The organism is Pseudomonas sp. NBRC 111124 (assembly GCF_001320245.1).
GTDB lineage: Bacteria > Pseudomonadota > Gammaproteobacteria > Pseudomonadales > Pseudomonadaceae > Aquipseudomonas.
In genome coordinates, this window is record NZ_BCBA01000008.1 from 1 (window position 1) to 44828 (window position 44828).

Genomic DNA, 44828 nt, shown 5'->3' on the forward strand with positions numbered 1-44828 from the left:
AAGCGGCCGCAGCTCGACTCAGAGGGCGAACGGCAAGTGCAAAGCCACCTGCTGGCGCTGCGCCAGTCGCACTTCGAACTCGCTCGGGTCGTGAATCATCACATCCATCCCGGCAAACGATTCCGCCGCAATCAGGCGCGACAGCCAGAAGCGTACGCAACCTACCCGCAGCATTTCCGGCCACAGCTCGGCTTCGGCAGCGGTAAATGGCCGCAGCGTCGCATAGGCTTCCAGCAGCGCCTGGGCGCGCGGCACATCGATCGCACCGTGTTCATCCAGGCACCAGTCGTTCACGGTAATGGCGATGTCATACAGCATCGGCCCGGAACAGGCGTTGTAGAAGTCGATCACACCGGTCAGGTGGGTGCCTTCGAACATCACGTTGTCGCGGAACAGGTCGGCATGCAGGTTGGCCCGCGGCAAGGCCAGGATCTGCGCCTTGTGCGTGGTGATCTCGTCCAGCGCCGGCTGCAGCAATGCCGCCTGCTCGGCGCTCAGGCGCGGCAGCAGTTCGGCACCCGAAGCCAGCATCCAGTCCAGGCCGCGGTCGGTGCGGCGCTCGATGATGTGCTCGCGGGTGGCCAGGTGAATGTGCGCCAGCAGCTCGCCAACCTGTGCGCAGTGCTGGGCGTTCGGCGCCTTGATGTGCTTGCCTGAGAGCCGCGGCTGCAGCAGTGCCGGCTTGCCGCACAGCTCACGCAGAGCGTTGCCGTCGCGGTCGCGCAGGGCGTAAGGCACCGGCATGTCGGCGCCGTGCAGCACGTCGAGCAGCTCGATGAAGAACGGCATGTCCTCGACCGGGCCGCGCTCGACCAGCGTCAGGACGAACTCCCCCTGTTCGAGGCTGACGAAGAAGTTGCTGTTCTCGGTACCGGCGGCAATGCCCTGGAAGTCGAGCAGACGGCCCAGCTCGTACGGCGCCAGAAAGGTTTCCAGCTCAGGCCGGGTCACGGGGGTGAAGACTGACATGATGAAAAAAAGCCCATACGGGCACTTCCGCCGGGAAGTGCCGGGTTGATGTGAACGGTGCGCGCGTCAGATTACCACTCGAAGATCTTCCAGGACGGGATCAGCATGTCCGGTTGGTCGGAACGAATGAAATTGGCATCAGTGCCATCGGCGCGAACCAGAAAATACGGCTTGCCGTTTTTCGGCGTGATCTTGATTGCATACAGGAAGCCGTTCTGCCGGTATTCCTGAATGGTTTTATCGCCTTCCGTGCGAATGGTGACATCGGGATCGGCCGATGGCGCGTCGTCCGCCGCCAGGGTGATGACCGGCATGGTTGCCAGCAGGCCCAGCAGTAACAAGCGATTGAGTGTACGCATGATAACCTAGTCCCTTTGTCGTCATTGATCCGGCTATTCTAGCTCCGGACCCGCCGAAAAGGTTGATTCTGCTCATGAGCCAAGCGCCCCTCGTCCTGGTGGACGGTTCCTCCTACCTCTACCGCGCCTTTCACGCGCTACCGCCGCTGACCACGTCCAAGGGCATGCCGACGGGCGCGGTCAAGGGTGTGCTGAACATGCTCAAGAGCCTGCGCAAGCAATACCCAGGCAGCTTGTTCGCGGTGGTGTTCGACGCCAAGGGCGGAACCTTCCGCGACGCCATGTTCGCCGAGTACAAGGCCAACCGCCCGAGCATGCCTGACGACCTGCGCGTGCAGGTCGAGCCGCTGCACGCCAGCGTCAAGGCGCTGGGGTACCCGTTGCTGTGCGTCGAAGGCGTTGAGGCTGATGACGTGATCGGCACGCTGGCGCGCAGCAGCGCCACCCAGGGCCGCCCGGTGATCATCTCGACCGGCGACAAGGACATGGCGCAGCTGGTGGACGGCCACGTGACCTTGGTCAATACCATGACCGGCAGTGTGCTAGACGTCGCTGGCGTGCACGAAAAGTTCGGCGTTGGCCCGGAACACATCATCGATTTCCTCGCCTTGATGGGTGACAAGGTCGACAACATCCCTGGCGTGCCGGGCGTGGGCGAGAAGACGGCGGTCGGCCTGTTGACCGGCATCGGCGGCGGCCTCAGCGACCTGTACGCCAACCTCGACAAGGTCCCGACCCTGGCCATCCGCGGCGCCAAGACCTTGCCCGCGAAGCTGGAGGAGCATCGCGACGCGGCGTTCCTGTCCTATGAGCTGGCCACCATCAAGTGCGATGTGCCGCTGGATGTCGAAGTTGAGGCGCTGGTCTGCGGCGAGCCTGACCGCGAGGCGCTGCTGGCGCTATACACCGAGATGGAGTTCAAGAGCTGGATAGCCGATGTGCAGCGCGATGCGGTCAAGACCGGCGATACCGTCGCTGCGATTGAAGCGCCGACCGCCAAGGTCGAGCCAAAATACGAAACCATCCTCGACCAGGCCCGTTTCGACGTCTGGCTGGACAAGCTGCGCCAGGCGCCGCTGTTCGCTTTCGACACCGAGACCACCAGCCTGGACGCCCAGCAGGCGCAGCTGGTTGGCCTGTCGTTCGCCGTCGAGCCACATGAAGCCGCCTACGTGCCCTTGGCCCACGACTACGAAGGCGCCCCGGTCCAGCTTGACCGCGCGGCTGTGCTGCTGGCGCTGAAACCGCTCCTGGAAGACCCGGCCAAGGCCAAGATCGGGCAGAACGCCAAGTACGACATCAACATCCTCGCCAACAATTCGCCAGCCATCGAGATGCGTGGCGTCGCTTACGACACCATGCTCGAGTCGTACGTGTTCAATTCAACTGCCACCCGTCACGACATGGACAGCTTGGCGTTGAAGTACCTCGACCACGCCACCATCGCGTTCGAGGACATCGCTGGCAAGGGCGCCAAGCAGCTGACTTTCAACCAGATCAACCTGGACAAAGCCGGCCCTTACGCCGCCGAGGATGCCGACATCACGCTGCGCCTGCACCAAGCGCTGCAGGCGCGCCTGGCGCAGACGCCGAGCGTGCAGCCGGTGTTGATGGATATCGAGATGCCGCTGGTGCCGGTGCTGGCCAAGATCGAGCGCCAGGGCGCGCTGGTCGATGCTGCGTTGCTGCACGTGCAAAGCGGCGAGCTGGGCGTGAAGATGGCCGAGCTGGAGCAGCGCGCCTACGCGCTGGCGGGTGAGGAATTCAACCTTGGCTCGCCCAAGCAGCTGGGCGCAATCCTGTATGACAAGCTGGGCATGCCGGTACTGAGCAAGACCGCCAAGGGCCAGCCCTCCACCGCCGAAGCGGTGCTCGACGAGCTGGCCGAGCAAGGCTACCCGCTGCCCGAGGTGCTGATGCAGTACCGCAGCCTCAGCAAGCTCAAAAGCACTTACACCGACAAGCTGCCGGGGCAGATCAACCCACGCACCGGGCGTATCCACACCTCCTACCAGCAGGCCGTGGCCGCCACCGGGCGCCTGTCGTCCAGCGACCCGAACCTGCAGAACATCCCGATCCGCACCGCCGAGGGCCGGCGCATTCGCCAGGCCTTCGTGGCCAGCCCCGGCTACAAGCTGCTGGCGGCGGACTATTCGCAGATCGAACTGCGCATCATGGCCCACCTGGCCAAGGACGAAGGCCTGCTGCACGCCTTCCGCAACGATCTGGATGTGCACCGTGCCACTGCTGCTGAAGTCTTCAACGTGGCGCTGGAAGACGTCACCACCGATCAACGCCGTAGCGCCAAGGCCATCAACTTCGGCCTGATCTACGGCATGAGTGCGTTCGGCCTGGCCAAGCAGATTGGCGTCGACCGCAAACAGTCGCAGGATTACATCGACCGCTACTTCGCCCGCTACCCGGGCGTGCTGGCCTACATGGAGCGCACTCGCGCTCAGGCCGCCGAGCAAGGCTTCGTCGAAACCCTGTTTGGCCGGCGCCTGTACCTGCCCGACATCAACGCCAAGAACCCGGCCCTGCGCAAGGGTGCCGAGCGCACGGCGATCAACGCGCCGATGCAGGGCACTGCCGCCGACATCATCAAGCGCGCCATGGTCAACGTCGACAACTGGCTGAGCGCGAGCGGCCTTGACGCACGGGTGATCCTGCAAGTGCACGACGAACTGGTGCTGGAAGTACGTGAGGACCTGGTCGACCAGGTGAAAGATGAAATTCGCACGCACATGAGCAACGCTGCGCAACTGGATGTTCCGCTGGTCGTCGAAGCAGGTGTTGGTTCGAATTGGGACGAAGCTCACTGATTGAGCCGGGAAAGGTGTGTAGGATCTGCGGCGTGGTGACGCGGATCCTGGCATGGCTCGGTGCCATTAGTTCAAGGGTTTCATGAAACTATCGCAAATAGTTTTGAGGGCTCCGGAACTAAACCAGTGAAGCGGAACTCAGAGTAACTGAATGGCTGGTGAAGCCTTTCGATGCTCCTATGTTGTGTTAAGTGTTGGCAGATACCTGGACCCCGCCCTAGCGGTCCAGACTTGGACCCCGAACTTCCCCCTCCCCATACGAAGTCCGGGGTTTTTTTTGCCCGCAATTCGAGTCTCGGTTCGAGTCTCGGTCCCTGCAGGCAGCCCACAGGGACCGGATACCGGTCACGCTACCGGCTTGTCTTCCAGCGCCATCCAGTCCGCCAGCACCCGATAGGCCTCTTCCAGGCCCTGGCGCTTGGGCGCCGAGAACAGCTGGATGGTTGCCGCGTCACCCCACCCCTTGCGAATCTCTGACTGCACCTTGAGCAAGGTGTTCTTGCCCGCACCGTGGGTCAGCTTGTCGGCCTTGGTCAGCAGGATATGCATCGGCATGCGGCTGGCCTTGGCCCAGTCGAGCATCATCTTGTCGAAATCGGTCATTGGGTGACGCACATCCATCATCAAGATGATGCCTTTCAGGCAGTCACGGCTGCCCAGATAGGCCTCCAGGTGCTTCTGCCAGTGCTGCTTCAGCGGAATCGGGACTTTTGCATATCCGTAGCCCGGCAGGTCGACCAAACGCCGTTCATCGTCCAGACTGAAGAAATTCAACAGCTGCGTGCGCCCCGGGGTTTTCGAGGTGCGCGCCAGGCTGGCATGAGTCAGGGTATTGAGGGCGCTGGATTTGCCGGCGTTGGAACGGCCGGCAAAAGCCACCTCGTAACCCTGGTCGTCCGGGCATTGTTCGACCTTGGCAGCGCTGAGGGCGAATTTGGCTCTCTGGCAGAGGCCGAGGATGGGGTTATTGACTTGCATGGGATTTCCGATGTGGGTGTTGCCAAAGCCGAGGCCGGCAAGCAGTGTCGTTTCCGTTTGGTTGGCGGAAGTATATAATGCCCCAGTTTTTGTGTGCCCATTCTCCCAGCGAAGGGGAACGGGCATGGGGTGTCGAACAATAGCTCGCGCATCAGAACGCAGCGCGTCCCCCAACCCTGTCAGGTCGTTTCGCATGGCGAAATGGCTGCTAGCTGTCGGTATGTTCCTGCCGTTTTTCAGCGCACAGGCTACACAGGATCCCGAGGCGTTGTACAACCGCACGTGTGCGGCCTGTCACGCCGGGCAGTTGCCACAGGCACCCAAGAAGGGTGACCCGGCAGCTTGGGAGCCAAGGCTGGCGCAAGGCATGGAGCAGCTGGTGGTGCATGTTACCCAGGGTTTCAAGGCTATGCCGCCGCGTGGATTGTGCATGGACTGCAGTGCCGAGGACTACCGTTTGGTCATCCTTTGGATGAGCGGCAGTCCCGATACATAACATTTCACCCTTAGCCGTGTTGGATTAGCTGATGAACAAACTAGTCGTGAGTCTGCTGTTGACCCTGGGTGTCGCAGGTGCGGCCACTGCTGCAGAACCCATCAAAGGCGATGCCGCCGCCGGCCAGGCCAAGACGGCCGTCTGTGGTGCCTGCCACAACCCGGACGGCAATAGCCTGGCGCCGAACTTCCCGAAACTGGCCGGCCAGGGCCAGCGCTACCTTGAAAAGCAGCTGCACGAAATCAAGGACGGCAAACGTGTCGTTCTGGAAATGACCGGCATGCTGGCAGCGTTCAATGACCAGGATCTGGCCGACATCGCTGCTTACTTCTCCAGCCAGAAAGGCAGCGTGGGTGCTGCTGATCCGAAGCTGGTCGAGCGAGGCCGTGCCTTGTTCAATGGCGGCGACATTGCCAAAGGCTTGCCCGCGTGTACCGGTTGTCACTCCCCCAATGGCGCCGGTATTGCGCTTGCTGGCTTCCCGCATCTGGGCGGCCAGCATTCACAATATGTGACAAAGCAGCTCACAGACTTCCGCGAGGGCGAACGCACCAACGATGGCGACGCAATGACCATGCGTACCATCGCCGGCAAGCTGAGCAATCACGATATCCAAGCGCTGGCCAGCTACATCCAGGGCCTGCATTAACATTCGGTTAATGCGGCAACGCTAAAGATGAAAGGGCGGCGCGGGCCGCCCTTTTTTCTGTCCGCAGCCGTTACACTACAGAACTCGGGCCCTTCGCCACCGGTCTCAGCACCAGGTCGCGTCGAGGCGACCAATGAATGCTCAGGAGTAAAGCATGCGTAAACTGATTCTCAGCGCCGCGCTGGTCGCTGCCAGCGCTTTCGGTATGACTGCCGTCCAGGCCGCCGAGCCTGCCACTGCCGGCAAGGAATACATCGAGCTGAGCAACCCTGTTCAAGTATCCGAGCCAGGCAAGATCGAAGTGGTCGAGCTGTTCTGGTACGGCTGCCCACACTGCTACCACTTCGAGCCGACCATCAACCCATGGGTCGACAAGCTGCCCAAGGACGTTCACTTCAAGCGCGTACCGGCCATGTTCGGCGGCCCATGGGACGCCCATGGCCAGATGTTCCTGACCCTCGAAGCCATGGGCGTCGAGCAAAAGGTTCACGCTGCAGTCTTCGACGCCATCCAGAACCAGCACAAGCGCCTGACCGACCCGAAAGACATGGCTGACTTCCTCGCCACCCAGGGCGTCGACAAGGACAAATTCCTCGCCACCTTCAACTCGTTCGCCATCAAGGGCCAGGTCAACCAGGCCAAGGAACTGGCGAAGAAGTACGAAATCACCGGCGTACCGAGCATGGTGGTCAACGGCAAGTACCGCTTCGACCTGGGCACCGCTGGCGGCCCGGACGGCGTGCTGAACGTTGCCGACCAACTGATCGCCAAGGAGCGCGCCGCTAAGTAAGCGGCGTATCCATGCGCCGCTTCCGAACCGCGCGTGACATTGGCCTGCATCAGCCGCAGGTCAACGAGCATCACCTGCAGGCCCCTGGCCTGCCCGAAGATGGTCGTCTGCGGCTGCTCAGCTTCAACATCCAGGTCGGCATCAGTACCGAGCGTTACCGGCATTACCTGACCCGTAGCTGGCAGCACCTGCTGCCGCACACCGGGCGGGCCGGCAACCTGCAGAAAATCGGCCAGCTGCTCAATGATTTCGACCTGGTGGCCCTGCAGGAGGCCGATGGCGGCAGCCTGCGCTCCGGCTACGTCAACCAGGTGGAGCACCTGGCACAGCTGGGCTCTTTCCCTTACTGGTACCAGCAGCTCAATCGCAACCTAGGGCGCTTTGCCCAGCACAGCAATGGCGTGCTCAGCCGCCTCAAGCCACAGCTTCTCGAAGACCATCCCCTGCCCGGCCCGGCCGGCCGTGGTGCGATCCTGGTACGCTTCGGCGAGGGTGAGGATGCGCTGATCGTGGTGATGATGCACCTGGCGCTGGGTGCCAAGACGCGCGCCCTTCAACTGGCCTACATCCGTGAGCTGATTGGCGGTTACCGCCATCAGGTGCTCATGGGAGACATGAACACCCACGCCACCGACCTGCTCGAGCACTCGCCCCTGCGCGATCTGGGTCTGATCGCCCCCCAGGTCGAAGCTACCTTCCCCAGCTGGCGCCCGCAGCGCTGCCTGGATCACATCCTGCTCAGCTCGAGCCTGACCTTGGAGCGGGTCGAGGTGCTGGCACAGCCAATTTCCGACCACCTTCCCGTTGCGGTAGAGATCCGATTGCCTGATGCACTGACTGTGGATACGCTGCCGGTCTTGAGCTAGATCAGCTAAAGCGCGGCAAGCCCTCAAGTGTTCGCGGGGTGCGCCGACAGCGTGTCATTACACAGCCCACAGATGCATTACCCGTCGCGGATCCAGGCATGACCGAAGAAGCCGAGCGCTGGAAAGAAAAATACCTTAAAAGCATCGAACAGCAGGAAAAACTCGAGCGTCGCTGGGATGCGCGCCTCGACCTGCTTCGCCGTGGCCTGGTGCGCAGCACATTGGCGGCCGAAGGCAGTGACAAGGTGGTCGACCAGTGCATGAAGGAAATGCGCGAGGTCATCCGCAGCGACAACATGGACGCTGGCCTTGCCGGGCTGATCCCGCGCCTGGAAAAGGCGGTGCTGGATTCTGAACAGCGCCGGGAAACCCGCATGAATCAGGTCAGTGATGCCCTGAACGCGCTGGTTACCCAGCTTCAGGGTTTGCCATTGCCCGGCGACGTTGCCCGACCACTGAAAAAACTGGCAAAGAAGCTCGATGGTGGTGTCGCCCAATCACGTGAACTGCCACCGCTGCTGGGGGAGCTCAGTGGCCTGCAGGGCCGTGCCCTTTCTTCCCTGAGCAAGGCGGATGACGAGGCCAGGCCGGGTTTCCTGCAGCGCCTGTTCGGTCACCGCGATAACGAGCCACAGGCAGACGACGGTCACGCTGCGCAACCTCAGCCTGAAATCGCCCCGCTGGCAGCCCGGCCTCAACCGGGCGGGCCCGTGCTGGTCGATTTGCCGCCGCGTGATGCGGACGAGCTGCAACCGCTATCAGTGGCAGCGTCTACTCCGGAGCCCGAGGCGTCGGCTGATACGGCCGAGCCAGAGGCGCTTGCAGAACTTCATGGGATTGAGCACTCGGTAGTGCCCGAGCCCGAGCCCGAGCCCGAGCACCAGGCAGACGTGCCTCCCGAGGCGCCGGAGTCCCCTGAACAGCCGACGGCTGAAGTGCCGGCGACACTTGAAGAAGCGTTTGGTGAGGACGGCCCCTACTCCCTGCCTGATGCCGTAGAGCCGCCGTACAGTCAGGTTGCTGCACACATTGAGCACACGCTGATCGGTCTGCTGGACGACCTCAGCCTGCCGGAGCGCCACAAAGCCCAGGCCTTGGAAATGCGCGAGCGAGTGGCGCGGGGGCTGAACTGGTATGAACTGATCCCGGTCCTCGATGACCTGGCTGTGCTCATGCTGGCGATCACCGACAGCGGGCAGCACGAATTCGAAACCTACCTGCAGCAGCTCAACGAACGGCTCGAAAGTTTCCAGAGCCACCTGCACGAAGCCAGCGCCGGCCATGCCGACAACAGCTCTGCCGCGCGCGAACTGGACAGCCAGCTGCGCGAACAAGTCGATGGTCTGCAAAGCAGCGTGCAGGGCGCAGTGGATGTGGACAGCCTCAAGCATATCCTCGAAAACCGCCTGGAAGGGCTGCTTGGCATCATGGACGAGCACCAGCACGAGCGTGATCGCCGCGAGCAGGAGCTTGCCGGGCGCCTGCAGGGCCTGGCCGAGCGGGTTGCCAGCATGGAGCAGGAGGCCCTTGGCTATCGCGAGCACCTGGAAGAACAGCGGCAAAAGGCGCTGATCGATCCGTTGACCGGGTTGCCCAACCGCGCGGCCTGGACTGAGCAGGTCGACCGCGAGATGCTCGACTGGCAGGAAAACGGCGGCCACCTGGCCATGGCGATTTTCGACTTGGACCACTTCAAGCGCATCAACGACAGCTACGGCCACCTGGCCGGCGACAAGGTGCTGAAGATCGTCGCCGACCAGCTACGCAAACGCCTGCGCGCACGTGATTTCATTGCCCGGTTCGGCGGCGAAGAGTTCGTGCTGTTGCTGCCGCAGACGTCTCCGGCCGCCGCTGCCCAGGTTGCGGAAGCGCTGCGTGCGGCGGTCGAAGCCTGCCCGTTCCATTTCAAAGGCGAGCGCGTGGTCATCACCACCTCCATCGGTCTGAGTGCCTTTCGTTCTGGTGAACGTGGCGACCAAGTGCTCAAGCGCGCCGATGCCGCGCTGTACCGGGCAAAGGATCAAGGCCGTAATCGCGTGGAACAAAGCTGAACAGGTGCCCTGCAGGCGTATACGTTATGCTATTGCGTTACTGCCTGATTACCTTGGCCCCCTAAATGAAAGCGCTAATCTCCGCCTTGCTGTTGTTGGTGCTGGCCGGTTGCTCGACCGGCCTGCGCATCGACCGCAGCCACCCTTCCGCCAATCAGGACAACCGCATCCAGTTCGTCGTCCTGCACTACACCAACGCCTCGCTGGAGCGTTCGCTGGCATTGCTGACCCATGGCGAAGTCAGCGCCCATTACTTGATCGGCGACGGCCCGGGCACGGTCTATCAGCTGGTCGACGAAAACCGCCGCGCCTGGCATGCCGGTGACAGCCAGTGGCAGGGGCGCACCTGGCTCAACTCCAGCTCCATTGGCATCGAAATCGTCAACCCGGGGTTCAACGAAACCGCCAATGGCCGTGTCTGGTACCCCTATAGCGAGGCGCAGATCCAGTCGTTGATCGCCTTGCTCAAGGACATCGTCAAGCGTAACAACATCGAGCCGCGGCACATCATCGGCCACAGTGACATTGCCCCGTCGCGCAAGCTTGACCCTGGCCCGCTATTCCCCTGGAAGCGGCTGGCGGATGCAGGCCTCGGCGTCTGGCCCGAGGCCAACGCCGTGGCCCGACAGCAGGCTTACTTCAACGTCAACCCACCTACCATCGGCTGGTATCAGCAGGAACTGGCGCGCTTTGGCTATGCCATCGAGCAGACCGGGCAGCTGGATGTAGCCACGCGGCAGGTCATTGCCGCCTTCCAGATGCACTTCCGCCCGCAGCGTTTCGACGGCATGCCGGACGCACAGACCGCGGCCATGCTTTCGGTGCTCAACCGCATGCGCTAAAGCGAATTGCGTCCGAGCGCCAAACGGCAGAGCCGATTCTCATTCCAGTTGCTATACCTTGTTAATCAACTGGATGCTGCCCATGTCTGCCCTGATTTCTGCATTGCGCCAATTTTTTTACCGCCCCTGGATGCTGGCCTCCCTGGCAGCATTGGCCAGCGCCGCAGTGTTGCTGACCGCCAGCATCGGTATTGCGTTGCAGCAGATGAAGGAAACCGAGAGCGCGCAGATGAACGCCCAAGGCGAGCGCTTTCTCGACCGCCTGGAGCAGGTATTTGGCCAACTGCGCGAAGGGGTCGACGAACTGCAGGCCCAATCGCTACGCGGCTGCAGCCCGGCGATGATTTCAGTGTTGCAGCAGGTTGGCCTGGGTTCGCGCTTCATTTATGAAGCGGCTTATGTAGATGCCAATGTCGCCTGTTCCAACCGGGGCGGAGCAAGGGCCTTCGTGCCGACACGAGCGCCGGACATCCAGGGGCCGACGTACAGTTACTGGCTCAATACCACCACCGAACCCAACGAAAACCTCGCCGCCTTGATGCTCGCACGGGGAAATTTCCTGGTCTCCACTTCACGTGGGCACCTGACCGATGTGGTCGACCTGCCTCCGGGTGGGAGCTTGCTGGTGGTGCTGGATAATGGCACTCGGGCAATTCCGGTGCTGGGCCCGCCCCAGGCTTGGCCGCCGACCAGTGGCTGGCCGCCTCCCAACCAGAAGTCACTGTTCGAGCTGCGCGATCGGCTGGTCTATCGCATGCCGACCAAGTCGCCGGACTACCAGCTGGTACTGATCGCGCCGCGAGCCAGCCTGCCCTTGCGCATGAACGGCATGCTCTGGCTGTTGTTCCCGGGCAGTGTATTGGCTGCCTGCTGCATCGGCTGGCTGGTGCTGCAGCTCATCCTGCAGCGGCGGTCGATGAGTTCCGAGCTGCAGAACGCCCTGCGCCGAGGCGAGCTGCAGGTGCTGTACCAGCCAATCATAGAGCTCGACAGTCGCCGCTGTGTCGGTGCAGAGGCCTTGGTGCGCTGGCGCCGCCCGGACGGTTCGCTGACCAGCCCGGATCTGTTCATCCCACTGGCAGAAAACACCGGGCAAATACGGCAGATCACCGATTTTGTACTGCAACGCGTGCTGGAACAGCTGGGCCAGCTGCTGCGCTCGCATCGCAACCTTTATATCTCGGTAAACCTGGCGGCCTGCGATGTGATGGTGCCGCGCATTGGCCGGGTGGCGGCGCGGCTGCTGGCATTGCACCGAGTCGCAGCCAGCCAGATTGCCTTCGAAGTCACTGAACGCGGGCTGATCGACGTGGTGGTGGCGCGGGATAACCTGCAAGCACTGCGTGCGGTCGGGCACCAGGTGCTGATCGACGACTTCGGTACCGGCTATTGCAGCCTGGCCTACCTGCAGACCTTGCCGGTGGACTGCCTGAAGATCGACAAGGCGTTCATCGATGCCCTAGGGCACGATGCCGCCAGCAGCGGGGTGGCGCCGCATATCATTCGCATGGCCCACGATCTGCATCTGCGGGTGATTGCCGAGGGTATCGAGTGCGAGGCGCAGGCGGTGCTGCTCAACAGCGAAGGGGTCAACTATGGTCAGGGCTGGTTGTTCGCTCATCCGCTGAATGCCCGGCAGTTTGCCGAGCTGGTGACCCGCGGCCGCCAGCCTCGGCGGGCGCGGATCGATGACGAGCCTTGAGTGTGGGGCAGGTCAGACTGGCAGCGCCATATAGAACTGTGTGCCCTGCCCTGGCCGGGAAAACACGCCCATGCGCCCGCCATGCAACTGCACGATCTCCTTGCACAGTGCCAGCCCCAGCCCGGCGCCACCTTTCTTGCGCCCCACTTGCACGAACGGTTCGAAGATGCGCCCCTGCTGGCCATAGGCGATGCCTTCACCGTTGTCCTCGACACTGATGATCACCCGCTCTGCGTGCCGCCGTGCATGCAGGCGGATACGCCCACCGCTGGCGGTATGGCGAATGGCATTGTGCAGCAGGTTGTCCAGCACCCGGTCGAGTTGTGTTACGTCGGCCTGGATGCGTGGCAGCGGTGGCTCCAGTGCCTGGATCAATTCGATCTGCTTGTTGGCGGCCTGTTCACTGAAGCGTGCCTGAGCCCTGTCAAGCAGCGTGTCGATGACGCACGGGGCGAGTTCGAGCTTCTGCAAGCCGCTCTGGTAGCGCGAGAAGTTGAGCAGGTCGTTGATCAGTTGGGTCAGGCGCTGCATTTCCTCGCTGATGGTTTCCAGCAGGTCACTTTCGCGAGCCTCGGGCGGGAACTTCAACCGCTCGCGCAACAGGCCGAACGCCATGTGCATGCCCGTCACCGGTGTGCGCAGTTCGTGGGAGGCACGTAGCACGAACTCGCTGCGTACGCGCTCGAAGGCGCGTTGTTCGGTGACGTCATGCAGCACCATGACCGCACCCAGAATCGGCCCTTGCGGGTGGCTGACCGGTGTCAGGCTGTAGGTGAGTAAGCGCGATTCTTCATCGACCTCGATGCTCAGGTCGTCCGGCGGACGATCCAGGTTGCCACCACGCAGCACCTGTCGCAGCTGCTGCTCAAGTTCCGGACGCTGCAGGGCCTCGGCCAGGGCACAACCGAGGCGGCTGTGGTTCCAGCCCAGCTGCCGCTGGGCGACCGGGTTGAGGTGTTCAAGGTGCCCTTGGCGGTCGATGATCAGCAGGCCATCGTCGATGCTGTCGAGTACGGCCTGCAGGCGCTGCTGGCCAGCCAGTAATTCATCGACATTGGTTGCCTGGTGCTTGCGCAGGGCATCGGCCATCATCCCGAAACGGCGGGTCAGCTGGTTGAGCTCGATGGCCTGGGTGACTGGCAAGGTGATTTCAAAATCCCCTTGGCCGAGCTGGTCGGCGGCCTTGGCCAGGGCTTCGATCGGCTGGCCGAAGCGGCGGGCGATGTTATGCGCGGTGATGAAACCGAGCACCAGCACCAGCAGCCCCATCAAGCCCAGCACGCCGCTGACCAGCAACGCGCGATCACGGGTGTGTTCTCCGCTGCGGGTGATGTACTCGAGGGCCTGCTTGTGTGAATCGATCAGGTCGGTGCGTACCTGGTTGAATGCCGCGCCCAATGGTTGATCGACGCCCATGCTGCGGGCCGGGGCCGGGCTGTCGCGGTAGGCCTGCAGAAACGCCTGGTAATTGCTGCCGGCCTTGCTGAAACCGGTGCGTTCGCCGCCTTGCGCCAGGCCTTGGTCGAGCAGCGCCTGGAAGTTGTCCTGCAGGGTTCTCAGGTTTTCCGGGGTGGTGTCGTCATCGAGCATCAGCATCAGTTGCTCGCCCAGGTTTTGCCGCAATTGCAGGCCCACCTCCAGCGCATGGGTGGTTTCGCGCACCGACTGCTGCTGTACCGTGGCCATCTGCAGCACGCTTACCAACCCCAGCAGCAGGCCCAGCAGAGCCACGGTCACCAGGGCCGAGATACTGAGGAAGAGCCGCGTACGCAGCTTCATCGGCAGCCTCATAGGTTGTACTGCTTGCGCTTGCGATAGAGCGTGGAAGCGTCGATGCCGAGGGTCTTGGCGGCCTGATCGAGGGTATCGCTGGCCGCAAGCACCGCGCCAATGTGCGCGCGCTCCAGTTCATCCAGGCTCAATGCCGCGCCGACCCGGGGCGCATTGCTTGTGGGCTGTTCGCCCATGCCGAGGTGGCTTATTTCTACACGTTCTTTGGGGCAGATAATGCTGGCGCGTTCGATCACGTTGCGCAGTTCACGGATGTTGCCCGGCCAGCGGTAGTTGAGCAGCGCACTGCGCGCTTCATCGCTGAAGCCACGGGCCGGGCGGGAGTATTCCTTGACGAAGCGGGCCAGGAAGCGGTCGGCCAAGGTGAGGATGTCCTCGCTGCGCTCGCGCAGCGGCGGCAGGTGCAAGGTGATGACGTTGAGGCGGTACAGCAGGTCCTCGCGGAAGCGGTTTTCGCGCACCATGTCGTCCAGGTTGAGGTTGGTCGCCGCAAGAATGCGCACGTCGGCGCGGCGTGTAACCGGGTCGCCTACCCGCCCGTACTCTTTGTCCTGAATGAACCGCAGCAGTTTGGGCTGCAAGGTCAGGGGAAAGTCGCCGATCTCATCGAGGAACAGCGTGCCGCCGTCCGCCTGGTTGACGCGGCCCAGCGTGCTTTCGCTGGCGCCGGTAAAGGCACCGCGGGTGTGGCCGAACAGCTCGCTCTCCATCAGTTCGGCATTCAGCGATGGGCAGTTGATGGTCACGCAAGACTTGCGCGCCCGCTTGCTCCAGCCGTGAATAGCGCGGGCCAGTTCGCCCTTGCCGGTACCCGACTCGCCGAGGATGAGGATATTGGCATCGGTGGTGGCCACCTGTCGGGCGGTTTCCAGCACGGCCATCATCGCCGGGCTGTGCGAGTCGAGGCCGTCCTTGGGCTTGCGCACTTCGCCTTCGAGCGCCTCCAGGCGCGCCGAGAGCTGGCGGACTTCCAGCTGTTTGGCGGTGGCCAGGCGCAGCTGGTCGGGGCTGCAGGGTTTGACGAGGTAATCGGCGGCGCCGGCCTGGATGGCATCGACGGCGGTATCGATCGCCGAATGCGCGGTGACGATCACTACCCGCATCCACGGTGCCTGAATACGCATTTGCGCCAGTACGTCGAGGCCATTGTCCTCGCCCAGGCGCAGGTCGAGGAAGCACAGGTCGAAGACCTGGCGTTGCAGCAAGGCGTCAGCCTGCGCGGCGCTGTTGGCCGTCGCCACGTTGTAGCCTTCATCTTCAAGGCAGTAGCGGAAGGTGCGCAGGATCGCGGACTCGTCATCGACCAGCAGAATGCGGCCTTTGTTGTCCTGGGCTGATTCCATTTCCTGCGCTCCTTCGGGTAGATCTTAATTAGTGTGGGGAAAATCGGGCAAGTTGCACGGTCAATTGTGAAGGATTCGGTCCTTTGCATGCTAGCTATTGGCCAAATAGTCCCGTGATGCCTGATATCTCGATGATTTTCTTAGAGCACCACGCTGGCACATTGGTTGCGATGATTTTTTGATTTTGCCAACTAAAGGAGGTCCACCCGTGTCCCCTACCACCCGAATGGCCGTGTTGGCGGCCACCCTGCTCTCCATTTGCACACCTGCGTTTGCCGACCCTGTGCAGGACGCCCGCCTCGAAGGTTCATTGCAAACGGCATTGGCGTTAAACCGCATGCTCAACCCATTCAGTATCAAGGTCGCAGTCGATGGCCAGCGAGCACGCCTGTCCGGTGAAGTCGAGAACGACGTCGAGCGTCAGTTGGCCGAGCATGTGGCCTTGGCCACAAAAGGCATCGAGCAGGTCGACAACCAGCTGCGCGTCAACGCCGAACTGGTCGAGCGTCCGCTGGAGTTACGTGCTTACGCCCAGCGGCTGGAAGATGCGACCTTGGCGGCTGTGATCCGGGCTCGGCTGTTGTGGAGCCGGACCACGGAAAAAGCGCCTGTCGACGTGCAGAGCAGCGACGGCGTGGTGACCCTGCGCGGCAAGGTCGACAGTGCCGAGGCCAAAGAGATGGCGGGCGTGCTGGCGCGAACCACCGACGGCGTACATCTGGTCAACAACCTGGTCAGCATGGACACCGTAGCCATGGCCAAGGCTAGAGAAAACCCGGTAGGCGTTCCGACCGGGCCGCAGCCCAGCGACAGCTGGGTAGTCGACAAGATCCAGACCAGCTTCCGCTTCAGCCGCAATCTGGACGGCCTGAATATCAAGGTGGCCAGCGAGCAAGGCATGGTTCGGCTAACGGGTGGGTGGTCAGCAGTGAGCAGAAGACCATCGCCGTGGATATCGCCCGGCAGATCATCGGGGTGCGGGGTATCGACGCCGACTTGCTGAAAGTGGCGACCAAGGTCGAGGGTTGAATCGTGCAATTCGCACGGCGTCAGGGAGGGCATCGTGCAGGATACGTCCTTCCCGATGTATTGATGTAAGTTTAACCGATTGATTTATAAGGATTTTATTTGATTCGATGGGCTGGCATGCAGGCTGCAATTACTTGTTCAGGTTTGAACAGAAAAATTACAGTAGGAGAAGCTGGCATGAACCGCCCATCCGTCAAACGCTCGCTGAATGTCGCACTCCCCGTGCGCCAGTTCCTGTTCCTCGGGATGGCATTGCTGCTGACCTTGGCCGCCGGCCTCTTCTATTACAGCTGGCAGACCGCGCGCCTGGCCGATCAGGTGGCAGCCCAAACCGCGCTGCTGACTCAGATTCAGGCAAGTCGCGCCAACACCTTGGTAAAAGCCGCCGAACCTGTCGGGCAGCGGCCTGTCGCCAATAACTCGCCGTCCACCGTGGATAACATCGTGCCAGAGCAGCGCTGGGTGTTTTAAGCCGCTGGCCGGACCTATTTCAAAAAAGAAAGGAGAAGCATCATGCTGAGTTGGGCTATCACTTTCCTCATCATCGCCATTGTCGCCGCAGTGCTTGGCTTCGGTGGTATCGCTGGCGCCGCTACGGGTATCGCGAAGATCCTGTTCATTGTCTTCCTGGTCCTGTTCGTCGCTTCCTTCTTCTTTGGACGTGGTCGAGGTTGAAGATGAGCAGGAAGCTTTGTACAGCCCTGGCTGCCGCCGCCGCGATGTTGGGCGGCAGTGCAGCGGCGCTGGCGGCCAATGACGGCCAGGTCCGAGTCGAGCAGTTGCTCGGCTCGGACCCTGAATACCGGGAGACTTGGCAAGACACGATCAAAGGCGAGGAGCGCCTGCCTGATTGGGTGATCAACCTCAGTGGCAGCGGTCAGGAGCAGATGTCTGCCGTGACTGAAGACGGCGACAAATATTTGGTCGGCCCGTTGTGCGAGACGCCGCAGAACTGCACCTACAAGCGCCTGATCGTGGCTTTCAGCTGGGACAAGGACGATGCCTACGGGATGCTCGTGGAAGTGCCCGAAGGCTTGCCGAGTGACAAGTCGCCGACTCGCCATGCGCAATACCGTTGGCTGGGCAAGCCGGACGACGGCATGAAGGCAATGTTGCAGGAGCAACTCAAGCGCGATCCGAATTGGTACTGACCAACGGTCGCGCTCTGTCATGCAACGGAAGCGGAACCTTTTTATCGTTCTCGCTTCTATGATGCGCCGCCCCGAGGAGGGGCAGCACATGACCAGGGGGCCGGGCTGTTCTGATTGTTGCAGGATCGGAGTGGCCTAGGGGTACAGGGAGTACCTCCAGTATTGGGCCGGGTCAGGAAAAGGCAGAATCGGAAGCATCAGGTCGTGGGTGTCTGGCAATACCGGCACCGGGCCTGGCTTCCGAGGCGCCATAACCATCTTTTGCTGATTCCTTTCAGGTTCTGACCTTCAAGACACATTTTGTCTTGACCGTACATCAATTTTTTTTCATCCCATCCGGGTGCCGCGTAGGTGCCATTTCGGCCATTCGGATTGTCGAACAAGCCGTTTTCACCCCGTTCGATATACCGACAAAACTGCCTAATTATGGCGGTTTGGCCTTGTTCGGAATTCCGAACGTTATAAATCAAAGACTTACGTGCGACGTATTTGCATCATAATGCCTATGCTGAATCGGTATGGGGTATGCGTTTCCGGCATTAGATTTCAGCCTTCCCCATCGCAATAGTTGCCGCCTTTTTCGCTGGCCCGAGCGCCCTGTCGCTCGCTCGCGGTGTCCTTACACGAGGTCCCCGGACGGAAGCCAAAAGCTCCCCGTGACGTTGCCAACGGCTTTGTTACGCGCTTTTCCGGTCGGTACCCGTGACCACTAGAACAAAGGGTAAAGACATGAAGAAGGCAAAACTGAGCCTCGCCTGGCAGATCGTTATCGGTCTGGTCCTAGGCGTTGCAGTCGGCGCGCTGCTGAACCACTTCAGCGCGGAAAAAGCTTGGTGGATCAGCAACGTCCTCCAGCCCGCCGGTGACATCTTCATTCGCCTGATCAAGATGATCGTCGTCCCGATCGTGATTTCGTCGCTGATCGTGGGTATCGCCGGGGTTGGCGATGCGAAGAAACTGGGCAGCATCGGCCTCAAGACCATCCTCTACTTCGAGGTGGTGACCACCATCGCCATCGTTGTCGGCCTGGTGTTGGCCAACCTGTTCCACCCGGGCGCCGGCATCGACATGAGCACCCTGGGGACGGTCGACATCTCCAAGTACCAGGCCACCGCGGCCGAAGTGCAGCATGAGCATGCGTTCATCGAGACCCTGCTGAACCTGATCCCGTCGAACATTTTCGCAGCGCTGATGCGTGGTGAAATGCTGCCGATCATCTTCTTCTCGGTGCTGTTCGGCCTCGGCCTGTCGAGCCTGCAGGCCGACCTGCGCGAACCGCTGGTGCGTACCTTCCAGGCCGTGTCGGAGACCATGTTCAAGGTCACCCACATGATCATGAACTACGCCCCGATCGGTGTATTCGCCCTGATCGCCGTGACGGTTGCCAACTTCGGCTTCACCTCGTTGCTGCCGCTGGCCAAGCTGGTGCTGCTGGTGTACTTCGCCATCGCTTTCTTCGCTTTCATGGTGCTGGGCCTGGTTGCACGCCTGTTCGGCTTCTCGGTGATCAAGATCATGCGCATCATGAAAGATGAGCTGATCCTGGCCTACTCCACCTCCAGCTCCGAGACCGTGTTGCCGCGCGTGATCGAGAAGATGGAAAAGTACGGTGCGCCGAAGTCGATCTGCTCGTTTGTGGTACCGACCGGCTACTCGTTCAATCTCGACGGTTCGACCCTGTACCAGAGCATCGCGGCCATCTTCATCGCCCAGCTTTACGGCATCGACCTGTCCTGGAGCCAGCAGCTGCTGCTGGTGTTGACCCTGATGGTCACCTCCAAGGGCATTGCCGGTGTACCAGGCGTATCCTTCGTGGTGCTGCTGGCTACCCTGGGCAGCGTGGGCATTCCACTGGAAGGCCTGGCCTTCATCGCCGGCGTCGACCGCATCATGGACATGGCACGTACCGCCTTGAACGTGATCGGTAACGCCCTGGCAGCCTTGGTGATCGCCCGTTGGGAAGGCATGTACGACGCCGCCAAGGGTGAGCAGTACTACGCCTCGCTGATGGCGGGCAAGGAGCAGGCAGCGGTCATTGGCGAAGCCGCCAAGCGCTGAGCCTGACCTGCTGAACCTTAAAGCCCCGACTTGTCGGGGCTTTTTGTTGTCTGTGGGTTTATTGCGGCCCCTGTGGGAGCGGTCGCCAGTGACGGGTCCCGATACGCTATCATTCGGGCATTTTTCAGGGGGAACACACGGATGCTCAACGGCCTTTGGCTCGGCTTTTTCCTGGTGGCGGCCGTCTCCGCCCTGGCCCAATGGCTGGTCGGTGGCAACCCCGGCATCTTCGCCGCGATGGTCGAGAGTATCTTCGCCATGGCCAAGCTGTCGGTAGAGGTCATGATCCTGCTGTTCGGCACCCTCACCCTGTGGCTGGGTTTTCTCAAGATCGCCGAAAAAGCCGGCATCGTCGAATGGCTGGCCAAGGTGCTAGGGCCGCTGTTTGCCCGCCTGATGCCGGAAGTGCCGCCCGGCCACCCGGCCTTGGGTTTGATCACCATGAACTTCGCCGCTAATGGCCTGGGCCTGGACAACGCCGCCACGCCTATCGGCCTCAAGGCCATGCGTGCGCTGCAGGAGCTCAACCCCAGCAGTACCACGGCCAGTAACGCGCAGATCCTGTTCCTGGTGCTCAACGCCTCGTCGCTGACGCTGCTGCCGGTGACCATCTTCATGTACCGCGCCCAGCAAGGCGCCACCGACCCCACGCTGGTGTTCCTGCCGATCCTGCTGGCGACCAGCGCCTCGACCCTGGTCGGCCTGCTGTCGGTGGCGGTGATGCAGCGCCTGCGCCTGTGGGACCCGGTAGTGCTCGCCTATCTGATCCCTGGTGCGCTGCTGCTGGGCGGCTTCATGGCCTTTCTGGGCACCCTGTCGGCCGCTGCGCTGGCCAGCCTCTCGTCGATCCTTGGCAACCTGACGTTGTTCGGGGTGATCATCCTGTTTCTGGTGATCGGCGCGCTGAAGCGGGTTCAGGTGTATGAGGCCTTCGTCGAAGGCGCCAAGGAAGGCTTCGACGTGGCCAAGAGCCTGCTGCCGTATCTGGTGGCGATGCTGGTCGCGGTCGGTGTGCTGCGCGCCTCAGGGGCGCTGGAATTGGCGCTGGACGGCATTCGCCATGCGGTCAACTGGATGGGCCTGGACACCCGCTTCGTCGAGGGCCTGCCCACCGCGTTGGTCAAGCCGTTCTCGGGCAGCGCGGCGCGGGCCATGCTGATCGAGACCATGCAGACCCATGGTGTCGACAGCTTCCCGGCCTTGGTGGCGGCAACCATCCAGGGCAGCACCGAAACCACCTTCTACGTGCTGGCGGTGTATTTCGGCGCCGTGGGCATCCAACGGGTGCGCCACGCTGTCGGCTGTGCGCTGCTGGCCGAGTTTTCCGGTGTGGTCGCAGCCATTTGCGTCTGCTACTGGTTCTTCGCTTGAGCCTGAGCCTGAACAAGGGTGCTTTGCGCCACGGTCCAGTTCACCACCTGCCCGGCCAGCTGATCGCTGGCCGCGCCAAAGCCGGCGACCACGGCTGACACCTGGGTGTCAGCCAGCGGCTGGCGCACTTCGAAGCGCTTGCTGCTGAGGATGCGCTGGCTGCGGCCTTGCACCAGGCGTGCGTCGTAGCGAATCACCACTTCCACCCTGCCCCCCGGCTGATACTCACTCTGAAACGCCTGCAGCTCGCCGCTCAGCTCGTAGTCGGCCTGCAGGTTGCTGTCGTCAGCGCTCAGCCGCTGCACCCGGCCATCGCGCTGGAAACCATCGAGCAGGCGGTTGCGCACCAGCAACGGCACCGGGTCGCTCCAACGGGCGCCCTTGTAGCTGCTGATCACATCGCCTTGGGGTATCACCGCGATGCGTGGCCCAGCCAGCACTTCGCTGGCCAGCGGCTTGTTCAGGCGCAGTGACCAGTCCACCGGGGTGGCGCTGTGGCTGGCCTGGTTGACCGGCAGGCGATAGATGTCCACAGGCTCGCTCTGCGGCAGGATCGAGCAGGCGCTGGCCAGGCTCAGAGTGGCCGCCAGCGCCAGCAGGCGCAGCGATGGGGTCATGGCTGGAACTCCTTGTTGTTATCACGGCCCAGCAGGTAGCCGCTCGGGTCGGCCTCCAGGCGCCGGGAAATACCCTTGAGCGAGTTGAGCGTTTCGCGCAGCTCGCGGATGGCCGGGGTCAGCTGGTTCAGCCCCTGGGCGCCGTCATCGATGGACTCGCGGTTATCCTGCAGCAGGCTGTTGAGAGTCGCGGCGCTTTCGGCGAGCGACTGCATGGCCTGCTCCGCGCTGCCGATGGCCTGCTTGCCCTGGCTGCCGAGCAGGCCATTGGCGTTGCGCATCAGCGCCTCGGTTTCTGCCAGGGTGGCGTTGGCCTGCTTACCGACCAGGGCCAGCTGGGCGATCGCCTCGCTGATGCCGCCGTTCTGGTTGGCGAAGGCGCCGGTGGTCTTGTCGAGATTGGCCAGGGTGTTGCTCAGGTGCTCGATGTTGTTGTCCGAGAACATCTGCGTGGCGTTGTGCAGCAGCATATTGATATTGGTCACCAGGTCGCTGCTGTCGTTGAGCAGGCGGGAGATGGGCGAGGGTGAGGCGACTATCACCGGCAGCTTGCCATCCTTGCCCCTGAGCTCCGGGCTTTGCGGCGTGCCGCCGCTGAGCTGGATGAACGAGTTGCCGGTGACCCCGGCCAGGGTCAGCTTGGCCTGGGTGTCTTCCTTGACCGGTGTGTCGCCGCTCAGGCGCACCCGGGCCAGTACCCGGCGTGGATCTTTCGGGTCCAGGCGCAGGCTGGTGACATCGCCGACCTTGATGCCGTTGTACTGTACCGGGCTGCCACGGGACAGCCCCGAGACCGCTTCGTTGAAGATCACTTCGTAATCCTTGAAGGCGTCGTCGACGCTGGACTTGGTCAGCCACAGGCCGAACAGCATGGCGCCAGCTACCACCAAAACGGTGACCAGACCAATCAGGACGTGATGAGCTCGGGTTTCCATGGTTCAGCGCTCCTGCCCGGCGCTGGCGGCGGCGTGTTCGGCCGCCCGTCCGCGTGGGCCGTGAAAGTATTCGTGGATCCAGGGATCGTTGGTCTGTTCGACCTCGGCCAGGGGGCCGGCGACCAGCACCTTCTTCTGTGACAACACGGCGATGCGATCGGTGATGGTGTAAAGGGTGTCCAGATCGTGGGTGATGAGGAACACGCTTAGGCCCAGGGCATCGCGCAGGGTCATGATCAACTGGTCGAAAGCGGCCGCCCCAATGGGGTCGAGGCCAGCGGTGGGCTCGTCGAGGAACAAGATGTCCGGGTCCAGCGCCAGGGCGCGAGCCAGGGCCGCACGCTTGATCATGCCGCCGGAGAGCGACGAGGGGTATTTGTCGGCGGCGGAAATCGGCAGGCCGGCCAGGGCCAGCTTGACCCCGGCCAGGTGCTCGGCATCGGCGCGCGAAAGGCCGGCATGCTCGATCAACGGCAGCGCGACATTTTCGGTGACGGTCAGCGACGAGAACAGTGCACCTTTCTGAAACAGTACTCCGAAGCGGCGCTCAACCAGCGAACGTTGCTCCTCGCGCAAACCGGCCAGGTCTTCGCCGAATACCTTGACCTGCCCTTCGTTGGGGCGCCGCAGGCCAATGATGCTGCGCAGCAGCACCGACTTGCCACTGCCCGACCCTCCGACCACGGCGAGGATTTCGCCGCGGTACAGGTCCAGGTCGAGGTCCTTGTGCACCACCTGGCTACCGAAGCGATTGCAGATGCCCCGCGCCTCGATCACCGCTTCCCGACCCGTCACCAGCCCATCTCCATGCAGAACAGTGCCGCCACCGCATCCAGCACGATGACTACGAAAATCGATTGCACCACGCTGGACGTGGTGTGGGCACCGACCGATTCGGCGCTGCCGCTGACCTTGAAGCCTTCGAGGCAGCCGATGGCGGCGATCAGGAAGGCAAAGATCGGCGCCTTGGCCAGGCCGACCAGGAAGTGCTGCACACCGATGTCCGATTGCAGCAGCGACAAAAACATGGCCGGCGAGATGCCCAATGACAGCGCGCAGACCACCGCACCCCCAACGATGCCGCAGATCATCGCGACGAAGGTCAGCAACGGCAGTGAGATCAGCAGCGCCAGTACCCGCGGCACCACCAGCAGTTCAATCGGGTTGAGGCCCAGGGTGCGGATGGCGTCGATCTCTTCATTGGCCTTCATCGAGCCGATTTGTGCAGTGAAGGCGCTGGCGGTGCGCCCGGCCATGAGGATGGCGGTCAGCAGCACGGCGAATTCGCGCAGGAACGAGAAGGCCACCAGGTCGACGGTGAACACGGTTGCACCGAAGTCAGCCAGCACCGTGGCGCCGAGGAAAGCCACCACGGCGCCGACCAGAAAGGTCAGCAAGGCGACGATCGGTGCTGCGTCCAGCCCGGTCTGCTCGATGTGCGCGATGACCGGGGTGACACGCCAGCGGTGTGGCTGCAGCAGGCGGCGCAGCAGCGTTTCGATGATCAGGCCGAGGAAGCCGAGCAGCTGCATGCTGTCCTGCCACAGCGTGCCGACCGCGCAACCGATACGCTCCAGCAGCACCAGCACCACGTTGCGCTCGGGCTCCTTGATCGGGATACAGTAGTCCTGCACTGAGCAGTAGACATTCTTGAGCAGGGCACGGCTGGCTTCGGGCAGACCCTCGGTGCAGTGCGAGAGGCGCTCGGAGCCAAGCAACTCGGCCAGCAGCGAGGCACCGGCGGTGTCCAGGCGGCCCAACTGGCTGAGGTCGGCAATGGTGTCAGCGCCATATTGCGTGCGCAGGCGCTCGCTGTCGCGCTTGAGGCTGGCGTAGTGGGCCAGGGTCCAGTCACCGGCAATGCGCAGGCAGGCCGGCTGGCAGCTGGTGTCCAGGGTGGCGCTGGGGGTGGTCATAGGCTCCATGCATCCGGCTGGGCTAGAGGCTGATCATAGCGCAGCGGGCATGCAGCGGTTTGTTGAATATGTGCTGTCCTGCGCCGGTGTCACGGCGCAGGCGCGTCGTCCACCACCTTGAAGCGCAGCACGCCGATCACCTGGCCATCCTCGGTCAGCACGCGGACCTGCCACTTGCCCACCGGGTTGGGCGGGAAATTCTGCTTGTGGGTCCAGGCACGGTAGCCTTCCTTGCGCCCGCCATGGATATCCAGGGCAATGCGGTCGACCTCCTGGCCGTCCTTCTGCCACACATGGTAGATGCGCTCGTCCAGGCCCCGCGGCGCGTTGATCGCGGTGTAGGCGTACAGGCCATTGCTACGGATGCGGCTGGCGGCAATTTCTTCCAGCGACTCGCCGGGCTGGCGATTGAGCACTTCGGTGCTGACCGCCACGTCCGTCATCCACAGCGTTGCCGGTGGCACCCACGAACGCAGTAACCAGCCACTCCCCCCTACCGCCAGGGTAACCACTACCAATGCCACGCCGCGGCGCCAGGTATTGACCGGGAAGCTGCTGATCAAGCTTGGGAACGACAGTGCCATGGCGGCTATCAACGCCAGTTTGAAGCTCTGTGCGGTGGTCAGGTGGAGGATGATCGGCAGCGCGGTGAGCAGCGCCGCGAACAGCGTCAGGGTATGCAGCGCGAGAAACAGCCAGCGCCGCGGCGCCAGCCACTTATAGTACAGCGGATCGATGATCGAGATGAGCCCGGCGGCGCCAAGCAGGCCGGTGAACACCAGCTGGCCGCTGTTCCAGGTGGTGGTGATGAAGAAGAACGGCAGGACGAAGAACAGGCTTTCCTGGTGGATCATCTGCGTCGCGTAGCGCAGCAGTGGCTGCGGGATCTCGCGGTTGAAAGTGCGCGCGAACAGGCCTGTCAGGGTGTTTTCCAGCATCAGCCAGACCCAGCTGACCAGCATGAGGATGGCAATCCAGCTGGCGAGGCTGGCCTGGCGGTCGACCAGGATGAAACTGCCGATACCGGAGAGGAAACCACCGAGTGCGATGACGCCGGGGTAGCGTTTGAGCAACTCGATGACACGCTGGACGAAGTGGGGTATTGGGGGCATGGGCCTTACAACAAGAATATGAAGTGGCTGTGCCGGCCCTTTCGCGGGTAAACCCGCTCCCACAGGTACTGCACAAGGTTCAGACCCTGTGGGAGCGGGTTTACCCGCGAAAGGGCCGGTACTGGCAAAAGGATACCGCCGATTCACTGCTGCCGTGTAGCACCACTCGGTCGCTCCGGCTTGTGTCGCCGCCAGCGCAACAGCCCAAGCGCGAGTGTCATCCCCAACAGTAAGGCAACCAGGCCATAAAGCTCGTCATAGCCCAGGAACGGCTTCTCGATCCGCAGATAGCCCTGATCCTTGAGCAATTCCTTCAAGGCCGTGTTGGCCTCTGCCAGCGTCACCTGGCGTAACTTGCGTGCAGGGTCGGCAAAGCGGCCGTTGTTGTAGTCGTTCAGCGCCCCCCAGTAGTAGTCGGCCAGTGCACTGTTGCCCTGGGTGCTCCAGCTTTCCTTGGCCACGGCGGCATCCTTGATGCGGGCGAAGGTATCCGGGTCGAGGCCTTCCTTGCGCAGGTGGTCGAACAATTGCTGCATGACCTTCACGGCCTTGTCGATAGCGTCGCGCTCAAGGTCGGCATTGAGGCTGAGCATGCCGCTGTCGCCAAAGCTTTCGCGTTGTACGGACGGCCCGTAAGACAGACCGTTACGCAGGCGCAGTTGGTCATACACGGCCCATTCCAGGTACCGCGACAGCAGCTCGAGGGTCTGCTGATGGTCATTGTCCAGAACCGGTTCGATGAACAGCCAGTGCAGCTTGACGCTGTCGCCCAGCAGGCCGTGGGTCAGGTCGCGGCGCTGTTCGGCCTGTTGGGTGATACTTTCGAGGTTGCGCCGCTCTTCCGGCTCGGTGGCAGGCAGCTCGCCAAAGGTGCGTTCCAGATAGGCCGGTAGCAGGCGATCCAGGCCGCCAACCACGATCAGGCTCATGTTGTTGGCGGCGTACCAGTGCTCACGCAGGGCCTGCACCTGCTCGAGGGTCATGTCGTCGACGTTGGAACGCTCGGGGCATTTCAGGCCCAGTTCGGTGGCCAGCTGGTCGCTGGCCGGATGGCCAATGTCCTGGCGGTCGAGCCAGCGCTGCAGGTGGCCATAGTGGCCGCCATCTTCGCGTTCGATGATGCGCTTGGCCGTGGCCAACGCCTTGGCGTCGATGCGGGTGTCGCGGATGATCGTCAGCAGCAGGTCGAGCACCTTGCGCTGATTGCGCGCCGGCGCCTCGATGACGAAGGTGGTGTCGGCGCTGCTGGTGAAGGCGTTCCATTCGCCGCCCAGGCTTTGCAAGCGCTCTTCCAGGCCGCCTTCGCCGGTCTCGTCGATGCCGGTGAACAGCAGGTGTTCGAGCAGGTGTGGCAACTCCTTCTGCTCGCAGCCGAAGTCATCCAGGCCAACCCCCACCACCAGGCGGATCGCCACGTGGTCGCGCTCGTAACCGGATTTCAGGATCACCTGCAGGCCATTTGGCAACAGGTAACCTTCGACCCGCGAGCGATCGAGGGCAATTGAGGGCAGGCTGCAGATCAGCAGGCAAACGAACATCAGGCAACGCATGAGCGAGCGGCGGTCTCCAAGTGTGCGAGATCAGGACAGGTGGGCGTCTTCCTGGACGCTGTCGAGCAACAGCCCGCCAGTGTCCGAGCCACCCAGTACCACATAGGCACTGCTGCAGAACAAAGAGTTCAACCGCTTCATGTCGGCGATCAGTTCCAAGTGTAGCGAACTCGTCTCGATACTTTGCACCACCTTACGCTGCAAACGGCTGACGTGAGCATGCGCCAGGCGCCTTTCCTGGGCGCGGAAGCGGCGTTTTTCGCGCAGCAGCAGGCGCGCGCTTTCCGGGTCGGCGCTGAGAAATACCGAAAGGCCCAGGCGCAGGTTGGCCTGCAACTGCTCCTGCAGCCCGGTGAGTTCTTCCAGGCCGACCTGGGAAAACTCTCGGCGCTGACTGGTCTTTTGCTGCTGCACCTTGCGCAGCATGCGTTCGATCAGGTCGCAGGCCAGCTTCAGGTTGATCGCCAGCTCGATGACTTCAGCCCAGCGCCGGTTGTCCTGATCGCTGAGGTCTTCCCGGGGCATCTGCGCCAGGTACAGTTTGATCGCGCTGTACAGCGCTTCACCATCTTCACTCAAGGCCCGCACCTGCTGGGGCATGGCGGTGTGGGTACCGCGCAGGGCGCCGAGCATGGCTTCCAGCAGGCTGTCGACGATGTCACCCAGGCGCAGGGTTTCCCGCGCGGCATTAGCCAGGGCCAAGCTGGGCGTGGCCAGCGCCGAGACATCGAGATGGCGGGGCCGTATCTGGCCGTTGGTGGTCTCGTGCTCGGGCAGCAGCACGTTGCACAGGCGTCCCATGGGTTTGACCGTCGGCAGCATGATCAGGCAGCGCAGGGTGTTGTAGAGCAGGTGGAAACCGATCACCAGTTCTTGCGGACTGAAGCTCAAGCTGTCCATCCACTCCACCAGAGGATGCAGCACAGGGATGATCAGCACCAGGCCGATCAGCTTGTACATCAGGCTGCCCAGGGCCACACGGCGGCCTGCGGCGTTCTGCATGCTGGTGCTGATGAAGGCCAGCAGGCCGCTGCCGATGTTGGCGCCGACCACCAGACCGATAGCCACCGGCAAACTGATCACTTCGGCGCCGGCCAGGGTGGCGGTGAGCAGAACGGCAGCCAGGCTGGAATAGGAAATCATGGCGAACAAGGCGCCGACCAAGGCATCGAGCATGATGTCGCCGGTGAGCGAGGCGAACAGTACCTTCACCCCTTGAGCGTGGGTGATCGGCGTCGCCGCCTGCACGATCAGCTGCAGCGCCAGGATGATCAGCCCAAGGCCGATCGCCACGCGTCCCAGTTGGCCCGCGCGAGTCTGTTTGCGCGAGAGGAAGAAAATAACGCCAAGAAACACCAGTAACGGCGAAAGCCAGGACAGATCAAGGGTCAGCACGCGGGCCATCAGCGCGGTACCGACATCGGCGCCTAGCATGATCGCCAGCGCCGGGGTCATGGCCATCAGGCCCTGGCCGACGAAGGAGGTGACCAACATGGCGGTGGCGTTGCTGCTCTGGACTACTGCAGTGACGACGATGCCGGCAATGAACGCCAGTGGCCGGCGATCCATGTTCTGGCTGAGCACGCGGCGCAGGTTGGAGCCGAACACCCTGAGGATGCCGGTACGGACGATATGTGTGCCCCATACCAGCAAGGCCACGGCAGAGAGCAGGTTGAGCAGGGTCAACATGGTCGAACCCCCTTTTCATTATCGGGCTCCAGTGGCGGAGCCAAAATGGGTGAAGCCGTAAGCCTGGCCCGGGGGTGGGTGTCTTGATCCAGTGCTTACTCAAGCTTTAGTTGTTTTGCGGACCTCGCGCCAGCTTGGCACGGTCTGCGAGCATTTGAAATATTTGCGTGATGAAAGCCTGTGCATGAAAAAAGGCCCCGGAGGGCCTTTCAAATACTGCACATCCTGATCTTATTGACCCCGAATATCCTTGCGCAGTTTCACCGGCTCATGTTCCTTGCCCTTTTTGCGCGCCATGGCAGTGCGCATGCGAATGTTGATCGCCTCCACAGCGAGCGAGAAGGCCATGGCGAAGTAGACATAGCCCTTCGGTACGTGAACGTCGAAAGATTCGGCGATCAGCACGGTACCCACAACGATCAGGAAGGAAAGCGCGAGCATCTTCAGCGACGGGTGTTTGTCGATGAAGTCGCTGATGGCGCCGGCGCAGGCCATCATTACCAGCACCGCGACGACGATCGCGGCGATCATCACGGGCACGTGCGAGACCATACCGACGGCGGTGATCACCGAGTCCAGGGAGAACACGATGTCGATGATGGCGATCTGGATGATGGTGTACAAGAACTTGCCACCCGCGCCCTTGGGCTCGTCGGCGCTCTCTTCCTCACCTTCGAGGCCGTGGTAGATCTCTTGCGAGCTTTTCCACAGGAGGAACAGGCCGCCGCAGAACAGGATCAGGTCACGCCCGGAAATGCCTTGGCCGAACACCACGAACAAGTCGGCGGTCAGGCGCATGACCCAGGTGATCGACAGCAGCAGCATGATGCGGGTGACCATGGCCAGGGCCAGGCCGAAGATCCGGGTGCGCGGCTGCATGTGCTTGGGCATGCGGCTGACCAGGATCGAGATCATGATGATGTTGTCGATCCCGAGGACGATCTCGAGTGCCGTCAGGGTGAAAAAGGCAACCCAGATTTCCGGGCTGGTCAGCCATTCCATGTGTATTCCTTAAAACGATAGAGGCGATGCGTGTTAATTAAAGACTACTGAACAGTGGGAAAATGCCCATCAGCAGCGCGGCGAACATTATGCATAGGCATACCAGTACTGCCCACTTGAGGGTGAAACGCTGGTGATCGCCGAATTCGATGCCGGCCAGGGCTACCAGCAGGTAGGTCGAAGGCACCAGCGGGCTGAGCAGGTGAACCGGCTGCCCGACGATCGAGGCACGGGCCATTTCCACCGGGCTGATGCCGTAATGGCTGGCTGCTTCCGACAGCACCGGCAGCACGCCGTAGTAGAAAGCGTCGTTGGACATGAAGAAGGTGAACGGCATGCTCACGATCGCAGTGATCACGGCCAGGTAGGGGCCCAATGCATCCGGGATGACCGCCAACAGGCTCTTGGACATGGCCTCGACCATGCCGGTACCGGACAGGATGCCGGTGAAGATGCCGGCGGCGAAGATCAGCCCGGTCACGGCCAGCACGCTGCCGGCGTGGGCCGCGATGCGGTCCTTCTGCTGCTGCAGGCATGGGTAGTTGACGATCATGGCGATACTGAAGGCGATCATGAACAGCACCGGCAGTGGCAGCACGCCAGCGATCAGCGCGACCATCAGCGCCGCGGTCAGGGCACCGTTGAAGTAGATCAGCTTGGGGCGGCGCGCTTCAGGGAACTGCGATACGCTGATTTCGCTGTGGTCGATGTCATCAGTCGGCAGGTGCAGTTCACCCAGGCGGGCACGTTCGCGCTTGCCGTACATGTAGGCAATGGCGAGGATCGCCAGCACACCGAAGACCATGGCCGGGATCATCGGCACGAAGATGTCCGATGGGTCCACGTGCAGGGCGCTGGCGGCGCGGGCGGTCGGGCCGCCCCATGGGGTCATGTTCATCACCCCGCCGGCGAGGATGATCAGGCCGGCCATGATCCGCGGGCTCATGCCCAGGCGGCTGTAAAGCGGCAGCATGGCGGCGCAGCAGATCATGTAGGTGGTGGCGCCGTCACCGTCGAGCGAAACCACCAGGGCCAGGACTGCGGTGCCGACCGAGACTTTCAGCGGGTCACCCTTGACCAGCTTGAGGATCTTGCGCACGGCGGGGTCGAACAGGCCGGAGTCGATCATCAGGGCGAAGTAAAGGATGGCGAACATCAGCATCACGCCGGTGGGCGCAAGCTTGCTGATGCCTTCGAGCATCATTGGGCCGATCTTGGCGGAAAAACCGCCGAACAGGGCGAACAGAATCGGTACCAGGATCAGCGCGATCAAGGCCGACAGGCGCTTGGTCATGATCAGGTACATGAAGGTGATGACCATGGCAAAGCCGAGGAAGGTCAGCATGGCAATACTCCAGGCGAGGCGCGGCGAAAGGAATGGCTATTCGGGCGGATCAGCGCGTGTGGCGCTGCACGGGGAGCATGCGGAGGGAGACTGCAGAAAGGCGGGCGCAGAAGGACATCAGAATCACCATTGTTGTTGTTGATGGGCCGGGCGCGGAGATTTCCGGGTGCCCTGGCTGACCGGTCTTGTGCCGGTAGTGGGGGCTATCCTAGGGGGGTAAGCTTTCAGCCAGCTTTCGCCGAAAAAACGGCGACGGGAGGTAGGTGATGCAGGATGTATCCGAGGGTGGCTGCCATTGCGGCACCTTGCGCTATCGGCTGCAGGGTGAGCTGACGGATGTCGCCCATTGCCATTGTTCGATCTGCCGGCGGGTCAGCGGCGGGTTGGTGGTGACCTGGGTCACCCTGCCCCGCTCGGCATTCCGCTGGTTGGCGGGGCGGCCGCAGTGCTATGTGGCGCCGGCCAGTTGCAAGCGGTATTTCTGTGGGGAATGTGGCGCGCATGTGGCGCTGGTGACCGACCACAGCCCGGGAAGCATTGATGTGACGGTGGCGACGCTGGACCACCCGGAGCGGGTGCCGGCCAAGCGGCATATCTGGGTTGGCAGCCGCTTGCCCTGGTTGCATCTGGATGAGGCCTTGCCTGAGGAGCCTGAAGAGAAACTGTAGGAGCGGCCTTGTGTCGCGAAAGGCTGCAAAGCAGCCCCTCGATTTCAGCTTCGCTGCAAATATTGCTGGGGCCGCTTTGCGGCCCTGTCGCGACACAAGGCCGCTCCTACAGGCGATCAGCTCGTAGACGCTACGGCAACTGCAGGCCGCCAGCTGCCTTGTGCAATGTTCGCAAATGCTCGCCAATCTGCTTCACATTGGCCTCGACCGCCGCGATTTCCTTCGCCCGCGACGGTTCCAGGAGCGCCCTCACCTCTTTGTCCAGGTCGGTACTCAGACGCAACAGCTTTGCCTGTCGCTCGGCACTGACCTGCTCCAGGTGCGTGCGCTCGTCCGGCTGTGGCAATCCATACCCCTTGGCATCCAGCAACTCGGCCGGGCGGCTGAGGAAGCCGCTGTTGGCGAGCATCTGCTTCAGGGTCTCGTCGGCTTTGTTGATGCTGCCGTCCTTGAGCGCTGCAGCGTTCAGGTAACGCTGTTTCACTTCGTCTTGAGCCAGCAGCAACTGCCGGCGCAGGCTGGCCTGCTCGAGCAGCAGCAAGGCCGCGCTGGTGCGCAGGTCGGCCTTGTCGAACCAGGGGCGCCTTTGCTCGGCATCCTGGGCCAGCCAGTCCTCGACCTCGGTCTGCTTGATCGGCAATTGCTTGCGCAACACATCGAACATGGCCTGGTAGCGGTCACGGTAGGAGTCGAAGCGGTAACCCAGGCGCAGGGCTTCGCGTGGGTCATCGAGCACGCTGGTATCGGCCAGCCCCCTGCCCTTCAGCACAGCCAGCAAACCATTGGGCATGATGCTGTCGAGGTCGTTCAGGCGCGGGTTGGCCGTGCCGCTGCGCAGCAGCTTCAACGATTCCACCGCGCAGTTGTTGGACAGGAACCAGTAATTGCCGTCATAGCTCCAGTGCATCTCGGCGGCCTGGCGCACCAGGTTTTCGATTTCATTGCGGTTGAGCTTGAGCGGTACCGAGGCCAGGCTGCGCAGTTCGGTCTTGGTGTATTCGTCGATCACCTGGCCTAGCGGCAACACGAACAGCCGTGACGGGTAGGCGCCGACCAGGCCGTCCCAGCTGGACAGCTGCACGTCGTTGACGAAGGCCCGGTAAGACAGCACCAGGCTCTGGTCGAGGTCCAGGCGGCAGTCCGGCCCACGTGGGCGACCGGGTTTGCAGATCACCAGGCGCAGCATGCTGTGGCCCCAGCGGCTGACCAGGTTCTGGTTGGCTTCAGCCAGCAGGAAGTCGACCTGGTAGACCCGCTCGGGGTCGATTTCGGCCAGCGGCTGGCGGGCGAAGTCACTGCCGGCATTGATGAACGGCAGGCCCTTGGCGCAGCTGTTCTGCTGCGGCGCCCAGCCGAAGTGATCATGCAGGTACTGGTTGAGCGCCGGTCTGCGGCAACCGTAGCTCGGGTCAAGGAGGAAATACTCCATGTTGACCGCGATGAATTCCTTGGGGCTGCTCAGTTCGTAGCTGTCGGGGCTGCGCATGAACTGGGCGTTGTGCTGTTCACGCTCACCACGCCGGCCGACGTATTGCGGCCAACCGGCCAGGTCGAGCAGGCGCGGGTCGTCGCTGAGGGTAAAGCGGCGTTCGGCCTGACTGCGACACTCTTCAAGCTGGCCGATCTTGCCCAGCGTGTTTTGCTGGCGCGCGCAGCGGGCGATCAGCGAGCGCTCGGCACTGGGCCACAGGCGGGCGCGATCATAAATGTGGGTAAGTTCGTGCAGGACGGTGGCCAGCAGCTCTTCGCGCACGGTGCCATGGGGGCGGTTGGTGCGCTCGGTGGCGGCACTGCCGTCAGTGAGGCTGGGCAGCAGGCGGCGGTTGAGTTCGAGGGTCGATACCAGCGAAGCCTGGCCGTAGGCATCGGCCGGCATGTTGTCGCTCCAGCTGACCGTGACGCGCCGGTCCAGCCGTTGCTTGAACAGTGGCGGCAGCTTGGCCATGGCCTCATCGAGCAGGGTCTGGCTGGCTTGAATCTGTTGCGGGTCGAGGCCAGCCGCCTGCAGCTCCAGCTGCAGGTCGGCCAGGGCGGGTGTGCCCAGCAGCGTCAGGGCGCAGCCGAGCAGCCAGGCACGCACGCGGCTCACAGCGCGAGGATGGCTTCGGCCAGTACCTGGTCGCTGGCATCGCGCGCTTCAGGTACGCGCTCGCGCAGGGTGGTAAATGCCGCTTCGAGCTGCGCGCCACGGATATCGCCGTTACTGGCGACAAAGCTGGCGGCGTCGTCATGAGCTTCGCGCACGACCTTGGAGTCGCGGATCGAAGTGGTGGTGTCAGAGGTGAAATCGATCGAGCGGCCAAAGGCGCGCACGATGATGTTGCTGGTGGCCACCAGGGTCTGTGCATGGGCCAGGTCGGCCAGTAGCAACATGCCGAGGGTAGCGGCAATCAGCGGTTTACGCATGGAGCATCTCCGAAAAATACAGGGAGTCAGGTGTAGTTATTGGACGAGAATTGCTTCTGCCAGTTCAAGGTCGCCGACAGAGTGCCGGGCACAGTTGTGGCGCAGCGAGTCGAGAGCGGCTTCCAGGCGTGCACCGCGGATCAGACCATCGCTGGCAACGAATGCCGCAGCATCGTCGCGGGCCTGCCTGACCAGTTTTCGGTCGAAGGGGGCAGCGGTGACCTGGCTGGTGACGTAGCCGGTGATGACCAGGCCCTGGGTAGTCGTGTCCATGGCGTGGGCGCTGGCCATGGCAGTGGCGCTTAACAGCAATGGCAACAGATAACGCATGAGCTTTCTTGACGGCTGGGAGAATGAACGGCGAAGGCTATCCCAGGTGCGAGAGCCGAAGCCATCGCACCTGCTTTGCAGGGCCTTGATCAGATCGCGAGGATGGCCTGAGCCAACTGCGCGTCACTGGCTTGCAGCTGCGGCATGGTCGAGCGGATGTGCATGAAGGCACTTTCCAGTCGCGCACCACGAATGGTGCCTTGGGTGCCGACGAAGCTGGCGGCGTCATCACGGGCGGCCTGCACGATCTTGTCATCGCGGAACGACGAGGTCAGGTCGGAGGTGGCATCGGTGGAGGCGGCGAAGGCGCGTACCACGGCATCGGTAGTGACAACGAAACTGCTGGCATTGGCGGTGCTGGCCAGGCCGAGCAGCAGGGCGGCGCCAATCAGGTATTTACGGGACATGTTCTTGTGCTCCTGGATAGGGTTCTGCTTTATCGGACGCTTGCACAGCTCGTCGCGGTACGTGTTTGACAACGGGTTCTACCAGACTGCTGAGCGAAGCGTATCACGCGGGGGTGTTTCTGGATGTTAATGAGTGTCTCGGTAGCAAACTGTTATGGTCGATTATCGTAGGTTTAATAACTGTACTTGTTTGCCGTGAAACAGCTCTGGGCCGCATATTGCAGGCAATAAAAAACCCGCTGCAGTCGTCTGCAACGGGTTGGGGAATTCGCGGTGCCGGCCGCAGCCGGCGAACCGGAGCTTAGCGCCAGAACGGCTTGCTCAGCTCTTCGTAACGCTGCGACTCGCTGATACCGGCGTCGGCCAGCAGGCGGGCGTCCAGGCGAGCCAGTTGACGACGGCTGGCCATGCGACGCTGCCACAGCAGCAGAGTAGAGATAGCGCGCAGTGGCAGGGAAGCCTGGGACTGCTGGGCGTTGCTTTCAAAAACCAGACCGGAACTGAGGGTACGTTCCATGATGCTTCATCCTTCCGCTTATGGCGGGATTAGGTAGTGATTTAACTGATGCCAATGATCCTCCTCTGTTGTCCATAACAGTAGATACAGTTCACTGGTAATGCGATAGGCCAGTTAACTGTTTAACCCTACTGTTGCACTCGAAATAGGCGTAACTGTACCGGTCTGCACTGGAGTGGTGCATTTATGATTGGCTTAGGGAATCTGGAAAGCGTGAGCACGCGAATTTACCAGTACAGTAGTACAGTTTATTCGGTTGCATGTGAGGAGGTGTTGCGGTGGGCGGGTTTGACTGTACTGGCCCTGTCGCCAGCGTGGCGGCGACAGGGCCCGAACAGTTGAGGCGGTTTGATCAGCTGGCGAGCATGCGCCCGGTTTCTTCCAGGTTCTCGTGCCAGCTCAGTGCTTCACGCAGGATGTGCGGAGTATGGCCGCCACGCTGGCAGGCGCGATCGAAGTAATCGTTCAGCGCTGCGCGGTAGTCCGGGTGTACACAGTTGTCGATGATCGCCCGAGCGCGCTCACGCGGTGCCAGGCCACGCAGGTCGGCCAGGCCTTGCTCGGTGACCAGGATGTCGACGTCGTGTTCGGTGTGGTCAACGTGGCTGACCATCGGCACCACGCTGGAAATGGCACCGCCCTTGGCGATCGACTTGGTGACGAACACCGCCAGGTGAGCGTTGCGGGCGAAGTCACCCGAGCCGCCGATGCCGTTCATCATCCGGGTGCCACAGACGTGCGTCGAGTTGACGTTGCCGTAGATGTCGAACTCCAGTGCCGTGTTGATGCCGATGATGCCCAGGCGGCGGACCACTTCAGGGTGGTTGGAGATCTCCTGCGGGCGCAGGACCAGCTTGTCCTTGTAGCGCTCCAGGTTGCCGAACACGTCAGCATTGCGGCGGGTCGACAGGGTGATCGAGCTGCCCGAAGCAAAGCTCAGCTTGCCGGCGTCGATCAGGTCGAAGGTCGAGTCCTGCAGGACTTCAGAGTACATGGTCAGGTCTTCGAACGGCGACTCGATCAGGCCGCACATCACCGCGTTGGCGATGCTGCCGATGCCTGCCTGCAGCGGGCCGAGCTTGTTGGTCATGCGGCCAGCTTCCACTTCCTGCTTGAGGAAGTTGATCAGGTGGTCGGCGATGCCCTGGGTTTCGTTATCCGGTGGCAGTACGGTGGAGGGCGAATCTGCTTGATCACTGATGACGATGCCGACGATCTTGGCCGGGTCGATCGGGATCGCGGTGCTGCCGATGCGGTCGTCGACCTTGACCAGCGGGATCGGTGTGCGGGTCGGGCGATAGGTCGGGATGTAGATGTCGTGCAGGCCTTCGAGGTTGGCGTTGTGCGACAGGTTGATCTCGACGATCACTTGCTTGGCGAAGATCGCGAAGCTGGCCGAGTTGCCCACCGACGTGGTCGGCACGATGTGGCCCTGTTCGGTGATGGCCACGGCTTCGATGACCGCGATATCCGGCAGCTTGAGCTGCTGGTTGCGCAGCTGCTCGACGGTTTCCGACAGGTGCTGATCGATGAACATCACCTGGCCGTCATTGATAGCCTTGCGCAGGGTGCTGTCGACCTGGAACGGCATGCGACGGGCCAGCACGCCGGCTTCGGTCAGTTGCTTGTCGAGGTCGTTGCCCAGGCTGGCGCCGGTCATCAGGCTGATTTTCAGTGGCGACTGCTTGGCGCGCTCGGCCAGGGCATGCGGCACGGCCTTGGCTTCGCCGGCGCGGGTGAACCCGCTCATGCCGACGGTCATGCCGTCCTCGATCAGGCCAGCGGCATCAGCCGCACTCATTACCTTGCTGTGCAGGGAGGACAAGCGGATACGATCACGGTACATGGATTGTTATCTCGGGCTACTGAAACTACTGCAGCGCAGTCTAGAGATTTCGCCCAGTGCCGTCCCACGACCATGGTCGTATGAGAAGCATTGAAGTAGAGCCGTTGATCTGGATCATTGAAAGCGAAGGCCCCGGGAGAAATCTCGCCGGGGCCTTCTATATAACGCGCGGTTTTCAGCGAAAAGCTTTACTCGACCGCTTTGACCATATCCTCGATGACCTTCTTCGCGTCACCGAACACCATCATGGTCTTGTCCAAGTAAAACAGTTCGTTGTCCAGGCCGGCATAGCCGCTGGCCATGGAGCGCTTGTTGACGATGATGGTCTTGGCCTTGAACGCCTCGAGGATCGGCATGCCGGCGATCGGCGACTTGGGATCGTTCTTCGCCGCCGGGTTGACCACGTCGTTGGCGCCCAGCACCAGTACCACGTCGGCTTGGCCGAACTCGGCGTTGATGTCTTCCATCTCGAACACCTGATCGTACGGCACTTCGGCTTCGGCCAGCAGTACGTTCATGTGCCCGGGCATGCGCCCTGCCACCGGGTGGATCGCGTACTTCACGGTCACTCCGTTGTGGGTCAGCTTTTCGGTCAGTTCCTTCAGGGCGTGCTGGGCACGGGCCACCGCCAGGCCGTAGCCCGGGACGATGATCACGCTGTCAGCATTGCTCAGCAGGAAGGTAGCGTCATCAGCCGAACCGGATTTCACCGGGCGCTGTTCTTTCGAACCTTGCGCCGCGCCAGCATCGGTATCGCCGCCAAAGCCGCCGAGGATGACGTTGAAGAACGAACGGTTCATCGCCTTGCACATGATGTACGAGAGGATCGCACCGGACGAGCCGACCAGGGAGCCGGCAATGATCAGCATCGAGTTGTTCAGCGAGAAGCCGATACCGGCCGCTGCCCAACCCGAGTAGCTGTTGAGCATCGACACCACCACCGGCATGTCCGCACCCCCGATCGGAATAATGATCAGTACGCCCATGATGAAGGCCAGGATCAGCATCAGGGTAAAGGCACTGTAGTGGCCGGTGAAGGTAAACAGCAGGCCCAGGGCGATGGTGGTCAGGCCGAGAATCAGGTTCAGCTTGTGCTGACCGGCAAACTGTACTGGTGCGCCCTGGAACAGGCGGAACTTGTACTTGCCAGACAGCTTGCCGAAGGCAATCACTGAACCGGAGAAGGTAATGGCACCGATGGCTGCGCCGAGGAACAGCTCCAGGCGGTTGCCGGTGGGGATCGGGTCGCTGATGGCGGCAACGATGCCCATCGACTGTGGCTCCAGCACGGCGGCGATGGCAATGAACACCGCGGCCAGGCCGATCATGCTGTGCATGAAGGCGACCAGTTCCGGCATCTTGGTCATCTCGACGCGCTTGGCCATGATCGAACCGGCGGTGCCGCCGACCAGCAGGCCGACGATCACGTAACCGATGCCGGCGGTAGCACCGCCGTTGCCAACAGAGAGGGCGCCAAGCTTATAGATGAGGCCAACCGTCGTGAGGATCGCGAGCCCCATGCCGATCATGCCGAACAGGTTGCCACGCCGCGAGGTGGTCGGGTGCGACAGGCCCTTGAGCGCCTGGATGAAGCAAACCGAGGCGACGAGGTAGAGGAGCGTTACCAGATTCATGCTCATGCTTACTTCTGCGCCTCGTTCTTGGTTTTCTTCTTGAACATCTCGAGCATGCGGCGGGTGACCAGGAAGCCACCAAACACGTTGACCGCAGCCAGGGCTACCGCCAGGGTGCCCATCAGCTTGCCGGCCGGGGTCACGGTCAGGGCTGCGGCCAGCATGGCACCGACGATGACGATCGCCGAGATGGCGTTGGTAACCGCCATCAGCGGGGTGTGCAGCGCCGGGGTGACGTTCCAGACCACGTGGTAGCCCACATAGATGGCCAGCACGAAGATGATCAGGTTGTAGATGCCATGGGAAATCAGCATGTCTTCCATTGTCGTGCTCCTTAGCCGTTCTTGCGGACGACCTGGCCGTCGCGGCACATCAGGCAGGCCGCGACGATGTCGTCTTCGAGGTTGATGACCAGTGCGCCGTCCTTGTCGAACAGCAGCTTCATGAAGTCCAGCAGGTTGCGTGCATACAGCGCCGAGGCATCGGCTCCCACTTGCGCCGGCAGGTTGGTCGGGCCGACGATGATCACGCCGTTCTCCTGCACCACCTGATCGGCGACGGTCAGCGGGCAGTTGCCGCCTTGGGCTGCCGCCAGGTCGATGACCACCGAGCCCGGCTTCATCTGCGCCACGGTTTCGGCGCTGAGCAGGGTCGGGGCCTTGCGGCCGGGGATCAACGCGGTGGTGATGACGATGTCCGCCTGCTTGGCGCGTTCGTGCACCGCCTGGGCCTGGCGCTGCATCCAGCTGGCCGGCATTGGCCGGGCATAGCCGCCGACGCCCTCGGCGCATTCACGCTCTTCGTCGGTCTCGTAGGGCACGTCGATGAACTTGGCGCCCAGCGACTCGATCTGCTCCTTCACAGCCGGACGGACGTCGGACGCCTCGATCACCGCGCCCAGGCGCTTGGCCGTGGCAATGGCCTGCAGGCCGGCAACGCCCGCCCCCAGGATCAGCACACGCGCGGCCTTAACGGTACCGGCGGCAGTCATCAGCATGGGCATGAAGCGTGGGTAGTGGTGGGCGGCCAGCAAAACGGCCTTGTAGCCGGCAATGTTGGCCTGCGACGACAGCACATCCAGGCTTTGAGCCCGTGAGGTGCGCGGCGCGGCTTCCAGGGCGAAAGCGGTAATCCCGCGTTCGGCCATCTTGCCGATCAATTCGCTGTTGAAGGGGTTGAGCATCCCCACCAAGAGGCTGCCACTGTTGATCAGGGCCAGCTCCTGGTCGTTGGGGGCGACCACCTTGAGGACCAATTGGGCGCCGTAGGCATCGGCTGCGCTCCCTAGGGAAGCGCCCACAGCCTCATAGGCACTGTCCGGAATGCTGGCGCTGAGCCCTGCCCCCCGTTGGACGGTGACCTGATGGCCCTGGCCAATCAGTTTCTTGATGGTTTCCGGGGTCGCAGCGACCCTTGTCTCACCGGTCTGCGTCTCGAGAGGAACACCAATGTGCACGACTATTTCTCCTGCGGTGACCTTTTGTCTTTGTAAAAGCCAGCACACTGCGGATGGTGCACTGGGGCGGCTGTTGAGCGCCGGACCCGCCAAATCCAGGGCGGGCGGAGCATTTTGCAGACGAACCCCAGGGCCTTCAACCGGTTCTGGAGCGAAACGAAGTTAAAACTACAAGTCACCCTGTGACCGTATGTCGCAAGTAATGGGCTACAGCCCGTCAAACATGCGCCATTGGCAGATTAGGGGAAAATTTGAATTTTTTTGCGATGATTTCGCGGATGGGTTCGTGAATGTCGTAAAACCCTCTGAAGCCCGCGTGTTTAGCGGCTCCGATAGGGTTTTTCGATTCACCTGAACAGTTTTCTTGTATGCGACAAAAACGTATATCTGTAGGTGTTTAAAATAATTGACTACAAGGATAGGTCAGGCGCGCTCGTCTCTGTGCGAGGCGGTATAAAGCTGCGCCTGGCTCAGCAGCCAGTCACGAAAGGCCCGGAGTGACGCGGACTCCACCTTGCGGTCGGGAATCATCAGATAGTAGGCCTTGTCGCTGGACAGCGCGTATCTGTTAGCGACTACCAGCCTGCCCGCCTCCAGTTCGCGTTGGATCAGGAATGGCGGAATCAGCGCGATACCCATTTCATGCATGGCCGCCTGGGCCAGCATGGAGAATAGTTCATAGCGCGGGCCTGCCATGTCGCCCGCAATGTTCAGCCCCAGGCCGTTGAACCACTGGCGCCAGGCGTAGGGCCGGGTGGTCTGCTGCAGCAATGGCAGGTTGGCGATGCGCTGAGCGTCGAGCGTGCCCTGCCCGTCCAGCAAGGCCGGGCTGCACACCGGCATGGGGTTCTCACCCATCAGGCGATGGGACTGGGTGCCGGACCAGTCGGCATCTCCGAAGTAGATGGCGGCGTCGAACGGGGTGTCGGCGAATAGGAATGGGCGGGTACGGTTGGTCAGGTTGACCGTGACCTCGGGGTGACGTTGCTGGAAGTCTTTGAGCCGTGGCAACAGCCATTGGGTGCCGAAGGTGGGCACCACAGCAAGCTCGATCACGTTGGCACCCTGCTGACGCATCACCGACAAGGTGTCGCGCTCCACTGCGTCCAGTTGTGCAGCAACCTGCCGGCTATAGGAAAGCCCGGCCTCGGTCAGCTTCACGCCACGTCGTGAGCGCCTGAACAGTTCGACATTGAGGAAGGTTTCCAGGCCACCGATCTGGCGACAGACGGCACCCTGAGTCAGGGCGAGTTCCTGGGCGGCCTTGGTAAAGCTTTCGTGGCGCGCGGCCGCTTCGAAGCAGACCAGTGCGGTGGTGCTGGGGATCTTGCGGCGCATGTACGTCAACCTCACTCATGGAGCCACGAATATGGCGATTTCGAGTATTTCGAAGTGACAAAATATCACTGATGCGTGCGCAATCCTCGTTTGTCGTGGTGCCTGATCAGGCCTAGGATCAATGGCACAAGAAACCGCTCCCCTATTTCGAGGATTTCGCTCATGGCCGGTAAAGCAAGCTTCAACTGGATCGACCCGCTGCTGCTGGATCAGCAGCTCACTGAAGAAGAGCGCATGGTGCGTGACAGCGCTTATCAGTTCGCCCAGGACAAGCTGGCTCCGCGCGTGCTGGAAGCCTTCCGTCACGAACAGACCGACCCGGCCATCTTTCGCGAGATGGGTGAAGTCGGCCTGCTCGGCGCGACCATCCCCGAGCAATACGGTGGCAGCGGCCTGAACTATGTGTGCTATGGCCTGATTGCCCGTGAAGTAGAGCGAATCGACTCCGGCTACCGTTCGATGATGAGCGTGCAGTCGTCGCTGGTGATGGTGCCGATCAATGAGTTCGGTACCGAGGCGCAGAAGCAGAAGTACCTGCCCAAGCTGGCCTCCGGCGAGTGGATTGGCTGCTTCGGCCTCACCGAGCCTAACCATGGCTCCGACCCGGGCGCGATGATCACCCGTGCCCGGAAGGTCGATGGCGGCTATCGCCTGAGTGGCAGCAAGATGTGGATCACCAACAGCCCGATCGCCGATGTATTCGTGGTCTGGGCCAAGGATGATGCCGGCGATATCCGCGGCTTTGTCCTGGAAAAAGGCTGGCAAGGCCTCAGCGCTCCAGCAATCCACGGCAAGGTTGGCCTGCGGGCGTCGATCACCGGTGAAATTGTCATGGACAACGTGTTCGTGCCTGAAGAAAACATCTTCCCGGATGTGCGCGGTCTCAAAGGTCCGTTCACCTGCCTGAACTCGGCGCGTTATGGCATTTCCTGGGGTGCGCTGGGTGCGGCCGAAGCCTGCTGGCACACCGCTCGCCAATACACCCTGGACCGCCAGCAGTTCGGTCGCCCGCTGGCTGCCAACCAGCTGATCCAGAAGAAGCTGGCCGACATGCAGACCGAAATCACCCTGGCCCTGCAAGGCTGCCTGCGCCTTGGGCGTATGAAGGACGAAGGCACTGCGGCGGTGGAAATCACCTCGATCATGAAGCGCAACTCCTGCGGCAAGGCTCTGGACATTGCTCGCATGGCCCGCGACATGCTGGGTGGCAACGGCATCTCCGACGAGTTCGGCGTGGCTCGCCACCTGGTCAACCTCGAGGTGGTCAATACCTATGAGGGTACCCATGACGTGCACGCGCTGATCCTCGGGCGTGCGCAGACCGGCATCCAGGCTTTCTACTGATAAGGAGCCAGTCCATGGGCGCGCTATCTCATCTGCGGGTGCTGGACCTTTCCCGGGTGCTGGCGGGGCCTTGGTCTGGCCAGATCCTGGCGGACCTGGGTGCTGACGTGATCAAGGTCGAGCGCCCGGGCAGTGGCGACGACACCCGCTCCTGGGGGCCGCCTTTCCTCAAGGATGCTGAGGGCGAGAACACCAGCGAGGCGGCTTATTACCTGTCGGCAAACCGCAACAAGCGCTCGGTGACCATCGACTTCACCCAAGAGGAAGGTCAGCGTCTGGTGCGCGAGCTGGCGGCCAGGTCGGATATCGTCATCGAGAACTTCAAGGTCGGCGGGCTGGCAGCTTATGGGCTGGATTACCCGAGCCTGAAGGCGATAAACCCCAAGCTCATCTATTGCTCGATCACGGGCTTCGGCCAGACCGGGCCGTATGCCAAGCGTGCAGGGTATGACTTCATGATCCAGGGGCTGGGTGGATTGATGAGCCTGACCGGTCGCCCGGATGGGGAGGAAGGTGGCGGGCCGGTGAAGGTCGGTGTTGCGCTGACCGATATCCTCACCGGGCTGTATTCGACGGTGGCGATTCTGGCTGCTCTCGCTCATCGCGATCAGCATGGCGTTGGCCAGCACATCGACATGGCGCTGCTCGATGTGCAGGTGGCTTGCCTGGCCAACCAGGCGATGAACTACCTGACCACGGGCAACCCACCGCGGCGGCTGGGCAATGCTCACCCTAATATCGTGCCTTACCAGGATTTCCCTACGGCGGATGGCGATTTCATCCTTACCGTGGGTAACGATGGCCAGTTCCGCAAGTTTGCCGAGGTGGCTGGGCAGCCGCATTGGGCGGATGACCCGCGTTTTGCTACTAATAAGCAGCGAGTGGCGAACCGGGCGGAGCTGATTCCACTGATTCGCCAGGCGACGGTATTCAAGACCACCGCCGAATGGGTGAGCCAGCTGGAGGCTGCAGGCGTGCCATGCGGGCCAATCAACGATCTGGCGCAGATGTTCCAGGACCCGCAGGTTGTAGCGCGTGGGCTGGCGGTAACCATGCCCCATGCGCTGGGCGGGCGTGTGCCGCAGGTGGCCAGCCCGATTCGGCTGTCCGAAACGCCCGTGGAGTATCGGCGTGCGCCACCGCTGTTGGGCGAGCATACCGAAGCGGTGCTGGGCGATGTGCTCGGCCTGGATGCAGGTGCTATAGGGCGTTTACGCAGCGCCGGTGTGCTCTGACTCTATATAGAGCTGATGAAAAGTGGGGAGGCCGTCAGGCCTCCCCGCTTTGTTTTTCAGCGATATTAAAGTTTCTTGAAATTAGAGGTTGACGGGATTTCGAATCCCCTTATAATGCGCCCCACTTCCGGCGACATCGAAACGTAAAACTCCTTAAGATTCAACGAGTTGAGCGATTTAGGCAGCGTTGGAAGTGCTTCGATCGAATGATCGG

Annotated in this window: 40 protein-coding genes and 1 pseudogene; 17 read left to right on the forward strand and 24 right to left on the reverse strand. The window is 62.1% G+C overall.

The window, feature by feature from the left end:
• Window positions 1-18 precede the first annotated feature (18 nt).
• Together APH28_RS04805 and APH28_RS04810 are read right to left on the reverse strand one after the other, a co-directional pair.
• Window positions 19-969: a homoserine kinase gene (locus APH28_RS04805; RefSeq protein WP_060507838.1), complete on the reverse strand. Its 951-nt coding sequence runs from the start codon at window positions 967-969 to the stop codon at window positions 19-21.
• Between the two features lie 71 nt (window positions 970-1040).
• A complete protein-coding gene (locus APH28_RS04810; protein WP_060507839.1) occupies window positions 1041-1328 on the reverse strand; it encodes a DUF2782 domain-containing protein in 288 nt (95 codons plus the stop codon).
• 74 nt (window positions 1329-1402) lie between these two features.
• On the opposite strand from APH28_RS04810, the gene polA reads away from it, so the two are divergent.
• Complete coding sequence (gene polA / locus APH28_RS04815; RefSeq protein ID WP_060507840.1) at window positions 1403-4150, forward strand: DNA polymerase I; 2748 nt, start codon at window positions 1403-1405, stop codon at window positions 4148-4150.
• Between the two features lie 345 nt (window positions 4151-4495).
• Here the strand turns inward: polA and yihA are convergent, their stop codons facing one another.
• Window positions 4496-5128 carry a ribosome biogenesis GTP-binding protein YihA/YsxC gene (yihA, locus tag APH28_RS04820; protein ID WP_060507841.1) on the reverse strand — a complete coding sequence of 211 codons (633 nt, stop codon included), beginning with the start codon at window positions 5126-5128 and terminating at the stop codon, window positions 4496-4498.
• Between the two features lie 193 nt (window positions 5129-5321).
• Between yihA and APH28_RS04825 the strand changes: the two genes are divergently transcribed.
• From APH28_RS04825 to APH28_RS04855, 7 genes are all read left to right on the forward strand, one after another.
• Window positions 5322-5624 carry a cytochrome c5 family protein gene (locus APH28_RS04825; RefSeq protein WP_027917189.1) on the forward strand — a complete coding sequence of 101 codons (303 nt, stop codon included), beginning with the start codon at window positions 5322-5324 and terminating at the stop codon, window positions 5622-5624.
• A gap of 31 nt (window positions 5625-5655) precedes the next feature.
• Window positions 5656-6273, forward strand: a complete 618-nt coding sequence (locus APH28_RS04830) for a cytochrome c (RefSeq protein ID WP_060507842.1) — start codon at window positions 5656-5658, stop codon at window positions 6271-6273.
• Between the two features lie 154 nt (window positions 6274-6427).
• The gene (gene dsbA / locus APH28_RS04835) at window positions 6428-7063 is read left to right on the forward strand and encodes a thiol:disulfide interchange protein DsbA (protein WP_060507843.1); all 636 of its coding nucleotides are present in this window, start codon (window positions 6428-6430) and stop codon (window positions 7061-7063) included.
• A gap of 11 nt (window positions 7064-7074) precedes the next feature.
• Complete coding sequence (locus APH28_RS04840) at window positions 7075-7929, forward strand: endonuclease/exonuclease/phosphatase family protein (protein ID WP_060507844.1); 855 nt, start codon at window positions 7075-7077, stop codon at window positions 7927-7929.
• A 98-nt stretch (window positions 7930-8027) separates the two neighbouring features.
• Complete coding sequence (locus APH28_RS04845) at window positions 8028-9980, forward strand: GGDEF domain-containing protein (protein WP_060507845.1); 1953 nt, start codon at window positions 8028-8030, stop codon at window positions 9978-9980.
• Between the two features lie 65 nt (window positions 9981-10045).
• Window positions 10046-10822, forward strand: a complete 777-nt coding sequence (locus APH28_RS04850; protein WP_060507846.1) for an N-acetylmuramoyl-L-alanine amidase — start codon at window positions 10046-10048, stop codon at window positions 10820-10822.
• Window positions 10823-10904: 82 nt separating this feature from the next.
• Window positions 10905-12524, forward strand: coding sequence for an EAL domain-containing protein (locus APH28_RS04855; RefSeq protein ID WP_060507847.1), 1620 nt, complete (start codon window positions 10905-10907; stop codon window positions 12522-12524).
• A 12-nt stretch (window positions 12525-12536) separates the two neighbouring features.
• On the opposite strand, the gene APH28_RS04860 is transcribed toward APH28_RS04855, so the two are convergent.
• Together APH28_RS04860 and algB are read right to left on the reverse strand one after the other, a co-directional pair.
• Window positions 12537-14315, reverse strand: a complete 1779-nt coding sequence (locus APH28_RS04860) for a KinB sensor domain-containing domain (protein ID WP_060507848.1) — start codon at window positions 14313-14315, stop codon at window positions 12537-12539.
• Entirely contained in the window at window positions 14312-15658 is a 1347-nt protein-coding gene (gene algB / locus APH28_RS04865; protein ID WP_060507849.1) for a sigma-54-dependent response regulator transcription factor AlgB, read from the reverse strand. Before algB ends, APH28_RS04860 begins: the two co-directional genes overlap by 4 nt.
• Window positions 15659-15884: 226 nt before the next feature.
• On the opposite strand from algB, the pseudogene APH28_RS04870 reads away from it, so the two are divergent.
• The 6 genes and pseudogenes from APH28_RS04870 (at window position 15885) to APH28_RS04890 (ending at window position 21267) form a co-directional block, all read left to right on the forward strand.
• A pseudogene (locus APH28_RS04870) lies at window positions 15885-16687 on the forward strand (BON domain-containing protein).
• A 177-nt stretch (window positions 16688-16864) separates the two neighbouring features.
• A complete protein-coding gene (locus APH28_RS04875) occupies window positions 16865-17158 on the forward strand; it encodes a hypothetical protein (protein ID WP_060507850.1) in 294 nt (97 codons plus the stop codon).
• A 42-nt stretch (window positions 17159-17200) separates the two neighbouring features.
• Window positions 17201-17362: a DUF1328 domain-containing protein gene (locus APH28_RS27815; protein WP_003252966.1), complete on the forward strand. Its 162-nt coding sequence runs from the start codon at window positions 17201-17203 to the stop codon at window positions 17360-17362.
• A 2-nt stretch (window positions 17363-17364) separates the two neighbouring features.
• The gene (locus tag APH28_RS04880) at window positions 17365-17838 is read left to right on the forward strand and encodes an inhibitor of vertebrate lysozyme family protein (RefSeq protein ID WP_060507851.1); all 474 of its coding nucleotides are present in this window, start codon (window positions 17365-17367) and stop codon (window positions 17836-17838) included.
• Window positions 17839-18567: 729 nt separating this feature from the next.
• Window positions 18568-19896 carry a glutamate/aspartate:proton symporter GltP gene (gene gltP, locus APH28_RS04885; protein ID WP_060507852.1) on the forward strand — a complete coding sequence of 443 codons (1329 nt, stop codon included), beginning with the start codon at window positions 18568-18570 and terminating at the stop codon, window positions 19894-19896.
• A 141-nt stretch (window positions 19897-20037) separates the two neighbouring features.
• On the forward strand, window positions 20038-21267 hold the full coding sequence (locus APH28_RS04890; RefSeq protein WP_060507853.1) for a nucleoside recognition domain-containing protein: 1230 nt from the start codon (window positions 20038-20040) through the stop codon (window positions 21265-21267).
• On the opposite strand, the gene APH28_RS04895 is transcribed toward APH28_RS04890, so the two are convergent.
• From APH28_RS04895 to APH28_RS04935, 9 genes are all read right to left on the reverse strand, one after another.
• On the reverse strand, window positions 21249-21884 hold the full coding sequence (locus APH28_RS04895) for an ABC-type transport auxiliary lipoprotein family protein (RefSeq protein WP_060507854.1): 636 nt from the start codon (window positions 21882-21884) through the stop codon (window positions 21249-21251). The two genes, APH28_RS04890 and APH28_RS04895, sit on opposite strands and share 19 nt — an antisense overlap.
• On the reverse strand, window positions 21881-22819 hold the full coding sequence (locus APH28_RS04900; protein WP_060507855.1) for an MlaD family protein: 939 nt from the start codon (window positions 22817-22819) through the stop codon (window positions 21881-21883). The genes APH28_RS04895 and APH28_RS04900 overlap by 4 nt, the downstream gene beginning before the upstream one ends.
• Window positions 22820-22822: 3 nt before the next feature.
• Window positions 22823-23614 (reverse strand): ABC transporter ATP-binding protein, encoded by a 792-nt coding sequence (locus APH28_RS04905; protein ID WP_060507856.1) that lies wholly within the window; start codon window positions 23612-23614, stop codon window positions 22823-22825.
• Window positions 23611-24744, reverse strand: a complete 1134-nt coding sequence (locus APH28_RS04910) for an ABC transporter permease (protein ID WP_060507857.1) — start codon at window positions 24742-24744, stop codon at window positions 23611-23613. The genes APH28_RS04905 and APH28_RS04910 overlap by 4 nt, the downstream gene beginning before the upstream one ends.
• Before the next feature lie 80 nt (window positions 24745-24824).
• Window positions 24825-25847, reverse strand: a complete 1023-nt coding sequence (locus APH28_RS04915) for a DUF5924 family protein (protein ID WP_060507858.1) — start codon at window positions 25845-25847, stop codon at window positions 24825-24827.
• Window positions 25848-25990: 143 nt separating this feature from the next.
• The gene (locus APH28_RS04920) at window positions 25991-27397 is read right to left on the reverse strand and encodes a pitrilysin family protein (RefSeq protein ID WP_060507859.1); all 1407 of its coding nucleotides are present in this window, start codon (window positions 27395-27397) and stop codon (window positions 25991-25993) included.
• 30 nt (window positions 27398-27427) lie between these two features.
• The gene (locus APH28_RS04925) at window positions 27428-29086 is read right to left on the reverse strand and encodes a Na/Pi cotransporter family protein (RefSeq protein WP_060507860.1); all 1659 of its coding nucleotides are present in this window, start codon (window positions 29084-29086) and stop codon (window positions 27428-27430) included.
• A 231-nt stretch (window positions 29087-29317) separates the two neighbouring features.
• The gene (locus APH28_RS04930) at window positions 29318-30088 is read right to left on the reverse strand and encodes a TerC family protein (RefSeq protein ID WP_060507861.1); all 771 of its coding nucleotides are present in this window, start codon (window positions 30086-30088) and stop codon (window positions 29318-29320) included.
• 37 nt (window positions 30089-30125) lie between these two features.
• Window positions 30126-31433, reverse strand: coding sequence for a CitMHS family transporter (locus APH28_RS04935; protein ID WP_060507862.1), 1308 nt, complete (start codon window positions 31431-31433; stop codon window positions 30126-30128).
• A 266-nt stretch (window positions 31434-31699) separates the two neighbouring features.
• Between APH28_RS04935 and APH28_RS04940 the strand changes: the two genes are divergently transcribed.
• Window positions 31700-32101: a GFA family protein gene (locus APH28_RS04940; protein ID WP_060507863.1), complete on the forward strand. Its 402-nt coding sequence runs from the start codon at window positions 31700-31702 to the stop codon at window positions 32099-32101.
• A gap of 130 nt (window positions 32102-32231) precedes the next feature.
• On the opposite strand, the gene APH28_RS04945 is transcribed toward APH28_RS04940, so the two are convergent.
• The 10 genes from APH28_RS04945 to APH28_RS04990 all read right to left on the reverse strand — a co-directional run bounded on the left by APH28_RS04945 (window position 32232) and on the right by APH28_RS04990 (window position 42035).
• Window positions 32232-34190 carry a DUF4105 domain-containing protein gene (locus APH28_RS04945; RefSeq protein WP_060507864.1) on the reverse strand — a complete coding sequence of 653 codons (1959 nt, stop codon included), beginning with the start codon at window positions 34188-34190 and terminating at the stop codon, window positions 32232-32234.
• Window positions 34187-34507 carry a DUF2388 domain-containing protein gene (locus APH28_RS04950; protein WP_060507865.1) on the reverse strand — a complete coding sequence of 107 codons (321 nt, stop codon included), beginning with the start codon at window positions 34505-34507 and terminating at the stop codon, window positions 34187-34189. Before APH28_RS04950 ends, APH28_RS04945 begins: the two co-directional genes overlap by 4 nt.
• 36 nt (window positions 34508-34543) lie before the next feature.
• Window positions 34544-34837: a DUF2388 domain-containing protein gene (locus APH28_RS04955; RefSeq protein WP_060507866.1), complete on the reverse strand. Its 294-nt coding sequence runs from the start codon at window positions 34835-34837 to the stop codon at window positions 34544-34546.
• Window positions 34838-34926: 89 nt separating this feature from the next.
• On the reverse strand, window positions 34927-35244 hold the full coding sequence (locus APH28_RS04960; protein WP_060507867.1) for a DUF2388 domain-containing protein: 318 nt from the start codon (window positions 35242-35244) through the stop codon (window positions 34927-34929).
• 301 nt (window positions 35245-35545) lie between these two features.
• Window positions 35546-35761 (reverse strand): DUF1127 domain-containing protein, encoded by a 216-nt coding sequence (locus APH28_RS04965; RefSeq protein WP_054884336.1) that lies wholly within the window; start codon window positions 35759-35761, stop codon window positions 35546-35548.
• A 352-nt stretch (window positions 35762-36113) separates the two neighbouring features.
• On the reverse strand, window positions 36114-37607 hold the full coding sequence (locus tag APH28_RS04970) for an acetyl-CoA hydrolase/transferase family protein (protein ID WP_060507868.1): 1494 nt from the start codon (window positions 37605-37607) through the stop codon (window positions 36114-36116).
• A gap of 188 nt (window positions 37608-37795) precedes the next feature.
• A complete protein-coding gene (locus APH28_RS04975) occupies window positions 37796-39247 on the reverse strand; it encodes an NAD(P)(+) transhydrogenase (Re/Si-specific) subunit beta (protein WP_060507869.1) in 1452 nt (483 codons plus the stop codon).
• A 2-nt stretch (window positions 39248-39249) separates the two neighbouring features.
• On the reverse strand, window positions 39250-39564 hold the full coding sequence (locus APH28_RS04980) for an NAD(P) transhydrogenase subunit alpha (protein WP_003256966.1): 315 nt from the start codon (window positions 39562-39564) through the stop codon (window positions 39250-39252).
• Between the two features lie 11 nt (window positions 39565-39575).
• A complete protein-coding gene (locus APH28_RS04985) occupies window positions 39576-40697 on the reverse strand; it encodes a Re/Si-specific NAD(P)(+) transhydrogenase subunit alpha (RefSeq protein ID WP_060507870.1) in 1122 nt (373 codons plus the stop codon).
• 423 nt (window positions 40698-41120) lie between these two features.
• Complete coding sequence (locus APH28_RS04990; protein ID WP_060507871.1) at window positions 41121-42035, reverse strand: LysR family transcriptional regulator; 915 nt, start codon at window positions 42033-42035, stop codon at window positions 41121-41123.
• A 162-nt stretch (window positions 42036-42197) separates the two neighbouring features.
• Between APH28_RS04990 and APH28_RS04995 the strand changes: the two genes are divergently transcribed.
• Window positions 42198-43379 (forward strand): acyl-CoA dehydrogenase, encoded by a 1182-nt coding sequence (locus tag APH28_RS04995; RefSeq protein ID WP_060507872.1) that lies wholly within the window; start codon window positions 42198-42200, stop codon window positions 43377-43379.
• A gap of 14 nt (window positions 43380-43393) precedes the next feature.
• Window positions 43394-44614 carry a CaiB/BaiF CoA-transferase family protein gene (locus APH28_RS05000; protein ID WP_060507873.1) on the forward strand — a complete coding sequence of 407 codons (1221 nt, stop codon included), beginning with the start codon at window positions 43394-43396 and terminating at the stop codon, window positions 44612-44614.
• Window positions 44615-44828: the final 214 nt, after the last annotated feature.

Bases quoted from the DNA above. Each gene is read 5' to 3' on its own strand.
- APH28_RS04805 (WP_060507838.1), bottom strand. From the start codon at position 969: ATGTCAGTCTTCACCCCCGTGACCCGGCCTGAGCTGGAAACCTTTCTG.
- APH28_RS04810 (WP_060507839.1), bottom strand. From the start codon at position 1,328: ATGCGTACACTCAATCGCTTGTTACTGCTGGGCCTGCTGGCAACCATG.
- polA (WP_060507840.1), top strand. From the start codon at position 1,403: ATGAGCCAAGCGCCCCTCGTCCTGGTGGACGGTTCCTCCTACCTCTAC.
- yihA (WP_060507841.1), bottom strand. From the start codon at position 5,128: ATGCAAGTCAATAACCCCATCCTCGGCCTCTGCCAGAGAGCCAAATTC.
- APH28_RS04825 (WP_027917189.1), top strand. From the start codon at position 5,322: ATGGCGAAATGGCTGCTAGCTGTCGGTATGTTCCTGCCGTTTTTCAGC.
- APH28_RS04830 (WP_060507842.1), top strand. From the start codon at position 5,656: ATGAACAAACTAGTCGTGAGTCTGCTGTTGACCCTGGGTGTCGCAGGT.
- dsbA (WP_060507843.1), top strand. From the start codon at position 6,428: ATGCGTAAACTGATTCTCAGCGCCGCGCTGGTCGCTGCCAGCGCTTTC.
- APH28_RS04840 (WP_060507844.1), top strand. From the start codon at position 7,075: ATGCGCCGCTTCCGAACCGCGCGTGACATTGGCCTGCATCAGCCGCAG.
- APH28_RS04845 (WP_060507845.1), top strand. From the start codon at position 8,028: ATGACCGAAGAAGCCGAGCGCTGGAAAGAAAAATACCTTAAAAGCATC.
- APH28_RS04850 (WP_060507846.1), top strand. From the start codon at position 10,046: ATGAAAGCGCTAATCTCCGCCTTGCTGTTGTTGGTGCTGGCCGGTTGC.
- APH28_RS04855 (WP_060507847.1), top strand. From the start codon at position 10,905: ATGTCTGCCCTGATTTCTGCATTGCGCCAATTTTTTTACCGCCCCTGG.
- APH28_RS04860 (WP_060507848.1), bottom strand. From the start codon at position 14,315: ATGAGGCTGCCGATGAAGCTGCGTACGCGGCTCTTCCTCAGTATCTCG.
- algB (WP_060507849.1), bottom strand. From the start codon at position 15,658: ATGGAATCAGCCCAGGACAACAAAGGCCGCATTCTGCTGGTCGATGAC.
- APH28_RS04875 (WP_060507850.1), top strand. From the start codon at position 16,865: ATGAACCGCCCATCCGTCAAACGCTCGCTGAATGTCGCACTCCCCGTG.
- APH28_RS27815 (WP_003252966.1), top strand. From the start codon at position 17,201: ATGCTGAGTTGGGCTATCACTTTCCTCATCATCGCCATTGTCGCCGCA.
- APH28_RS04880 (WP_060507851.1), top strand. From the start codon at position 17,365: ATGAGCAGGAAGCTTTGTACAGCCCTGGCTGCCGCCGCCGCGATGTTG.
- gltP (WP_060507852.1), top strand. From the start codon at position 18,568: ATGAAGAAGGCAAAACTGAGCCTCGCCTGGCAGATCGTTATCGGTCTG.
- APH28_RS04890 (WP_060507853.1), top strand. From the start codon at position 20,038: ATGCTCAACGGCCTTTGGCTCGGCTTTTTCCTGGTGGCGGCCGTCTCC.
- APH28_RS04895 (WP_060507854.1), bottom strand. From the start codon at position 21,884: ATGACCCCATCGCTGCGCCTGCTGGCGCTGGCGGCCACTCTGAGCCTG.
- APH28_RS04900 (WP_060507855.1), bottom strand. From the start codon at position 22,819: ATGGAAACCCGAGCTCATCACGTCCTGATTGGTCTGGTCACCGTTTTG.
- APH28_RS04910 (WP_060507857.1), bottom strand. From the start codon at position 24,744: ATGGAGCCTATGACCACCCCCAGCGCCACCCTGGACACCAGCTGCCAG.
- APH28_RS04915 (WP_060507858.1), bottom strand. From the start codon at position 25,847: ATGCCCCCAATACCCCACTTCGTCCAGCGTGTCATCGAGTTGCTCAAA.
- APH28_RS04920 (WP_060507859.1), bottom strand. From the start codon at position 27,397: ATGCGTTGCCTGATGTTCGTTTGCCTGCTGATCTGCAGCCTGCCCTCA.
- APH28_RS04925 (WP_060507860.1), bottom strand. From the start codon at position 29,086: ATGTTGACCCTGCTCAACCTGCTCTCTGCCGTGGCCTTGCTGGTATGG.
- APH28_RS04930 (WP_060507861.1), bottom strand. From the start codon at position 30,088: ATGGAATGGCTGACCAGCCCGGAAATCTGGGTTGCCTTTTTCACCCTG.
- APH28_RS04935 (WP_060507862.1), bottom strand. From the start codon at position 31,433: ATGCTGACCTTCCTCGGCTTTGCCATGGTCATCACCTTCATGTACCTG.
- APH28_RS04940 (WP_060507863.1), top strand. From the start codon at position 31,700: ATGCAGGATGTATCCGAGGGTGGCTGCCATTGCGGCACCTTGCGCTAT.
- APH28_RS04950 (WP_060507865.1), bottom strand. From the start codon at position 34,507: ATGCGTAAACCGCTGATTGCCGCTACCCTCGGCATGTTGCTACTGGCC.
- APH28_RS04955 (WP_060507866.1), bottom strand. From the start codon at position 34,837: ATGCGTTATCTGTTGCCATTGCTGTTAAGCGCCACTGCCATGGCCAGC.
- APH28_RS04960 (WP_060507867.1), bottom strand. From the start codon at position 35,244: ATGTCCCGTAAATACCTGATTGGCGCCGCCCTGCTGCTCGGCCTGGCC.
- APH28_RS04965 (WP_054884336.1), bottom strand. From the start codon at position 35,761: ATGGAACGTACCCTCAGTTCCGGTCTGGTTTTTGAAAGCAACGCCCAG.
- APH28_RS04970 (WP_060507868.1), bottom strand. From the start codon at position 37,607: ATGTACCGTGATCGTATCCGCTTGTCCTCCCTGCACAGCAAGGTAATG.
- APH28_RS04975 (WP_060507869.1), bottom strand. From the start codon at position 39,247: ATGAGCATGAATCTGGTAACGCTCCTCTACCTCGTCGCCTCGGTTTGC.
- APH28_RS04980 (WP_003256966.1), bottom strand. From the start codon at position 39,564: ATGGAAGACATGCTGATTTCCCATGGCATCTACAACCTGATCATCTTC.
- APH28_RS04990 (WP_060507871.1), bottom strand. From the start codon at position 42,035: ATGCGCCGCAAGATCCCCAGCACCACCGCACTGGTCTGCTTCGAAGCG.
- APH28_RS04995 (WP_060507872.1), top strand. From the start codon at position 42,198: ATGGCCGGTAAAGCAAGCTTCAACTGGATCGACCCGCTGCTGCTGGAT.
- APH28_RS05000 (WP_060507873.1), top strand. From the start codon at position 43,394: ATGGGCGCGCTATCTCATCTGCGGGTGCTGGACCTTTCCCGGGTGCTG.